Source organism: Pantoea sp. EKM20T, assembly GCF_011800485.1.
Lineage (GTDB): Bacteria > Pseudomonadota > Gammaproteobacteria > Enterobacterales > Enterobacteriaceae > Pantoea > Pantoea agglomerans.
Genome location: NZ_JAALFW010000003.1, coordinates 400,602 through 458,272, shown reverse-complemented (window position 1 = coordinate 458,272; position 57,671 = coordinate 400,602). Strand labels below are relative to the sequence as shown.

Sequence of the window (57,671 nt, the reverse complement as noted above, 5' to 3'; positions counted from 1 at the left end):
ATGCAGAACCGGCGATTAAAGTGCGCAACGGTCAGCTGATCATTGCTGCCAGCGCAGCAGATTAACCATCATCTCCAGGTAGGTTTCAGTGGCTTCATCCACTGAAATCACCGGCATTTCAGCGGTCACGCAGGGCAGGCTGAGATCTTTACACCAGCTGCCGAATGAGCCTGGTGTGTCATAACCAACGCTGCTGACCCGCGGAAGGCCGGTGTGGCTGGCCAGCCAACCACCAATCTCTGCCTGATGCGGGTCGTCAATACAGCCCAGCGGTTCATGCCATGAGACGATCCAGCGTGGTTTCAGCTGATGAATCAGCGCGCAGAGCGCCTGGGTTTCCGGTTCAGAAGCCGGATGAGCCCCGGTCGAGAGCGCCACATCACGCTCATCGGCAGCGCTGTTCCAGCGATACACCGTCTCGCCTGACTGCCAGTTCGCCGCCGGAAAGTTGCGGTTGAGATCGACGCCGTTAGCGTTCGCGCGCAGTCCGAGCTGACAGCCATCAGGATTGACCGCCAACACCACGTGGTGCCGACGCATTCCATCAGGCAGCGTCCGTAATGCGGCGGAGAGGGTGGCGATGGCCGCATTCTCATCACCGTGAGTGCCCGCCAGAATCAACCCGCTCTCGGGATCGCCCAGCGGTGCCGGAAACCAGAGCAGCGGCGCGCCCAGCACTGAGCGGCCATACTGCTGATAGGGGACGTCCAGTTTGCCGCGCAGGGGACGTGGATGGAGTGGCGACATAGTTATTTCCTCAAAGGGTTTTACTAAAAGTAGCGGAAAAGCCGTGCGCGGAAAATAGCTATTTATCTGTCAGCCATTTGCGCTAAAGTGCCCTGCACAAGTTGCATCGGCAACAGACTGATGCAGCGCTTCTTTGGGGTAAAGGAGTGATAATGGTCAAGACCTTTCGCATGACGCTGGCAGCAATCAGCCTGAGCAGCATCATCACACCCGCCATCGCGGCGAATCCACCCGCTGGCGCACAGCTGGCTGAACAGCAGCAGATCGTTCGCCATATTAAAGATGAACCCGCTTCGCTCGATCCGCTTAAAGCGGTAGGGCTGCCTGAAATTCAGGTGATACGCGATCTGTTTGAAGGACTGACCAATCAGGATGCGCAGGGCAAAATCGTGCCGGGCGTGGCGCAGAGCTGGAGCAGCAGTGATAACAAAACCTGGGTCTTTACGCTGCGTAATAACGCGCGCTGGTCGAACGGTGATCCGGTTACGGCTCAGGATTTTGTCTACAGCTGGCAGCGCCTGGTCGATCCGAAAAACAGTTCAGCCTTTGCCTGGTTCGCGGGCTTAAGCGGTATTCAAAATGCGGCAGCGATAACCAAAGGCGAAATGACGCCCGACAAGCTGGGTGTGGTCGCCCAGAGTAAAAACCAGCTGAAGGTGACGCTGGATCGTCCGGTGCCGTGGTTCCCGGCGCTGGTGGCTAACGTGGCGCTTTTCCCGGTGCCGCAGAAAATTATTGCGCAACAGGGTGACAGCTGGACGTCACCCGGCAAACTGGTGGGCAACGGGGCCTATCAGCTCAGCGAACGCGTAGTGAACGAAAAAATCGTACTGACACGTAATCCTCACTACTGGGATGATGCCCATTCGGTGCTGACGAAAGTGACTTTCGTGCCGATTAATGAAGAGTCGAGCGCCACTAAACGTTATCGATCCAACGATATTGATATCACCGAATCCTTCCCTAAAAACATGTATGCGCTACTGAAGAAAACCCTGCCCGGAGAGGTCTACACACCTGACCAGTTAGGCACCTACTACTACGCGTTTAACACGCAGAAAGGGCCGACGGCCGATGTGCGGGTTCGCAAAGCGCTCTCCTGGTCTATCGACCGGAAAGTGATTGCTGAAAAAGTGCTGGGCACCGGTGAGAAACCGGCTTGGCACTTTACGCCAGATGTGACAGCAGGCTTTAAGCCACTGCCCACGTTCATGCAACAGCACGATCAGAACAGCCTGAATGCACAGGCTAAATCGCTGCTCGCTGCTGCCGGTTACGGTCCCGGCAAGCCGCTGAAACTCAAACTGCTCTACAACACCTCTGAGAGCCACCAGAAGATTGCGATTGCTGTGGCCTCGATGTGGAAAAAGAACCTGGGTGTGGATGTCACGCTGGAGAACCAGGAGTGGAAAACCTATATCGACAGCCGTAACAGCGGAAACTTCGATGTGATCCGCGCCTCGTGGGTCGGTGACTACAATGAACCCTCCACTTTCCTGAATCTGCTGACGTCGGGCAACAGCAGCAACATCGCGCGCTTTAGCAACGCGGATTATGATGCGGTTATCGCCAAAGCCAGCCGGGAGACCAGCGATCAGGTACGTAACAGCGATTACAACCGTGCCGAGCAGATCCTGGCTGAGCAGGCTCCGATCGCCCCCATCTATCAGTACACCAATGGCCGCCTGATTAAACCCTGGGTCAAAGGCTATCCCATCACTAACCCTGAAGATGTCGCCTACAGTCGCGAACTGTGGATTGAAAAGCACTGAGTGCAGGTGGCCGGTCAACCGGCCACCCTCTGACATCTTTCTACACAGCCCGGAGATTGCAACTCAACACCGTCACGCTAGACTGTATCGTATTGATTTTAGTAGTGAGGCGACGGTGTGGACGTAATTGAAGGAAAAGCGTTACAGGTTTCAGATGCCATAATTTCCTGCCAGCTGGATGGCAAGGGCGGGATGATCCCGATTGCTGAAGATGAAGTCATCCAGTGTGAGCAGCCCTGCTGGCTCCATCTGAACTATACCCACCGTAAGAGCGCGGAATGGCTGCAGTCGACGACACAAATCCCTGATGCCGTGCGTGACGCCTTAGCGGGCGACAGTATGCGTCCACGCGTCAGCCGGCTGGGCGACGGCTTTATGATCGTGCTGCGCAGCGTCAACCACAACAGCGATGCGCGTCGCGACCAGCTGGTGGTGATGCGGGTATTTATCAACGATAAGCTCATCGTCTCGACCCGGCGGCGTAAAGTTTCTGCTGTCGATGAAGTTCTCACGGATTTGCAGAATGGTAACGGCCCGATTGACTGCGGCAGCTGGCTGGTCGATATCTGTGATGCCCTGACCGATCACACCAGCGAGTTTATCGAAGATTTACATGACAAAATCATTGAGCTGGAAGATGCGCTGCTTGACCAGCGGATGCCGGCACGAGGCGAACTCGGCCTGCTGCGCAAACAGCTGATTGTGATGCGGCGGTATATGGCGCCGCAGCGTGATGTCTATGCGCGGCTGGCCAGTGAAAAACTGGCCTGGATGGATGACACCGAACGCCGCCGGATGCAGGAAATCGCCGATCGGCTGGGACGCGGGCTGGATGATCTGGATGCGGGGGTGGCGCGTACCGCGATTCTGGCTGATGAGGTTGCTTCTGCGATGGCGGAGTCGATGAACCGTCGTACCTATACCATGTCACTGATGGCGATGATTTTTCTGCCAGCCACCTTCCTGACCGGCCTGTTTGGCGTCAACCTGGGCGGTATTCCGGGTGGCGAATGGCGATACGGTTTCTCTATCTTCTGTCTGCTGCTGGTGGCACTGGCCGTCGGGGTAGCGGGGTACCTGCGCAAACGGCGCTGGCTCTAACGTTATGCGTAGCGTATCGGTTATCTGCGCTGAAAATCCCGTAAAGGACGCAAAAGCTGATCGACATCAAGAACCCATTGTCGCTGCTGACGCAAACTCTCTCCCGCAGGTGAATGCAACGTCAAGCGATGGGCGTTGCGCTCCATATTGTCTTACTTCCTAATTTAGAATTAATGCATAGCACATTTAATTCGAAACATGCCGGCCCGTGTGCCGGCTTTTTTTTTGCCCGCCTGGCTGTAACGCCGTTCCTTACCTAAGCTTAAAGTCCATTCGCAACAAAAGGAGTACGGCATGAGCGCGATTCTTAACAGCGAGCCGATCCCCACGGATCCGATCCCGATTCCTGAGCCTATTCCTCAGCCACAACCCCAGCCTGATCCGCCGACAGATCCGGAATTTCCGCCGATAATGGATCCACCACCGCACCGCAATATATAAAAAAAGGGCGTGCTGCCAGCAGCACGCCCTTAACCTTTCCAGCACTTATTTAATCTGAATCACATCCAGACGCGCGCTGGTATCAGGGGCATCCTCTTCTTCAGCCCGCCAGCCAACAGGCTGTAGAGGCAGGGTTTCCCGGTCAAAGGCGAGATCCCCGCCGTCAACCACCGCATCGCCATGCTTAATGCTTTTGAAATCGAACAGATTGATATCCGCCATGTGTGACGGCACCACATTCTGCATCGCGCTGAACATGGTTTCGATACGGCCAGGATAGCGCTTATCCCAGTCTCGCAGCATATCGGCCACCACCTGACGCTGCAGGTTCGGCTGAGAACCGCAGAGGTTACACGGAATAATCGGGAACTGACGCGCTTCTGAGAAGCGGATGATATCTTTCTCGCGGCAGTAAGCCAGCGGACGGATCACAATCTGCTTGCCATCGTCGCTCATCAGCTTTGGCGGCATGCCTTTCATTTTTCCGCCGTAAAACATGTTCAGGAACAGCGTCTGTAGAATGTCATCGCGATGGTGGCCCAGCGCAATTTTAGTACAGCCCAGCTCAGTTGCGACGCGATAGAGAATGCCACGGCGCAGGCGCGAGCAGAGTGAGCAGGTGGTTTTGCCTTCCGGGATCTTATCTTTGACGATGGAGTAGGTATCTTCTTCGATAATCCGATACTCAACGCCCTGCGACTCAAGATATTCCGGCAGGATATGCTCAGGGAAGCCCGGCTGTTTCTGGTCGAGGTTAACGGCAATCAGACTGAAGTTGACCGGCGCACTTTTTTGCAGACTGCGCAAAATTTCCAGCATGGTGTAGCTGTCTTTGCCGCCCGACAGGCAGACCATGATGCGGTCGCCTTCTTCAATCATATTAAAATCTGCAATGGCTTCGCCGACGTTACGACGCAGACGTTTTTGCAGTTTATTGAGGTTGTACTGTTCTTTCTTGTCAACCGTTTGATTATCTTGCATTTTTACCTATCTCAAAATCCAGAAAGCGTAGCTAAAGGGCAAATTGCCGTGCGCGTTCAGCCAGACACTTCACTGCGGTGTCACGAATATGCAGCGTATGGTACGGATTGTTGCCGCGAATGCCAGTACTGGAGTGAAGTAATCAGCGGATAGCCGCCCGGGGAATCCGGCAGAGACTACCCGTTAAGGGAGCAGCGACATAAATCGATGCGGCGGTACTCAGTGAAAAAAGAGGGCAGGCCTTAACAGGTCATTACCCAAAAATTGCGGGCTGAGACAACACGAACAGAGTTCAACTATGCGATGTCAGCTGGCTGGGACATCTTTCCATTGGCAATCGATTTCATCATTGTGCGCAGAACAGGATGGCAGTGATGCCTGGTAAGCATCAGCCCGCGCATTCTCTTTTTTTGCCGCACAACCCGCAGTCATAAAAATGATTGAGATAATTAACAGATATTTCATCAGAGCGACCCGTTAACAAAAAAAAGAGCATGCACCGCTATTAATCAATCATGCATAAACGGCGTTCTTTTTATGCTTATCTGATTTGAGAATTTCCTTCGAATTGTTGCTATAAATTCGCAGTGAGTTAAATATCCTGATGCACTGTTAATTTTATTAGCGCCTGAATCTGAAAAACGCTGCTGTTGAATATGCGTTGACACTGCCGGGTTATAATTGTGAATGCGTAACATGCACCGGCATCAGTTTTTTTGTATCCCATTAAGTCTGAATCTATTCTACTGGCACATATCGCCACGTCCAAAACTGTTGCTTTTCAAAGCAGACGGGTGAAATTAAAGCCATTAAAGTGAATGTGAAAGTTAAAAAGGGCGGCTTTAATTTTTACACTCATAACTGTTTTTCCTGAGAGACTTGCTGTGACTTCATCGTTCCGCACATCATGGTAATGCGGGCAGCGTAACAAATCGTTAAATTGCTGGCTATATAGGTGAATAAGGACGGAGCAAACTTTAAATTCGATGAGACATCCGGTAAACACTCACGATATAAAAAATTATGGTGTCCGATTTATATTGACGCTGATACTCTTTTTACTCTGCTATGTTGCAGTCATGTATTGCGGCGTTTTGTTGCTGGTAAACCGACACGGATTGCTGCATTTCCTGCTGCACTGAATTTATTATTGCTAGCCACAGGCTTTAAAAATCCAGCGATAAGCATGATGTAAAAAATGTCTGAGCATTTCCAGCAAACTTTCAGCGCCTTCCCCCACCAGACACTGTCCGGTCTCAAGCGCATTATTTACGGAATTACGATGATCCAGGATCATCATGATGGCCATAGCGCCCGCAATCAGCGTAAAGATAAGCATGCTCAGTACTGGCCAGCTACTTTTACGTACAGAAGCGGACAGGGTTTCGTCACGATGGTCAGAGTTCTGGCGCATTTTTCACCGGATAAATGGTTACCTTAATAAACAATCACGGATTATGACATTAATTCCCGGCGGGCTCTATATCTCAGGTCAGGCTGCATGATGATGATAATAGATGAATCTGATGGAGAGGGCAGAAGGCAGTGCATACCGATAACTCCCTTCTGCAACGTCCTGGCGCTGAACGGCCTGTGTTCAGCAGGAATGATCTTTATGGAAAGGAATTTACATCATCTCCAGCGACTGAACTCCTTTGATCTCCATGACCTTATCGTAGAGGTGAGCATCGTTTGATTTGCGGGACAGCGTTACCTGAACGCTGAGCTCACACAGACCACTCTCCTCATCCCGATTAATCACCGTCACATTGCCATAGCGAATGCCTTCCCGCTGCATGACCAGCAGCACCAGCGGCACACTTTTGGGCTTAAGAAAAACCAGCAGCGTATGATGTTTACCGATGAGAAAATGGCTCAGGCGGCGGAAGACTTCCAGCACCACCAGTGCCAGCACTGTGCCATAAATGCCTATCTCATACATGCCGCTACCAATCACCAGACCAATCGCCGCAGTCACCCATAATCCCGCCGCCGTGGTTAAGCCTTTCACCACCTGCTTCTGAATCATAATGGTGCCTGCGCCAAGGAAACCCATGCCGCTGACTACCTGGGCAGCAATACGGCTGGGATCCAGTGCCACATGGTCACTATTGAGCATATCGGCGAAGCCATATTTCGATACCAGCATAAACATCGCACTGCCGATACCGACCAGAATATGGGTACGCAGTCCCGCTTCTTTGGCCCGCATCTGGCGCTCCATGCCGATCAGGCCGCCGAGAATACCGGCCAGCGCTATGCGAATTAACATATCCATTAACATGGCTTTACTCCGAATTAATAAGGGCCGAAAAAGGGTGACAGTTCAGCGATAACAGGTAAACAAGATAATTCTGCTTGCAAATGACGCCGGAGAATTTTGTAAAAAGCTGTTTCACCTCTCGACCCGTTGTGCTGCCTGACATATGCTGAGCCAGCCTTTTCCCCCACTTCCCGGAGTCCGACTGATGAAAGCAGCCACTTTTTTGCTGGCCGGTGCCGCATTATTACTCTCTGCCTGCAGCAGCAACAGTGATGATAACGAGCCACCGCAACAAGCCACCGCCGCCCACATCCAGCCACGGGTGGTGATGTCTTCCCTGGCAGAAAGCACCTGTTCGAATGCGGGCGGAACGCTGGCATTTTCACATCAGCTGGATGGCTCGCGAGTGGGGATGTGTCAGTTAGTGAATGGACGTCGCTGTGATGAGCAGGCGTTAATTGGCGGGAATTGCGCGCGCTGATGATCAGGCCGGATTGCTCCGGCCCGCACAGTCAGGCAGAGAGCCGGTTCGGGCAGTTTTCACCCCGGTCGAGCTGGCTGAGATTATTCAGTGTCGTTTCAGAAATGGCGGTCAGCGCTTCGGCGGTTAAAAACGCCTGATGGCCGGTGAACAACACGTTATGGCACGCCGACAGACGGCGGAACACATCGTCCTGAATCACATCATTCGACTTATCTTCAAAGAACAGATCACGTTCATTCTCATAAACATCCATGCCGAGCGCGCCGATTTTCTGCTGTTTCAGCGCGTCAATCGCTGCCTGTGAATCAATCAGACCACCCCGACTGGTGTTGATAACCATTACCCCATCGCGCATCTGTTTAAACGCATCGGCGTTGAGCAGATGATGATTTTCCGGCGTCAGCGGACAGTGCAGGGTAATGACGTGGGATTCAGCAAACAGCGTCTTCAGATCGACATATTCCGCGCCCAGTTCCAGCGCCTGATCACTCGGGTAGGGATCATACGCCAGCAGCCGCATACCAAAACCTTTCAGAATCCGCATCGTCGCGATCCCGATTTTACCGGTACCGATAACACCCGCGGTTTTGTTATGCATGTTAAAACCGGTCAGGCCGTCGAGCGAAAAGTTTGCGTCACGGGTACGCTGATAAGCGCGATGAATACGGCGATTCAGGGTCATCATCAGGCCGATAGTATGTTCAGCGACCGCTTCCGGTGAGTAGGCCGGCACGCGCACCACTTCCAGACCCAGCTCTTTTGCAGCAGCCAGATCAACATTATTGAAACCGGCACAGCGCAGCGCGATGTATTTCACACCCAGCCCGGCCAGCTCTTCCAGCACCGGGCGACTGCCGTCATCGTTTACAAAGATACAGACAGCATCGCAACCCACAGCGGTTTTGGCGGTGCTTTCAGAGAGTAAAAAGTCAAAAAACACCAGTTCAAAGCCGAACTGCTGATTGACCTGCTCAAGATATTTCTGATCGTAATGTTTGGTGCTGTAAACCGCGATTTTCATCGTTGTGCTCCTGCAGAGGTGATAGAGCAAGGATAACGTTTTCTGACTGACTTTGCTGAAACAGCTGACTTGTGTCCGGCGCAGACCTTCACCTCTGGCAGATTACATGCCATCATCGTTGTCAGGATACTGTAAGGAAAAGGATTATGGCTTTTATGCCACGGATGTTCCGGCGACGGCTGGCCGCCATTCTGGCGCTGATTCTGCTGCTGCTCGGCCTGATCTTGACTGTCACGCAATGGCTGCCGCGGCTGGTCGGCATCTGGCTACCTGAAGATACCCGCATTGAGCTGTCGGGCGCACCGCGCTGGCGGGAGGGTGGCCTGTGGTTGCCACAACTTCGTTATCTCGCAGGGGATTGCTCCCTGGCAACGGTAAAGGCGGTGTCACTGGGCTGGCATCAGTCGCGCTGGAAACTGAATGCGTCAGAGCTGACGCTGGATAGCACCTGCCTGCAAAAATTACCTGCCAGTGATGGCAGCACGGCAGCCCCCAAAACGCTGGCCGAATGGCAGGCAATGCTGCCTGGCGCCGACGTTCATCTGGGCAAATTAATTGTTACGCCGTGGCAGACGTATGCGGGCGCGCTGGATCTGACGCTGGAAAAAGATCGTCAGCAACTCAGTTATCAGGGCGATAATCTGCAGCTGGCGGCAACGCTGACCGGTCAGCAGCTCGCTATCAGTCGCCTGACGCTCACCCATCCTGCACTTCCTGAACCCGTCACGCTGAGTGGTCATCTGGCGTTACCCACCTTTGCCACTGATCTGCCGGTGAACGGCGAGGTGACCGGACAGCTGGCGCTGGACGCGCTGCCGCATCCCCTGAAGCTGACGCTTAACTGGCAGCAGCAGCAGGGCGAGCTACGCGTGGCAATGGCCGAAGTGACCAGGCCGCTTCTCAGACTGCCGTGGCAGATCAGCCGCGATCAGATTCGGATTGAAAAGGGCGAATATTTCTGGCCGCTGGAGGCTCAGCCGCTATCAGGGTTTGTTAACCTGACGCTGGATAACTGGCAGTCTGGCCTTGAAAGTAGCCAGATTAGCGGTCGCGTTAACCTGCTGACCCAGGGACGCGGCGGCAAGGGCAACGTGGTGCTCGGCGTCGGGCCCGGCAATCTCAGCCTGACCAACAGCAACCTGCCGTTTCAGCTAACCGGCGAAAGCAAGCTGGCCGACCTGCAACTTTACGGCTCCATTCCGGGCGTGCTCAGCGGCTCGATCCTCGATCCTCAACTGGTGCTGCAACCTAAATCGCTGCTGCGCCTGCGTGGCCGGTTGCTGTCAACGCTGGAAGTGGACGAAGCGCGCTGGCCGCTGGCGGGCGTACGACTCTCCTCGCAGGGTATTGATGGCCGCCTGCAGGCCATTCTCAATGCGCACGATGCCAGTTTTGGCCGCTTCCGGTTGCATCTTGATGGCCGCGCCGATGATTTCTGGCCCGATAAGGGCGAATGGAACTGGCGCTACTGGGGAGGTGGCGAGATGCTGCCGCTGCAGGCGCGCTGGGATGTTAAAGGCACGGGCGGCTGGCACGACACCCTGATCCATCTGGATACCTTGTCTACCGGTTTTAATCAGCTGGCGTATGGCAGTGTTAACGTTGCAAAACCGCGTCTGACACTGACTAAACCGGTAAACTGGCAGCGTGATGCGGCGCATCCGGCGTTCAATGGGCATTTCCGCCTGCAGGCAGGAGAGACCCGCTTCAGCTATGGCGGACATCTGGCAGACTCCACGCTCGACTTTGAGGCTAAAGGTCGTGATCCCGGCTATTTTATCTGGCGAGGCAGTTTACAAGCGGGCAAGGTTGGCCCGCTACGGGTTAACGGCCGCTGGGATGGCGAACGGCTGCGCGGCCAGGCCTGGTGGCCGGCACAGTCGCTGACGGTGTTTCAGCCGTTGCTCAGCCCCGACATGAAAATGCAGATCCAGGGCGGCCGTTTGCAGGCACAGGTCGCTTTTTCCGCCGCAAGTGAACAGGGTTTCCAGGCGGGAGGCCACTGGACGGTAAAACAGGGCAGCATCTGGACGCCTGACAGCCAGGTTAACGGTATCGACTTCTCGCTGCCGTTCAGATTCCATGAGCAGCAATGGCAATTTGGTCAGCATGGCCCGGTATCACTGCGCATTGCCGAGGTTAAGAACCAGTTTGCGATGCAGAATATTCGCGCTGACCTGCAGGGTAACTGGCCGTGGTCCGAACAGGCGCCGCTGACGTTGCAGGATGTCAGCCTTGATCTGCTGGGCGGACAAATTACGCTGCCCGCTTTGCGCATGCCGCAGCATGAGCCAGCCCGGGTGTCGCTGCGCAATATCAGCCTCAGCGAGCTGGTGACGGCGCTGAAACCTAAACAGTTTGCCATGTCGGGCAAGGTCAACGGTGAGCTGCCGCTGTGGCTCAATAATCCACACTGGCTGGTGGAGAAAGGGTGGATTGCCAACAGCGGTCCGCTGACCTTCCGGCTGGATAAAGATATGGCGGATGCGATTACCCGCAATAACGTGGCGACGGGCGCCGCGCTGGACTGGTTACGCTATATGGAAGTCTCCCGCAGCTGGGCCACGATCAATCTGGATAATCTTGGCGACCTCATCATGGAGGCGCAGGTGCAGGGCGTCAGCCAGTTCAGTAACCGTCGTCAGACAGTCAATCTCAACTATCATCATCAGGAAAACCTGTTTCAGCTCTGGCGCAGCCTGCGCTTTGGCGATAATTTGCAATCCTGGTTAGAGCAACATGCGAATTTGCCATCCAACAAGGACACTTCACCATGAGCCTGAGGGCACTACTGGTTCTGGCAGCCGGACTGCTGAGCATCGGCTGCGTGCCGCGCATTGAAGTCACGGCACCTAAAGATCCCATCACCATCAACATGAACGTGAAAATCGAACATGAGATCCACATCAAAGTCGATAAAGACGTGGAAGCGCTATTGAAAAACCAGAGCGGTCTGTTCTGAGGAGAGCAACGATGAAACGCATAAGCGCGGTGCTGTTCCTCGCCCTGACGATGGCGCAGCCTGCCTGGGCACTGACGCTGGATCAGGCGCGGCAATCGGGGCGAGCAGGTGAAACGCTCTCCGGCTATCTGGCGGCACGTGCGCAGGATAGTGAAACGCTGGCACTGGTGCAGCGTATTAATGCCGGACGTCAGCAGGAGTATCAGCGACTGGCAGAACAGAATAATCTCTCCACGGCCGATGTCGCCAGTATTGCCGGACAGAAGCTGGTGAGCCGTGCGGCAGCGGGGGAATATGTGCGCGGCATGAACGGTCAGTGGCTGAGAAAAACGGCAGAGAGCAGTCAGTAACCGGCGAAAAAAACCGGGCGCATGGCCCGGTCTTTTACAGCGTCATCCTGAGATGAGTGAGACTTATGCCGTCACGATCTGCTTGATAGCGTCTTTCGCTTCAGCGGTCGCTTTGCTGGCCACTTCCGGACCGTAAGCGATGCCTTCAGCAAACACGAACTCAACGTCAGTGATGCCGATGAAGCCCAGGAACAGCTTGACGTAAGGGGTCAGCAGGTCAGTTGGGGTATCTTTATGAATGCCGCCACGGCTGGAGATAACGACTGCCGTTTTGCCTTTAACCAGACCTTCCGGGCCTGCTTCGGTGTAGCGGAACGTCACGCCAGCACGGGCAATCAGGTCGAAATAGTTTTTCAGCTGCGTCGGGATGTTGAAGTTGTACATTGGCGCGGCAATCACCACTTCATCATGAGCCTGCAGTTCTGCAATCAGTTCATCAGACAGGTCCAGAGCCTCCTGCTGACGAGGTGACAGCGGGGTATCAGAGGGACGCATTGCACCCACTAACTCGCCATCCAGTACCGGGATCGGGTTAGCCGCCAGGTCACGTACGGTAACCTCTTTACCCTGGGCCTTTGCCTGTTCGATGTAGAAGTCAGCGAGCTGGCTTGATTGTGAGTAGCCTGCAAGAATGCTTGATTTCAGAACTAAAACTTTGCTCATGGTGGTTTCCTGTCTGTTACGCGGAAGACTTTCCGCTCAATGGTTTACACTCTACGGTTATCGATGGCGCGGTGAAAGCGCAATATTTCGAGACCCATGTTCGAATTTATTGAATAAGCGTAACCGGGGCCAGCCGCCGGAACAGTTCAGAATGTGCTATGATGCGCGCAATTATTTTTTATTGAATCAGCTGGTTATCCCGGCTTGCAGGGCGCTGCTTCAGGCAGCGACACCGTCTGAGTAAGGTACGTCACTATTATGTCATCTCCCGATACTTCCCCACTGGCAGCGCTCTGGTCACGCCTCGAGGGTGTAATGCTGCGCGATCGCCAGCGGTTACAGCGCCGTTTACAGGGTGCCAGAAAAGCTAAAAATCCCGAGGCACAGCAGGGCATTGCCAGCGAGCTTGAGCAGGACTTTATCGCTGCCGAGCAGCGCGTGGCCCAGCGCCGTGCGGCCACGCCAGCCATTACCTTCCCGGACAATCTGCCGGTCAGTCAGAAGCAGCAGGATATTGCTGAGGCGATTCGCGATCACCAGGTAGTGATTGTCGCCGGTGAAACCGGCTCGGGCAAAACCACGCAGCTGCCGAAAATCTGTCTGGCGCTGGGACGTGGTGTGACGGGTCTGATTGGTCATACGCAGCCGCGCCGTCTGGCCGCACGTACCGTGGCGAATCGCATTGCCGATGAACTCAGCACTTCGCTGGGCGGCTGCGTCGGCTATAAAGTACGGTTTAACGACCAGGTCAGTGACCTGACGCAGATTAAACTGATGACCGACGGGATTCTGCTGGCGGAGATCCAGCAGGATCGTCTGCTGATGCAATATGACACCATCATTATTGATGAAGCGCACGAACGCAGCCTGAATATCGATTTCCTGCTCGGTTATCTGCGTGAGCTGTTGCCGCGTCGCCCCGATCTGAAAGTGATTATCACTTCCGCCACCATCGATCCACAGCGTTTCTCGCGTCATTTCAATAATGCGCCGGTGATTGAAGTCTCAGGCCGGACCTATCCGGTTGAAGTGCGCTATCGGCCGGTGGTTGAAGAGGCGGATGATGGCGATCGTGACCAGCTGCAGGCGATTTTTGATGCCGTAGATGAGCTGGGCCGGGAAAGTCGGGGCGATATCCTGATCTTCATGAGTGGTGAGCGTGAAATACGTGATACCGCCGACGCGCTGAACAAACGCGACCTGCCACACACCGAAGTGCTGCCGCTCTATGCACGGTTGTCGAACGCCGAACAGAACCGGGTGTTTCAGTCGCACAGTGGCCGTCGTATCGTGCTGGCGACCAACGTCGCGGAAACCTCGCTGACGGTGCCAGGGATTAAATATGTGATCGATCCCGGTACGGCGCGTATCAGTCGTTACAGTTTCCGTACCAAAGTGCAGCGCCTGCCGATTGAACCGATATCACAGGCGTCTGCTAACCAGCGTAAAGGGCGTTGCGGCCGCGTTTCAGACGGTATCTGTATCCGCCTCTACGCAGAAGATGACTTCCTGAGTCGTCCGGCCTTTACCGATCCTGAAATCCTGCGCACCAACCTGGCGTCAGTCATCCTGCAGATGACCTCGCTGGGGCTCGGCGATATCGCCGCCTTCCCGTTTGTGGAAGCGCCCGATAAGCGCAATATCCAGGATGGCGTCCGCCTGCTGGAAGAGCTGGGCGCGCTGACCCTGAACGAAGAGACCGGTCACTACAAGCTCACCGGTTCCGGGCGTCAGCTGGCGCAGCTGCCGGTGGATCCCCGCCTGGCGCGGATGGTGCTGGAAGCGCAGAAATTTGGCTGCGTGCGCGAAGTGATGATTATCACCGCAGGCCTGTCGATTCAGGACCCGCGTGAGCGTCCGGCAGATAAAAAACAGGCGTCCGATGAGAAGCACCGGCGCTTTGCCGACAAAGACTCCGACTTCCTCGCCTATGTGAATCTCTGGAACTACCTGGCGGAGCAGCAGAAAGCGCTGTCCGGGAATGTTTTCCGCCGCCAGTGCAAAAGCGATTTCCTTAACTATCTGCGCGTGCGGGAATGGCAGGATATCTACACCCAGCTGCGGCAGGTGGTGCGTGAACTTGGCATTCCGGTTAACAGTGAACCGGCTGAGCTGCAGCCCGTCCACTGCGCGCTGTTAAGCGGTCTGCTGTCGCATATCGGGCAGAAAGACACCGATAAGCAGGAGTATACCGGCGCGCGCAATACCCGCTTCGCGATCTTCCCTGGCTCCGGGCTGTTTAAAAAGCCGCCGAAGTGGACCATGGTGGCGGAACTGGTCGAGACCAGCCGCCTGTGGGGCCGCACGGCGGGCCGTATTGAACCGGAGTGGATTGAGCCGCTGGCACAGCATCTGATCAAGCGTAGCTACAGTGAACCGCACTGGGAGAAATCGCAGGGCGCGGTGATGGCCACCGAAAAAGTCACGCTCTATGGCCTGCCGATTGTCGCCGCCCGTAAAGTTAACTATGGCAGCATCGATCCCACCCTGAGCCGTGAACTGTTTATTCGTCACGCGCTGGTGGAGGGCGACTGGCAGACCCGACACGCCTTCTTCCGCGCAAACCAGAAGCTGCGCAGCGAAGTGGAAGATCTGGAACACAAATCCCGTCGTCGCGACATTCTGGTCGATGACGAAACGCTGTTTGCTTTTTATGACCAGCGCATTGGCAAAGAGGTGGTCTCGGCGAAGCATTTCGACAGCTGGTGGAAACAGGCCAGTCGCGAAAACGCAGAACTGCTGAATTTCGACAAGCAGATGCTGATCAAAGAGGGTGCGGATAAAGTCAGTCAGCTCGACTACCCCAACTTCTGGCATCAGGGCAACCTCAAACTTAAGCTGAGTTATCAGTTTGAGCCTGGCGCAGATGCGGATGGCGTGACGGTACATATTCCACTGCCGCTGCTGAACCAGGTAGAGGATAGCGGTTTTGAGTGGCAGATCCCCGGTGTGCGCCGTGAACTGATCATCGCACTGATTAAGTCTCTGCCCAAGCCGCTGCGCCGTAACCTGGTGCCGGCGCCCAACTACGCCGAGGCGTTTTTAGGAAGGGTGAAAGCGATGGAGATGCCGCTGCCTGATGCGCTGGCGCGGGAATTCCGCCGCATGACCGGCGTCACGCTGGAGCGGGAAAGCTGGCAGTGGGAACAGGTGCCCGATCATCTGAAAATGACGTTCCGGGTAGTCGACGAGCACAATCGTAAGCTGCTGGAAGGCAAAGATCTTACGGCGCTTAAGGCACAGCTGAAAGACAAAGTGCAGGAAACGCTGTCGAAAGTGGCGGATGACGGGCTGGAGCAGAGCGGGCTGCATATCTGGAGTTTTGGCGATCTGCCACGCAGTTATGAACAGAAGCGCGGAAGCTACCAGGTTAAAGCCTGGCCTGCGCTGGTCGACGAGAAAGAGAGCGTCGCCATTCGTCTGTTTGACAGCGAGCAGGAGCAGCAAAAAATGATGTGGCGCGGTCAGCGTCGCCTGCTGCTGCTGAATGTGCCGTCACCGGTTAAATATCTGCACGAGAAGCTGCCGAACAAAGCCAAGCTCGGACTCTACTTTAACCCTTATGGCAAAGTGCTGGAGCTGATTGACGACTGCATCGCCTGTGGCATCGACAAGCTGATGGGGGAAGCGGGCGGTCCGGCCTGGGATCAAACCTCGTTTGAGCAGTTGCGTGACAAAGTGCGCGGCGAACTCAATGAAACCGTGGTGACCATCGCGAAGCAGGTCGAGCAGATCCTGACGGCAGTCTTCAACATTAATAAGCGTCTGAAGGGCCGGGTCGATATGACCATGGCGCTGGCGTTATCTGACATCAAAGCGCAGTTAAGTGGCCTGGTTTATCGCGGCTTTGTCACCGGCAACGGCTGGCAGCGACTGGCCGATACGCTGCGTTATCTGCATGGGATTGAGCGCCGACTGGAAAAACTGCCTGCCGATCCGCACAGCGATCGTGCGCGGATGTTAAAAGTACAGGCAGTGGAGCAGGCTTATCAGGCGTGGCGCAACAAGTTGCCGCCGCAGCGTCAGGATGATGAAGAGGTGCAAAATATCCGCTGGATGATCGAAGAGCTGCGAATCAGTTATTTTGCTCAGCAGCTGGGTACGCCTTATCCCATCTCAGATAAGCGTATTCTGCAGATGATGGAGCAGATAGCGGGTTAAACGCCGGGATGCGCGCCGTTACAGGCGCGCATCCGATGATGGCGAGTGAGAGTGCGGACTACTGCGCGAGGGATTCCAGCTTATCTTTAAACGAGGTGACCGAAATCGCACGGTTATCAGCCAGGTAGCGATCTTTCGCTGCCGGTGCTGAGCTTTGTACCGCGATTAACTGCCAGCCTTTATCGCTATTGAGCAGCAGTGGCGAACCACTGTCACCTGGCAGGGTGTCACACTGATGCGACAACACGGCGCGCTGCGCCCAGCCGGTGATCAGGCAATCGCTGTGAGAGTAAAGCGTGTCCAGATGATCAGCCGGATAGCCTGCCTGCGTCACTTTGCGTCCGGTCAGCTTCAGCGCCGCAGTGAGATCGCTGCGTGAGCCATCGAACAGCGGAATAGGCGTAATCGCTGAGGGCGGATTGCGTAAAATCACGATGCCGTAATCATAGGGGGCTGCACTGCTCGGCACGATCCAGCCTTCACCATCCGCTTTTAACTTTGACGCCAGCGAGGGTTCAACCCGCGCATCAATATCATGAAGCTCGTAGCGCCAGCCTTTATCGCTGGCCATAAATCGCAGCGCAACCGGCTTATCGAAATTACCCGGCGGGGCAAGCAGGCAGTGTCCGGCGGTCAGCGCCAGATGCGGAGAGATGAGCGTGGCAGTACAGAGGTTGCCGCTTTCGGTTTCCAGCTGACCAATGGCATCCCAGGGGGCAGCGGTAATATCGGTGATTGCCTGGCGATGATCCTTACCGAAAAACAGCATCTTAATTTCAGCAGGAGTAGGCGAGTCATCGTCATCATCGGCATGAACCGTGGTGGCAAAGCTGAAGAGTCCAACCATTAACAGGGTAGCCAGGCGCATAGAAATCTCAATGGCGAGAAAAAATTAACGTTATTGTTATTACGTAAGTACGGTAACTATAGTCGGTGAGCGTTGAAAAAGGGAGTTTTATTGGTTAATCAGTACGCTACAGCGGTTAAACAAAAAAGCTTGCTGCAACAATGCCACACAGGATCATCACCAGCAGAATAATTTCGAAGCGATAGCGACGCACCATATCATCCACTCCAGTAAAGAAACACCCGGCAGAACCGGGTGTTTTTAATCATCATCTCGTGGCCGTGCGCTGAAGGCGACCTTAGTTTTTAGCTGCTGGTTTCACAACTTTTTTGTGGTGAACTTTTTTAGCAGCCTGAGCTTTCTGTGCAGCTGGTTTAGCTACTTTTTTGTGGTGAACTTTTTTAGCAGCCTGGGCTTTCTGAGCGGCTGGCTGAGTGGCTTTTTTGTGGTGAACTTTTTTAGCGGCCTGGGCTTTCTGAGCAGCTGGTTTAGTGACTTTTTTGTGGTGAACTTTTTTAGCGGCCTGGGCTTTCTGTGCAGCAGGTTTAGCTACTTTTTTATGGTGAACTTTTTTTGCAGCCTGCGCTTTCTGCGCGGCATCTTTTTTCACAGCTTTTTTGTGGTGTTTCTTAGCAGCCTGCGCTTTCTGAGCCGCTTTATGGTGTTTCTTGTGCGCAGTTTTGTGAACGGTTTTAGCCGGTGCTGCAGCGGTAGTAGTGGTTGTTGCGGCTGGCGCAGCAGCTGGAGCAGCTGTGGTGTCAGCAGCGAAAGCAACAGAAGACATACCCATAGCAGCGGCGACAACCAGTGCAAATAATTTTTTCATTGCAAATCCCTCGAAGACTATTTTTTCATGTGTAGCCCACTGCGGGGCCGGTGAAGAGACTATAGGGATATCAATGAACGGTGTCCGTGGGTGTTTGGTATCGGCGTGTAACCGATTGTACAAAGGCGGGAAAGGGCGGTCAGCTGACCGCCCGAAAGCTTAGCTATTCAGGTAACGTTGTTCAAGGTGCTGGCGGAAGAAAGCCGGATTCAGCGCTTCGCCGGTGGCGTTGATCAGCAACTGGTCGGTGGAGAAACGGCTGCCGTGCTGCCAGATGTTCTGTTGCAGCCAGTCGAATACCGGCTGCAGCTCACCGTGCTGAATCAGCTCGCTGAGCTGAGGAATCGCAAGATGTACCGAGCGGAACAGCTGTGCGGCGTACATCGCGCCCAGCGTATAGGTCGGGAAGTAGCCAAAGGCGCCGTCGGTCCAGTGGATATCCTGCATACAGCCATCGCGGTAGTTACCCCGGGTATCCAGACCCAGCGACTGCATCATTTTCTCATCCCACAGCGCCGGAATATCCTCAACCTCAATCTCGCCTTCAATCAGCGCCTGCTCGATTTCATAGCGCAGAATGACATGCGCCGGATAGCTGAGCTCATCGGCGTCAACCCGGATCAGTCCAGGCTTAACCTGCTGGGTCAGGCGCACAAAATTATCCGCCTGCAGGGCAGACTGGTCGCCAAAGGTGGCGATCACCTGCGGCAGAATGCGCTGCAGGAATTCGCGGCTGCGACCAAGCTGCATCTCCATAAACAGGCTTTGTGATTCGTGGATAGCGGTGGAGCGCGCCAGCGCCACCGGCTGCCCGCGCCACTGCTGCGGCAGATTTTGCTCATAGCGGGCGTGGCCGGTTTCGTGGATCACGCCCATCAGGGCGCTGAGAAACTCATTCTCGTTGTAACGGGTGGTAATGCGCACATCTTCCGGCACGCCACCGCAGAAGGGATGCGCACTGATATCCAGCCGGCCATGGTTAAAGTCGAAACCCAGCGTTTCCATGATGCTCAGGCCGAGCTGACGCTGAGCAGGCAGGGCGAACGGTCCCTGCGGCGTGACAACAGTCTGTTTCGCCTGTTTTTCCACGACCTGCTGTAACAGATCGGGCAGCCAGGTTTTCAGTTCGCCAAAGGTTTCATCCAGCCGGGCGCGGGTCATCCCCGGTTCATAAAGATCCAGCAGCGCATCGTAACGCGAGCTGCCAGTGGCGTCGGCGCGGCGCTGGGCTTCTTCGCGGCTCAGACGCACCACCTCTTTGAGATTGGCGGCGAAGCCCTGCCAGTCGTTGGCGGGACGCTGAGTGCGCCATGCATGTTCACATACCGAACCGGCGATTGATTTGGCTTCTACAAAATCATCAGGCAGCAGGGTGGCCTGCTGGTAAGCGCGCTGCATCTCGTTGAGATTGGCCCGCTCAACATCGTTGAGTGACTGCTGCTCTGCGGCCCTGAGCCACTCACCAACCTGAGGGGCAGTGAGGATCTGGTGCTGCAACACGCTCATTTCGGCCAGCGCTTCACCACGCGCCTGACTGCCGCCCGGCGGCATGGTGGTTTGCATGTCACATCCGGCGATGGCCGTGACGTGGCTGAAACGGGAAAGGCGCTGGAACGTCTTGGTAAGTTGTTGATACGCTGAGGTCACGTAAGACTCCTTGTGGTTTTTAACGCAGCGGAATTTCCCGCAAGGTTAGATCAACCGGCCAGCAAAAGCGAACGCTGGCGCCGCCCAGCGGACTGGATTCAATAGTCACATTGCCGCTCAGCGCCTGGGCAATAGAGTGCACAATCGCAAGTCCCAGTCCGCAGCCGCCTGTAGCGCGATCGCGGCTGGGGTCCAGCCGGACAAAGGGTTCGAAAACCCGTTCACGCTCTTCAGGCGGAATGCCGGGACCGTCATCTTCCACCTGCAGACACCCTATCGGACCGTCGAACCACAAACTGACGCGCAGCCGCTGTTGCGCATAACGCAGCGCATTGTTGACCAGGTTATCCAGTACCCGCTCCATCAGGCGGGTATCAGAAATGCCGATGTTTTCACGCTGCGGGAGCTCAAGGTCGAGCCGCACGTCGGGATTGATAGTGCGGAAATCGTCAAGCCGTTCGCGCAGCCAGTTGGCCAAATCCAGTGTTTTCAGATTGAGATCGACGCGCGGCCGATCAAGACGTGCATAGGTCAGCAGCTCCTCAATCAGGCTTTCGAGCTGGCCGATGTCGCGATTCAGCGCCACCCGTTCGCCATCCGTGAGGTTGTCGCTCATCTCCAGCCGGTAACGCAGGCGCACCAGCGGTGTGCGTAGCTCATGCGCAATACCGTCTATCAACTGCTTCTTACTGGCGACCAGCGTATTGATGTTCTCGGCCATCTGATTAAAGGCGATGCCGAGCCGGAACAGGCTGGAGGTACTGTCGAAATGGGTGCGCACGTCCAGCTCGCCACGGCCAAAGCGCTGAGCCGCTTTTTCCAGTCGCTGCATCTCCTGCCAGTGGGGACGCAGCCAGATAAACACCGGCAGCGCCAGTGACATCCCTATAAAGATCAGCAGAGCAATATCCAGTAGTCGCATCTGATGCAGATAGAAGAGATAGGGAATCGGCCCGACTGACAATACGTAGTGGCTGCGCGGAATGTGCTGCAAAAAGGTGTATTGATCGTCGAGCGCCACGATCTCTCCGGCGCGCAACCGACGCATGTTGCCTTCATCAAGCTGATATTTGTTCATCGGCTCAATGTGCAGGTCGAACGACAGGCCAAGATCGAGACTCTTGATGGTTTTATTCCAGTCACGCGGCGGGATCTCGCGCAGTTCGCTGCGAATCAGGTAGAGCGAACTGGCCATCAGGTCATTCATCGACTGGCGGCCCGCACGCTCAGCGGTGAACTTGTAGACCAGCCCCACCAGTAGCGCCATCACCAGAAAGCAGACAAACAGCAGCAGATAAAACTGAATAAAAAGCTTTCTCATAGTCCGCGGGTATCCCAGGCCTGGGGCGCAAACAGATAGCCTTTGTTACGAATGGTTTTAATGCGGAACGGCTCGGTGGCGCTGTCGTGCAGCTTTTTGCGCAACCGGGAGATGGCCACGTCGATGCTGCGGTCAAGGCCGTCATAGCTGACCCCGCGCAACGTTTTCAGCAGCGCATCACGGTTAAGCGTCTGGCCCGCATGGCTGGCGAGTACCCACAGCAGATCGAAATCCGCGGTGGAAAGGGCAATCTGCTCGTCAAACAGCGTGACCTGGCGGTTCAGCGCATCGATGGTCAGCGAGCCAAAACGCAGCATACGGTTGGCGGCGGGTGCGCTGGGCGCATCGTCCGGCTGTCCCTGCTGCGACTGACGCAGATGAAGGCGCAGGCGGGCCAGCAGCACCGCTGGCGGCGTGGTTTTCAGAATGTAATCCTGCGCACCCATCTCCAGGGCCAGAATATGGTTCATGTCGCTGTCCAGTGAGGTGAGCAACACGATCGGCCCCTGCCAGTTGGCCCGCAGGTCACGGCAGATAGTCATGCCATCTTTGCCTGGCAACATGATATCCAGCATCACCAGATCGGGCTGCTGTTCGGCAATGACCGCTTCAGCACGGTCGCCGCGCATCTCGACAATCACCTCAATATCATGACGACCCAGATAGGCCGCAATCAGTGAGCCCACTTCGGGTTCATCTTCTACATAAACAATTTTGTTCATAGTTCACAAAGCAGAGACAGGGATGGACGGAAGCATATCTTTTCCTGGTCCTGAGCTCTAGGTTACCGCACGAAATATCCGTAGCTTGCTGGTATATAACCGGCAAAATGTGCAATCATTAGCGCGGCCTTTTTGCGCCAGGTTTGGGATATTGATGATTATCATGAGGAGCGTTAGTGTGTCTGATAAAGAGCTGGCATCAGCCATATACCCCGACCGCATCTGCTTCAATTACAGTGACTTTCTCTCCGCTTCCTGCAAAAAGCGCTGGAGCTTCGTCGATGCTATTTATGGTGTGATGCCGATATTTGGCATGGTGACACGTAAATCGGCACACCGCTTACAGGGCAGTGACGACCCGTTAAAAGAATTAGCATTACAAATCATTTCTACTCAGGTCAGCGACGAAATTAATATCGCGCGCCTGATTACCCTTGCGGAACAACAGCAGATTAGTCGCTTCGATATTCAGCTTCCTTATCCGCTTTCGGCGGAGCAGCTGGACGCGATCCATCATGAATATTCCAGGCCGCTGAATCTGACACAGCAGGATGACCTGCTGTGTGTCTCAATACCTGTGCAGTCGCACTGAGAGCCTTTCCCATCAGGCTATCTGATTTCTCAGTCTGAACCTGGGCAGTGCTCACCATCCTCACGTTCTGTCTGTACGCCTGGTTGCTCCGCGCTGACCGGGTTCGCACTGCCTGCAACCATTACGCCTGCCGGGCCAGGCGCTAAGTCGTCAGCTGCCACACGGCGGGGAGCGTCGCGGCAATCAGCAATCCCATTGCAATTCGCTCCAGCGAAGTCAGCGCAAACTCTGCGCGGCCGCCGCGTCGTGCAAACAGAAACAGCAGCAGGCCCGGTGTATAGAGCACAACAGACATCATCAGGTGCAATGGCCCCGAGGCGTAAAGCAGCCAGATGCCATACAGGCTGGCACCGATACCGGTCGCCATCGCCAGCGGTTTATGCTGTCCGCGTACCACTTTGATCAGATATAACCCCACCAGCAGATAGGGCACCAGAATCATCTCAGAGGCGATGGTCAGCAGGTTGTTGTAATTCGCACCAGTCAGGGCAATCAGGATCAGGCAGAGCTGAATACTGCCGTTGGTCAGCCACAGTGAGGCGGCTGGCGCGTTATGGCGGTTTTGTCGGGCGATACTGCGTGGAAATGCACCCTGTTGCGCAGCAATCAGGGGCACTTCAGCGGCCATAATCGTCCAGCTCAGATAGGCACCGCACACCGAGATAACCAGACCCACCGCAATCACCGCATCGCCCCAGTTGCCCATCAGTCGGGTCATCAATCCCGCCATGGAGGGGTTACGCATCTGAGCCAGTTCAGCACGTGGAACCACGCCAAGCGACAGCAGTGTCACCAGCAGATAGACCAGCAACGCTGCCAGCACGGCGAATAGTGTAGCCCGGCCCACATCCTTTTTCTGGCGCGCGCGTGCAGAGACCACCACCGCCCCCTCGACGCCGATAAAGACCCACAGGGTAATCAGCATGGTCTGCTTGACCTGCTCCCAAAGCGGTTGTCCCAGCGTGACGCCGGAAAAGTCAAAGCGGAAACGATCATAGTTGAATGCCATCACCGCCAGCACAATAAACAGCAGCAGCGGCACCAGCTTGCCGAGCGTCGCCATCAGATTAATGCTGGCAGCGGTCTGCACGCCGCGCAGCACCAGCCAGTGAACCAGCCACAACAGCACGGATGCACCCAGCATCGCCTGCCAGGTGTTGCCATCGCCAAAGATAATCCGGTCCGGCGTATCGGTGAAGAAGCTCAGGGCAGAGAAGACAATCACCAGATAGGAGACGTTGGCGATCACGGCGCACAGCCAGTAGCCCCACGCGGAGCAGAAGCCCATCAGCTCGCCGAAACCGGCACGGGCATAGGTAAAGATGCCACCATCCAGCTCGGGTTTAAGGCGGGTCAGCAGCAGCATCGCCAGCGACAGAAAGATGATGCCGACGCCGGTAATCAGCCAGCCCAGCAGCAGCGCCGCCGGACCAGCCACTGCAGCCATATTTTGCGGCAGACTGAACACGCCTGCGCCCAGCATTGAGCTGAGCACCAGCGCCGTCAGCGCACCGAGACCTAATTTTTTCTCCAAAACAACCTTCCCGCTAGCATATATGGCTGGGTAAATCGGATTCTGTCGCTGGGTTATGTCACACCAAAGGCACAATACAGGGACAATATCCGGTAAAACAGGCGGAGGATTTTACGGAGTGTGGCAGGGGATGGCAATGCGTGACTATGCAAAACAGCGCAGGAATTATGCAAACAGCAGGGCGGCAGGCGCCGCCCTGAGAAGGATTACTTAAACAGGTCAGCCGTGACGGTCAGGTTACCGCCACTCTGGTTCTGCCACTGACGGGTAACGTGGTAGAACTTGGCACCTTTGTCCGCCGCACGCTTCGCCACTTCTTCTGAAATCTCAGTTGGCGTACCGAAGTGACCGGTGAAGGTTACGGTATCGAACGGCTGCATCTGCGCAGCAGTAATGGCGTTGACTTCCTGCACCGATTTGCCGTTTGGCAGATTAACGGTATAGCGCTTGCCGGTAGAGCTTTGGGTTTCGAAGAAACGGCCCACTTTGTTGCTTGGCGTTTCAGACGAGGCCACGCCTGGAATCTCTACGTTAGCCGCCGCAGCGCCACCGGTTGCCAGAGCGGCTTTACCCGCTTCTGAATCGGCAGGAATCGCATTCGGTGTCTGCACCGCGCGCTCTTTAGCATCCGCTTTATAGACATAGGCGGTGACATACTGATTGCCGCCGCTGTTGGCATCGATCTGGCGAACGATAAAGAAGGAGGCTGCGCCTTTCTGTTTTGCGGCTTTCGAAATTGCGTCGTTTACATCCGGCTGGCTGGCAAAGAAGCCGCTGACCGAAACGGTATCGAAGGGTTCGAGTTTATACGCTTCTGCTTTTGGCAGTTCGTTTACGCCGTTGAAACGACGGTAAGTCGTTGACTCTGTGGCTGCCGGGGCATCGGCTTTATAGAGGTCAGCCGTAACGCGCCAGTTACCGCTGTTACCGTTGCTGTCGTTGATCGCCTGGATGTAATAAGAGGCCGCGCCCATCTGATCTGCACGCTTAGATACCGCATCGGCAGCGTCGCCAATTGCGTTGAAACGGCCGGTGATATTAATACGTTCGAATGGCTTCAACGCGGCCGCTTTTTCTGGCGTAAGTTCCTGCGCAGCGAATGCGTTGGCTGCCAGCAGGGACAACAGAGTGGTCGCCAGAATAGTGTTCTTCAGCTTCATAAAAATAATCCTTCGCCTTACGCAAAAATGAGTACGAAAACGTGCTGGACTCTTGATGTATAACAGAATAGCCGCTGATTATTGCATGTTATAAACAGACTGTCGCAGCGATTTTTTGTGTCAGATCGCGTTATTCAACCATGATTTTTTCATTTGTTTGTCATCAAACGCAGTTATGGCCAGTTTTAGTGACAGTTACCACTAAAAGCGGTAACTATTAGCGATAAAATAGTTAATGCATTGTTAAATAAAGGTTTTTGTTGTTGATTAATTCGTCCTGGTACAATTATCTCTGGCAGATTATCTGCCTGTGAGACTATTTTGCAGTGGGATAACGCAGGTTTCTTAACAGAACACTGCATAATTGGGTGAATGTCATCACTCTGCGTGGTCGCTGTAGATCGCTCGTCACATTTTCAGTAGGTTATAAACACTTTGAAATACCTGCGTTTCGTCCAAAAGCGGCTGAAATCGCGTTTCAGTCGCGCTCTCGTGGTGCAGGTTCGGGCCATCATCCTTTAACCGATGAAAGGAAACACTATGTTAATTGGAATACCCAAGGAAAGGTTGCCAAACGAGTCGCGCGTGGCCGCCACGCCTAAGACCGTGGAACAACTCATCAAGCTGGGTTTCAGCGTCACCCTTGAGCATGACGCCGGTAAACGCGCCAGCTTCGATGATGAAAGCTATATCGCAGCCGGTGCCACACTCAGCGACAGAGAGCAGGTCTGGCAGTCCGATATCGTGCTGAAGGTGAATGCGCCGGATGACGAAGAGATTGCGCTGACGCGTGCGGGCAGCACGCTGGTCAGTTTTATCTGGCCCGCACAGAATCCCGAACTGCTGTCAAAGCTGGCCGCACGTCAGGTCACGGTAATGGCAATGGATTCAGTGCCGCGTATCTCACGAGCGCAGTCGCTGGATGCCCTGAGCTCTATGGCGAACATTGCCGGTTATCGCGCCATTGTCGAAGCCGCCCATGAATTTGGTCGCTTCTTTACCGGTCAGATCACCGCAGCCGGTAAAGTGCCACCGGCAAAAGTGATGGTGATTGGGGCCGGTGTTGCCGGGCTGGCCGCGATTGGCGCAGCGGGCAGCCTGGGCGCGATTGTCCGGGCGTTTGATACCCGTCCCGAAGTCAAAGAGCAGGTGCAGAGTATGGGCGCCGAATTCCTTGAGCTCGACTTTGAAGAGGAAGCGGGCAGCGGCGACGGCTATGCCAAAGTCATGTCCGAGGCTTTTATCAAAGCTGAGATGGCACTGTTTGCCAGTCAGGCCAGAGACGTGGACATCATTGTCACCACGGCGCTGATCCCAGGCAAACCGGCTCCGAAACTGATCACCGAAGAGATGGTCGCCAGCATGAAGCCGGGCAGCGTCATTGTTGATCTGGCGGCGCAGACCGGCGGCAACTGTGCGCTGACCGTCGCTGACCAGGTTACCGTCACGCCGAATGGCGTGAAAATCATCGGTTACACCGATCTGCCCAGCCGTCTGGCGACACAATCCTCCCAGCTCTACGGCACCAATCTGGTCAATCTGATCAAGCTGCTGTGTAAAGAGAAAAATGGCGAAATCCAGGTCGATTTCGAAGATGTGGTGGTGCGTGGCGTCACCGTGGTACGCGATGGCGAAGTGACCTGGCCAGCCCCGCCGATTCAGGTCTCCGCCGCGCCACAGGCTGCCGCTGCCGCCGCGAAGCCGTCAGAAAAGATTGAGGCGAAGCCCGTTTCACCGTGGCGTAAATATCTGCTGATCGCCCTGGCTATTGTGCTGTTTGGCTGCCTGGCAAACGTGGCACCGGCCGACTTCCTCTCCCATTTTACCGTGTTCGCGCTCGCCTGCGTGGTGGGGTATTACGTGGTCTGGAACGTCAGTCATGCGCTGCATACACCGCTGATGTCCGTAACCAATGCCATTTCCGGCATCATTGTTATCGGTGCGGTCTTGCAGATGGGCCACGGTGGCTGGGTCACCTTTATCTCCTTTATTGCCGTGCTGATTGCCAGCATCAATATCTTTGGTGGCTTCACCGTCACCCAGCGCATGCTGAAAATGTTTCGTAAGGGGTAACACATGTCTGGCGGATTAGTCACTGCAGCCTATATTGTGGCTGCGATTCTGTTCATCTGTAGCCTTGCTGGTCTTTCGCGTCATGAGACCTCAAAGCGGGGTAATATTTTCGGTATCAGCGGTATGGCGATTGCGCTGATCGCCACCATATTTGGCCCGGACAGCGGTAATGTGGTCTGGATCCTGCTGGCGATGGTCATCGGCGGCGCTATCGGCATTCGTCTGGCGAAGAAAGTCGAAATGACGGAAATGCCAGAGCTGGTGGCGATTCTGCACAGCTTTGTTGGCCTGGCCGCAGTGCTGGTGGGCATCAACAGCTATATCGACCATGCGCCTGGCCTGCCAGCGGTGATGGAGAATATCCATCTCAGTGAAGTGTTTATCGGTATCTTTATCGGTGCCGTCACCTTCACCGGCTCGCTGGTGGCGTTTGGCAAACTGTGCGGCAAAATCTCTTCACGGCCGTTAGCGTTACCGCATCGTCACAAGCTGAATCTGCTGGCGCTGGTGGTTTCGTTCCTGCTGCTGCTGTGGTTTGTTAACACCAGCAGCACGGCTGTGCAGGTGTTTGCACTCTTGCTGATGACGGTGATTGCGCTGGCGTTTGGCTGGCATCTCGTCGCGTCGATTGGCGGCGCGGATATGCCGGTCGTGGTCTCGATGCTTAACTCCTATTCAGGCTGGGCCGCCGCCGCTGCTGGTTTCATGTTGAGCAACGATCTGCTGATTGTGACCGGTGCGCTGGTGGGGTCATCCGGTGCGATCCTCTCCTACATCATGTGCAAAGCGATGAACCGTTCGTTTATCAGCGTGATAGCGGGCGGCTTTGGTACTGAAGCCAGCAGTGGCGATGAAAGTCAGGAAGCGGGGGAGCATCGTGAGATTACGGCTGAAGAGACCGCTGAAATGCTCAAGGCTTCCAGCTCGGTGATTATCACCCCAGGCTACGGCATGGCGGTAGCGCAGGCGCAGTATCCGGTCGCGGAAATGACTGCCCGACTGCGTGCGCTTGGCATCAAAGTGCGCTTCGGTATCCATCCGGTGGCGGGGCGTCTGCCGGGTCACATGAACGTGCTGCTGGCAGAGGCGAAAGTGCCTTATGACGTGGTGCTGGAGATGGATGAGATCAACGACGATTTCAGCGACACCGACACGGTGCTGGTCATTGGTGCTAACGACACGGTCAACCCGGCGGCGCAGGATGATCCCCGCAGTCCGATTGCGGGCATGCCGGTGCTGGAAGTGTGGAAGGCGCACAACGTGATAGTGTTCAAACGCTCAATGAACACTGGCTATGCCGGGGTGCAGAATCCGCTGTTCTTCAAAGAGAATAGCCAGATGCTGTTTGGCGATGCCAAAGCCAGCGTGGAAGCGATTCTTAAAGCGCTGTAATAAAAAAGGGCGGCTAATCAGCCGCCCTCTCTGTTTCTGAGGAGGATTAATCCTCCTCATCCTCTTCATCATCCAGGTCAATCGGCGATTTGAAATCGTCCGGCTTAAGCGCCAGCAGATCGCAACGCAGATGATCAATCACCTGTTCCGCCGTATTGCCGAGGAATGCCGCCGACAGGCCGGTCCGTCCAATCGTGCCCAGCACCACAACACCGGCTCCCAGATGTGCCGCCAGATCGGGGATGACCTCTTCCGGCAGGCCCTTAGCCACATGGGTGAACTCTTCACCAATCGAGAACTTCTGCCGTAGCGCTTTCATTGCCACCAGATGCTGACCACGGATCGCGTCGTTATAGACGCTGGGATCAAAATCGGGCAGTTCGATAGCAATATTGATAGGGGTAATCGGGTAGGCGCCGACCAGATGCACTTCGGTCTGATTCACCTTTTCCGCCAGGATCACCGTTTCACGAATCAGCTTCTGATTCAGGCCATCGTGATGCGGCTCTTCGCTGGCTAGATTGACCGCGACAATCGCTTTACCGCCTTCCGGCCACGGCTGATCTTTGACCATCCACACCGGACACGGGCATTTCCGCAGCAGGTGCCAGTCGGTTGGAGTGAAAATCACTGACTCAAGGCGATCGTGCTGATGCGCCATCTTCAGCACCAGGTCATGCTGATGGGCGAGCACTTCCTGAATAATGGCTTCGTAGGGACGGTTGTGCCAGATCACTTTAATGTCAATTTCGACACCGGCATCAAGATAAGCGCGGGCCTGCTCGCGGATCCATTCGGTACGCTGGCTGATCACGCCCTGGCGCATCGACGCGCGCTCATCCGGCGAAAGCAGGGTGGTCATCTCATATGAGAAGTCATAGATAGGCAGGAAGGCTTTAATTCTTCCGCCAAGACGTTGATTCAGATAGACCGCACGTCGCAGCGCGGGCTGATCGTCTTGCTGGGCATCAATGGCGACCAGAACATTTTGGTACTGGGACATGAGGCGTTCTCCTTAAACCAGAGCGACTGGAATAAAGATAGCCTATGTTGCACAGCGGAAGAAGTGAAAAAGTTACTGCCGGATCAACAAAATAAGATTTATTGATCCGGCTGAGGATCAGGCGGCCTGGTGGCTCTGACCGGCGAGCTCTTCCAGCAGGGCGTGGTTTTCAATCGTGATGTACTTGCCTTTCACCGCCAGCATACCGGACTTCTGAAAACGCCCCAGCAGGCGGCTGATGGTTTCAACCGTCAGGCCCAGGTAATTACCGATATCGCCACGCGTCATAGTGAGGCGGAATTCGCGCTGTGAAAAGCCGCGCTGGCCAAAACGACGGGAAAGGTTCCAGATAAACGCCGCCAGGCGCTCTTCAGCATTTTTCTTCGACAGCAGCAGGATCATGTCCTGATCGCCTTTGATTTCACCGCTCATCAGACGCATCATCTGCTGACGCAGGGCCGGCATTTTGCCCGACAAATCATCCAGCGTTTCAAAAGGGATCTCACACACCATTGCCGTTTCCAGCGCCTGCGCAAAGCTGGGATGGCTGGAGCCCATAATCGCGTCAAAGCCGACTAAATCGCCCGCCAGATGGAAACCGGTGATCTGCTCATCACCCTGTTCAGTAATGGTGTAGCTTTTAATGGTGCCGGAGCGAATCGCATACAGAGACTTGAGTTCATCGCCTGCTTTGAAAAGCGTTTGCCCTTTCTGAATGGGTTTTTTACGCTCAATGATATTGTCGAGCTGATCCAGCTCATGTTCATTTAGCGTAAAGGGGATGCAGAGCTGACTGATGCTGCAATCCTGGCAGTGAATGGCACAACCGCCCGACTGAATACGACGAATGCTGCGTTTTTCAGGGATCATAATGGTTTGCTCGACGATTATTGACTGGGGTCAATTTTAACATTTTTTGTGCTGAAGGGAACTCATCCGAGCAGTTTTACACTTACAAATATTATGGACTAAGCACACAACGACAAACGCTGATGTGACGGGCTTCTCAGAATCCCGACAGTGCCGACTGTCAAGAAAACTTTCCGCTTATGTGATCTGTCACACGCTTCTGCACTGGCAGTGACTTTCGAAAAAGTGGGGTGGGCCGGTGATTCCAGCTTTTGCTACGCTAACGGGTAAAGCGTGATTTGCACATTCCATCAATTTTAACCAGGTGTGAGAAAACCATGAACCTTGATGATAATGATCTCTTTCGGGATGCCATGGGCGATGTCACGCCGTTAAAAGACACCACCACAACCTTGTGGCTCAAAGCACCCTCAACGAAGGCGCCACGAAAACCGCCAGGTGAATCTGAGCTGGAGAATTTCCTGACCCGGGGCGATCTGGAGATCGTTCCACTCAATACCCCGCTGGAATATAAAGCCGACGGCATTCAGCAGGGGATTCTGGATAAACTGCGCAGAGGAGAGTATCAGCTGGATGCCAGCCTCAATCTGTTGCGGCAACCGGTCGAAACCTGTCGTCAGGCGCTCTTTAACTTTATGATGCAGGCGCACAAACAGGGATTGCGCAATCTGCTGATCATCCACGGTAAAGGTCGTGATGATGAATCTCATGCCAACATTGTGCGCAGCTATCTGGCGCGCTGGCTAAAGCAGTTTGATGACGTACAGACCTTTTGCGTGGCCCAGACCCGGCATGGCGGGGCCGGGGCGCTTTATGTCGGATTGCGCAAAACCGATAAAGCCCGGCTTGAAAACCGCGAGCGGCATGCGAAACGCAGCCGCTAACTGTGAAACTTACGGATGGTGGACATCAGCACTTCAGCACTCAGGCTCAGCTCTGCGCCGGTGCGGGTAATGATGCCCACCGGTTCGCCCGGCCCGGAAGAGGCGATCGGCAGCGCACAAACCGCGTTGTGGCTCAGATCCTCTTTAATCGCCCCGGAAGGGACGAACCAGATGTAGTCGTAGCGAAGAGCCAGCTGGCGTGCCAGTGAAGTCGAAGAGGTCTCAATGCAGTGAGGCGGAAGGGTGCAGCCCTGTTCATCCAGCATCTGCTGTGCAATCCGGCGCGGAGCCGTGCCCTCGGGCGATATCACCACCGGCCACTGCATAGCACGCGAAAGCGTGACGTTGTCACTTAAAAGCGGGTGTTCCGGCCTGACTACCAGCTTGAGTGACTCCAGAAACAGCAATTCATAGGTCAGCCCGGTCATCATGGCGCTGTCCGCCATCCGGCCAATGCCGATGTCGAACTCACCGCCGCGCAAGCCCGCCAGCAGCACATTATTGTGAAGTGTCGCCACCTGAATGGTGGTGTTGGGCTGCAGTTGATGAAAACGATCCAGGATGCGTGGCAGCATCCCCATCGCGGCAGTGGTCAATGCCCCCAGCCGGATAATCACCGGCGCATCGCCCGGCTGCTCATTAAAACTCTGTCCGGCATGGTTTAGCGCGTCGAGTACCCGTACCGCATGGGTCAGAAACTGCTCTCCCATGGTGGTCAGCTGCGCGCCCAGCCGGCCACGTTCAAACAGACGAACGCCAGTCAGCTCCTCCAGCTCATTCAGGGTCTTGGAGAGGGCAGGCTGGCTGAGGCTAAGCGTCTCTGCCGCCCGGCCCAGTGTGCCTTGCTGCGCAACCGCAACAAAGGTATGTAGATGGCGCAAGCGAATGCGCTGATTGAAAAGGATATTTTTTTCCATATCCTAAACTTAATGAGAATGACCGGCTTCAGGCAACTGTTAAAAATGAATTCTGTTAACTTTGCTGCAAATTTATTTTAACAAACGAGTCGAAATGACCGCGTTACCCTTTAACTCTCTGATTAAAAAGCGCTCAGCCGGGTATGCCGCTGAAATACGCCATCCTCTGACTACGGTATATCAATAACTTAACGGCTTAAAGTTGAATAATTCTCAATATCATATAAAAATCTGACCGCTTAAGGTTAACGATCGGCTATCATTAGCGCCGTTTTTTTTACTTAAACTGATGTCAGATTTCGTTACTCCAGAGGAGTGTTCATTGACCAGCGTCGAGGCGGTAGATGTCCGCCAGCTTATCAACCAGCAGGGGCTGAGCCACTGGCAAAAGCGGCTCATTGCGCTCTGTTTTATCGTGGTGGCACTCGATGGCATGGACATTGCGATCATGGGATTTATTGCGCCGACACTGAAAGCCGCGTGGGGGGTGAGCAATCATCAGCTCGGGGTCGTCATCAGCGCAGCGTTAATCGGGCTGGCGCTGGGTGCCATGGTGGCAGGGCCGCTGGCTGACCGCTATGGCCGTCGCATGATGATTATCCTCAGCGTCTTCTTTTTCGGTCTCTGGACGCTGGCAACGGCGCTGTCACAGAACATTGAGCAGATGATGCTGTTCCGTTTCCTGACGGGGCTGGGGCTGGGTGCGGCGATGCCCAACGTCGGCACGCTGGTGGCGGAATATGCACCTGAGCGGCGGCGGGCTTTTATCATCACGGTGGTGTTCTGCGGCTTTACCTTTGGTGCCGCCAGCGGGGGATTTGCTGCCTCCTGGCTGCTACCGCGCTATGACTGGCACTCCGTGCTGCTGCTGGGCGGTATTCTGCCGCTGCTGGTGTTGCCATTACTGATCCGCGGCCTGCCGGAGTCGGTGCGATTTCTTATCAGCCGTGGCGCACCGGCTGCCCGCATTCACGCCATCCTCGACCGGATGATGCCGGGCAAAACCGCGCCCGACTGTGCGTTTCACGCGCCAGAGGCCACCGTGCCGGTGAGCGGCGCGATAGGCACCGTACTTTCACGCCGCTATCTGTTTGGCAGCACCATGCTGTGGGGCGGCTACTTTATGGGGCTGTTCATGGTTTACCTGATTGGCAGCTGGCTGCCGTCGCTGGTCAACACCCTGGGCATGTCAGTGACCGAAGCGGCGATTATCACCGCGATGTATCAGGCGGGCGGGACGCTGGGCTCCCTGTTTGCGGGCTGGATGATGGATCGCTTCAACGCTAATCTGGCGCTGGCGGCGATCTACGGCTGCGGCGGTCTGTTTATTGTGGCACTGGGCTTTTCACCCGCGGAAGTGGGCATGATGAGTGCCATCGCCTTTTGCAGTGGCTTCTGTTTCAACGGGGCCAATACCGGTATGAATGCCTTATCCGCCAGCTATTATCCTACCCACGCCCGCGCTACCGGTTCCAGCTGGATGCATGGAGTGGGCCGCATCGGCGCGATTTTAAGCGCCTTTGTTGGCGCAGAGATGATGTCTCTTGGATGGTCTTTCAGCGTAATCTTTCTGCTGCTGGCAATACCGGCTGTGATCACCACCCTGATGCTGCTGTTAAAAAACCGCTACGGCTTTAAGCCGATCACAGATTCGTGATTTTTTCCGCTGAGGCCAGCGTGTTGCATTACATTAGCAGCAACGCTAACGGTGTCAGGTGGATAAGATGGACAACTTTCTCAGTGCGGATCTCATCCGCACCCGTTTCTCTCAGGCGATGTCAGCTATGTATCAGCAGGAAGTGCCACAATATGGCACGCTGATGCAACTGGTGGCGACCGTCAACGACCGCGCGCTGGAAGCGGATATCGCGCTGAAAGATCGTCTCACCGCAGCCGATGAGATCGACCGACTCAACCTGGAACGTCACGGTGCGATCCGTGTGGGCACGGCAGACGAATTAGCCACACTGCGGCAGCTGTTTGCGGTGATGGGAATGCACCCGGTTGGCTATTACGATCTCTCTCAGGCTGGTGTGCCGGTGCACTCCACGGCGTTCCGGCCGATCACCGATGCGGCGCTGCGGCGCAATCCCTTTCGGGTCTTTACCTCGCTGTTACGCCCTGAACTGATCGACGACCGCGCGCTGCGTGAAAAGGCGGCGGAGATTCTTGCCGCGCGCGACATTTTCACCCCCCGTTGCCGGGCGCTTCTGGAACTGCATCAGCAGCAGGGCGGATTAACCGACGAGCAGGCCACTGAGTTTGTTACCGAAGCACTGGAAACCTTCCGCTGGCATGCCCATAGCAGCGTGGACAGTCAGACCTATCAGGCGCTGAACCAGCAGCATCGGCTGATCGCTGACGTGGTCTGCTTTCCCGGCTGCCACATCAACCATCTCACGCCGCGCACGCTCGATATTGACCGCGTACAGCAACTGATGCCGTCGCGCGGTATCGATCCGAAAACCCTGATCGAGGGACCGCCGCGTCGTCAGGTACCGATCCTGTTACGTCAGACCAGCTTTAAAGCGCTGGAAGAGCCGATCATCTTTAAGGATGGGCATCAGGGAACCCATACTGCACGCTTCGGTGAAATTGAGCAGCGCGGCGTGGCGCTGACGCCTCAGGGCCGTGCGCTCTACGATCGGCTACTCAGCGAGGCGGGCAGCGGTCAGGATAATCAGCAGCATCAGCAACATCTGGCGGCGATTTTCCGTGACTTCCCCGACGACGAAACTACGCTGCGCCAGCAGGAGCTGGCCTGGTTCCATTATCGCCTGAGTGAAAAGGGCATCGCGACGCCGCCGGCTCAGGGTGAATCGCTGGAGACCCTCATCGAAGAAGGTCGTGTGCTGGCAGACCCTATCATCTACGAAGATTTTCTGCCCGTCAGCGCGGCGGGCATTTTCCAGTCCAACCTCGGCGATCGGGCGCAGGTTCGTTCGGCGGGACAGGCGAGCCGCCAGGCATTTGAAGCCGCGCTGGGCGCTGTCGTGCTGGATGAGATGGCGCTATACGAAGAGCGCCAGCAGCGCTCGCTGGCACAGTGTGGCTTACGGCCAGACTGACGCCTCTGCAGGCAACAGGCGCGCTGCCCGCAACGCTTTCTCCGCACTCGCCCTGCTAAGGCCAGTGGACCTGAAGTGGGGCAACGCGGGTAATATGCTGACAGGACTTGGGAAAAACAACGCTTTACCGCTCAGCGCAGGTTTACCCGCGTGAGTATCTTAATCTATTAGCAGACTGACTGATTAACAGCCGCACAACCGCACGTGATAACAGAGCAACGACGCGCCACTCCGGCGCTGGCAGCGTCATTGACCAATTGCGAAAAGATAAACAACGTTGAATCATAACCCTAACTGACTCTCTGAACCTGTTGATGAGCGTGTTCACGCCTGCCCCTCACGCTTCGGCATATTCTGCAAATCCCTTCCGTACCTGGACAATGCTGGCGGGCCTGCAAATAATGGAGGGACGTTTGAACAGGGAAACAGGAATGAAAAACGAAACAGGTCTGAGGATCATGACTGCTGAGGGGGAGTTGCGTGGATGCATGGACGATGACCTTTTCGTATTCAAAGGCATACCTTATGCGGCGGCACCGCTTGGCGCACTGCGCTGGCGTCCGCCTCAGCCGGTTACGCCCTGGCAGCAGGTGCGCGACGCCACCGCGTTTGGGGCTTCCGGCTGGCAAAATCGCACTTACTGCCAGGCCGTGGGCGGTGGCGATCCGGGTGAGTTCAGCGAAGATTGCCTCTACCTTAATGTCTGGACGCCCGATGTCGCGCCCGTGAAACCCCTGCCGGTGATGGTATGGCTGCACGGTGGTGGCTACACCATTGGTGCTGGCGGGCTGGCACCTTACAACGGCAAGCCGATGGCTTCACGCGGCGCGGTGGTGGTGACGCTCAACTACCGGCTCGGCCATCTCGGTTTCTTCTCTCATCCGGCCCTGGATGCTGAATACCCTGTTGCCAGCACGGTCAACAATTTTGGCCTGCTGGATCAGATTGCCGCACTGCAGTGGGTGCAACGCAACATTCCTGCCTTTGGCGGCGACCGCCGCAATGTGACACTTTTCGGTGAATCCTCAGGCGCACGCAGCGTGCTGTCACTCTGCTGTTCGCCACTGGCCGAAGGGCTGTTTCATAAAGGGATCGTGCAGAGCGCCTACAGCCTGCCTGACACGCCGCTGAAAAAAGCGCGTCAGCAGGGAATGGCGGTGGCCCGCCATTTCGGTCTGCCGCCCGATGCCAGCGCTGATGACCTGCGCGCACTGCCTGCCGATGCCTTCTGGTCGCTGGAAGGGCCGCTGGCGATCCCGCCGGTGCCGATTGCGGGTGATGCTGTCCTGCCTGAGCCGATGCTGAAAACCTTTATGGCTGCAAAACAGCACCGTCTGCCGCTGATGGCGGGCAGCAACAGCGATGAAGCCAGCGTGCTGGAATATTTTGGCGTGGATGCCACCGCGGTGCTGCATCAGTTACGCGATAAAAATCGTCTCACTTACCGGACGCTTAAATGGATGTATGACATTCATGACGATCAGCGGCTGGGACGTGCCGTGGCGCGCGATATGGCATTCAGCCTGGTGCCGTGGCTGGTGATGCGGGCGCAGCACAATGCCGGAATGCCAGGCTGGCGCTACTGGTTTGATTATGTCTCTGAACATGCCCGTGACCTCTATCCGCACGGCACCTGGCACGGCAACGAAGTGCCTTATGTGCTGAACACGCTGAGTCAGATGCCGGATCCCAACGAAGAACGACCCTTCAGTGAGGCCGATCGGGCATTTGCGGCACGGGTCAGCGAGTACTGGTTTACCTTTGCCCGTGATGCTACGGAATATAAGCATCAGCTGGAGGGGGAAGTCGTGTGGCCAGCCTGGCACCCGGGCTCTGACGTGACAATGTCACTTGGCGATAATCGGAAGAGCGGGCTGGTTCTGAAGCGGAACTTTATGCGCGCCCGTATGCGGCTTTTCCGGCTATTAATGAGCCGTATGGTCAGGCTTTAAGTAGTGGCTCATGGTTAGCCTGCTAACCATCAAATTGCGCGAATGGAATTAATCTGCTTTTTAAAGGTTAACCTGCTGAATAAAAAGGATATAAAGTGAAATTTGCCTTAGGGACGCTGTAAAATATTAGGTAACAAAACAGTTACATCTTCACAATCGCATGCCGATAAACCTCCTATGCCCGACGCTTGCGGGTCAACGTGTATAGGATTTTGGTATGGGAATGCTCAAAAATTTTACCATTCGCGCAGTGATGCTCTCTATTCTGGGACTGTTTTGTTTACTGTGGAGCGGCGTCGGGCTGTATAGCATTCACTCTCTTGGCGCGCTCAGCGAAGGGAATGATGTGGACCGTCATCTGGTTGAGCAAATGACGGTGCTGAGCAAAGGCAACGATCAATATTTTCGTGTTATCACGCGCTTATCCCGCGTGATGGAAAGCAAAGCCGCAGGTCAGACCCTGAACGATGAGGCTTATGTTCCGGTGCAGCAGGCGCTGGACAGCATGACACAGCAACTGGCGCGCTTTAAACAACTGGCACCCGGCCCGATGAACCCGGACGTCGTGGATGGGGTGATTCAGAGCTGGCAAAAGCTGCTGGATGCGGGCGTCACGCCACAGTTGCAGCTGGCCCGTCAGGCCTCGCCTGATGCTTATCGTCAGCAGGCAAATAACGTCACGCCGCCACTCAGTCGTGCCTTTGGCATCAGCGCAGAGAAATTCAGCCAGGGCGCAGCTGAAAAGCTGGATGCAACCCGGGTTGAAGTGGATCACCTCACCGCGATGACCAAAACGATTATTACCATCACGGTAATTATCGGCCTGTTTATTCTGCTGTTTACCGACCGCTATCTGGTGGCGATGCTGGTCCGTCCGCTGGAAAGTATCCGTACCCACTTCGCGGTCATTGCCACGGGCGATCTGAGTCAGCCTGTATCCGATTTCGGTCGCAACTGCGTCGGTAAACTGGTACCGCTGCTGAGTGCCATGCAGGATAGTCTGCGTGAAGCGGTCAGCGCCATTCGCAGCGGCACTGAGAATATCTCGCGCGGTGCCGCAGAGATTTCTGCCGGTAACAACGACCTCTCTTCACGTACCGAAGAGCAGGCCGCTGCGCTCGAACAGACTGCGGCCAGCATGGAGCAGTTGACGGCCACGGTAAAATTCAACGCCGATAATGCCCGCCAGGCCAGCCTGCTGGCAGAAACCGCCACCACCACGGCACAACGTGGCGGTCAGCTGGTCAGTGAAGTCGTCAGCACTATGGATGGCATCTCAGGCAGCTCGAAGAAAATCGCTGAAATCACTAACGTGATCAACGGCATCGCTTTCCAGACCAATATTCTGGCGCTGAACGCCGCCGTCGAAGCGGCACGTGCCGGCGAACAGGGGCGGGGTTTTGCGGTCGTTGCCTCTGAAGTGCGTAACCTTGCACAGCGCAGCGCCAACGCCGCGAAAGAGATTGCGACGCTGATTGAAGATTCGGTTCAGCGTGTAGGTAAAGGCGCCGAGCTGGTCAGCACCACCGGCGGCACCATGAACAATATTCTGAAATCGGTGCAGGATGTTGATGCGATCATGAAACAGATCGCTTCCGCCTCAGAAGAGCAGAGCAAAGGCATCTCTCAGGTGGGTGCTGCGGTAACCGAAATGGATAGCGTGACCCAGCAGAACGCCTCACTGGTTGAAGAGGTTTCTGCCGCGGCGAGCGCACTGGCATTGCAGACGGAAGCGCTGCAGGCTTCTGTGTCGAAGTTCCGTCTCTCCAGCAACCGCCAGACCGCACCGGTCATCACGAATAAACCTGCCGCGCCGAAAGCAACCGTGCTGAATGCGCCTCAGGCTAAACCGGCGGATAACGGCGACTGGGTCACCTTCTGATCCCTGCACAGCCACGCCACCAGCTCCGCCAGGAACGGTGGCGCATCCTGCGCGGGCCGTTTCAGTAAACTGTAAACGGCACCGGTTTTTACCTCGCCAGCGAACGGCTTAATCAGCCTGCCGCTGGCTATATCACTCTCCACCAGATTGCTGTCGGCCATCGCCACACCAAACCCCTGAATCGCTGCACTGATCGCTAAGTCCATGGTGGCAAAATGCTGGTTTCGCTTCATGTTCAGTGTCACCTGCTGCGCCTGCAGCCAGCACTGCCAGTCACGCGTATCTGCCGTCGGATGCAAAAAGGTCATTGTGGCCAGTGCCGCCGGGGAGTCCGGGCGGGGTTGATCGGCTGCCATCACTGGTGTCAGCGACTCACTGAACAGGCAAATTCCGTCAGGGTGCGGCTTACCATAGACAATCGCCACATCGAAGTTCTCCAGCTGCGCGGCATGATCCAGCGTGGTGGTCAGGGCCACATGCAGTTCAGGACGATGATGCTCCAGCGCCATCAGCCGGGGCACCAGCCAGCGCATCGCACAGGTTGGCGCTTTCAGGCGAATGCTGACCTGACTACGGCGGGCCTTCTCGCTGGCCTTAACCATCAGCTCAAAACCCTGCTGTAAGTCAGGCAGCAGCGCCGCGCCCTGAGGGGTCAGGCGCAGACCGCGCGCGTGGCGGTCAAACAGCGTCACGCCCAGCCACTGCTCCAGGGCGGCAATCTTACGACTGACGGCGCCCTGCGTCAGGCAAAGTTCGCGGGCAGCGTGGGTCAGATTGAGATGTCGGGCGGTCACCAGAAAGGCGTGAATGGCATTAAGCGGCAGCGATAAGCGTGACACGGTGAACCTCAGCTATGCATTTTTGTCATGGCTATTATGACGACATTTCGCTTGCCGACTCAAGTCGCAGCCCGTTGAATAGCTATCTACCGCATCTGAGCGGTTATGCCCCTGACGGAGAGAGTATGTCCCTGAAAACGCCTGTCGCTATCCACTCAAAATTGCCGGACGTCGGCACCACTATTTTCAGCGTGATTGGCCAGCTTTCGGCGCAGCATCAGGCGATTAACCTGTCGCAGGGCGCGCCCAATTTCCCCTGTGATCCGGCGCTGGTCGACTCAGTCAGCCGCGCGATGCAGGAAGGACATAATCAGTATGCCGCTATGATGGGCTTGCCCGCCTTACGCGACGCGCTTGCCAGCAAAGTGCAGGCGCTCTATGGACAACAATATGATGCCACCAGTGAAGTGCTGATCACCGGCAGCGCCAGCCAGGGGCTCTATATGGCGATCACCGCGCTGGTCCATCAGGGCGATGAGGTGATCTTCTTTGAACCGGCGTTTGACAGCTACGCGCCGGTGGTGCGGTTGCAGGGCGGTAAACCGATTGGCCTGAAGTTGCAGGTGCCGTCGTTTGCTATCGACTGGGATCAGTTGCGGGCAGCAATCACGCCGCGCACCCGGATGATCATTATTAATACGCCGCACAACCCCAGCGCACAGGTGCTGACCCCCGACGACCTGAATCAGCTGGCAGCCTTAATCCGCAACACCGATATCGTGGTGCTCTCCGATGAGGTTTACGAGCATATTCTGTTTGATGGCCGCCCGCATTGTGGGATGGCGACGCATCCGGAGCTGGCAGCGCGCAGCGTCATTGTCTCTTCGTTTGGCAAAACCTTCCACGTCACCGGCTGGCGGGTAGGCTACTGTCTGGCACCGGCAGAGCTGATGACTGAGCTGGTGAAAGTACATCAGTTTATGATGTACGCCGCCGATACGCCGATGCAGGTCGGTTTCGCACACTATCTGCAGACGCCAGAGAACTATCTGTCGCTCAGTGCCTTCTATCAGCAGAAGCGCGATCGGCTGATTGCCCTGATGCAGAACTCCCCGTTCCGGCTGCTGCCGAGTGCTGGTTCGTTCTTTATGCTCGCCAGCTATGGACATTTCAGTGACGAACCGGACAGTGAAATGGTAAAACGTCTTATCGTCGATCACGGTGTGGCGACCATACCGCTGTCGGCGTTTTATATGGATGGCACAGATAACAAACTGATTCGGCTCTCTTTTGCTAAAGACGAGGCGACACTTGAGGCTGGCGCGGCTGCGCTATGTGCTTTTTCTCACTGATTCACGCCACCGCGTGAGGCAGCTCGGGGAACAGGTAACCAGGACTTTTCGGGGTAAATAACATAATGAAGAAACTGAACGCGCTTTTTCTCGCTCTGGGCATGATGACATCGGTACAGGCACTGGCACAGGATTTACGCTACGGCGTGGAGTCACAATATCCGCCTTTTGAAAGCCGCAATGCTAAAGGGGAACTGGAAGGCTTTGATATCGAGCTGGGCAATGCCATCTGTAAGGCGGGCAACTTCAGCTGCCACTGGGTTGAGAGCAGCTTTGATGCGCTGATCCCGGCACTGCAGGCGAAAAAGTTCGACGCCATTAACTCGGCGATGAACATCACCGAAGCGCGCGCCAGAAGCATTGCGTTTACGCAGCCGATCTACCGTATTCCGACCATGTTAGTGGCGAAGACCGGTGAAAATCTGGCACCGACTGCCGAAGGTCTGAAGGGCAAGAACATCGGTGTATTACAGGGATCCATCCAGGAAACCTATGCGAAGAAGCACTGGGAGCCGCAGGGTGTGACCGTGACCTCGTATCAGGATCAAAACCAGGTTTACAACGACATGGTCGCGGGCCGCCTGGATGGCACACTGGTGATGTCTGCTGCCGGTCAGTCTGGCTTCCTCGATAAACCGCAGGGCAAAGGCTTTGGTTTTGTTGGCAAGCCAGTCGAAGATGACGCGATTCTTGGTTCAGGCATCGGCTACGGCCTGCGCAAAGATGACGCGCAGCTGAAGCAGTCACTGGATGCGGCGATTGCTAAAGTGCAGGGTGATGGCACCATCAAAAAGCTGGCTGAAAAATATTTCCCAGGCATTGATGTCAGCGCGAAGCCATAATGGCAATCGGGCGCGTTCTGCGCCCGATTCCTCCGCTTATTTTGCCGCCAGATAACAGAGTTTTTCCGCCACCTGATAGGACTTCACAAACGACGTTACCGGCAGAAATTCGAAGCGTGAATGGAAGTTGTGCGCGCCGGTAAAGAAGTTCGGCGTCAGCAGACCTTTGGCTGACAGCGCGGCACCGTCTGTACCGCCACGCATCGGAATCACCTTCGGCTCAATCTCCAGCGCGGCAAAGGCACTGAAGATCAGGTCAATCGCCCGACGATCCTCGCCCAGGGCATTGCTGATATTGCTGTAAGTATCGCTGATACTCACGTTCACCTTGCCGGTGGGGTAACGCGCCGCCAGATCCTCTGCGGCCTGCTGCAACTGCTGCTTACGTGCCGCAAAGCTGGTCAGATCAAAATCACGGATTGAGGCCTTCAGCGTTGCCTTGCTGGCGTTGGCCTGAATCTCATTGAACCAGATATAGCCTTCACGGCCTTCAGTGTGCTCCGGGGTCTGCTGCCGATCAAACAGGCTGATATAGTCATGGGCCATCAGCAGCGGATTGACCAGCACCCCTTTGCCCGACATCGGATGGGCCGGTACGCCGGTAAACACAATTTCTGCAGCGGCAGCATTGAAGTTTTCATACACCACTTCGCCCAGTTCGCAGCAGTCGATGGTCCAGGCGAAATCAACATTAAAGCGCGTTTCCAGATCCAGCGCTTTCGCGCCGCGCAGCCCAATCTCTTCGTCCGGCACAAAGGCCACCACGATGTCGCCGTGGTCGCCGTTAAGGTTCTGCATCAGCGTCATCACCACGGTGACCGCCGCTTTGTTGTCCGCGCCCAGCACGCTGGTGCCGTCGCTGAAGATCACCTGCTGACCGACGTAGGGCGCGATCTCCGGATGTTCATCGCGGCGCAGCCAGATATCCTGCTCTGCATTCAGACAGAGATCTTCGCCCTGCCAGGTGAGGATCTGCGGGTGGATATCGGGCGACAAACCGACATCAACGGTATCAATATGCGTAATGAACCCGATGCGCGGCGCGTCAGGCCGGTTGCCGCGTTTCACCGCCGTCACCGTGGCATGGTCATCAATCACCACCTCATCCAGCCCTGACGCGCGCAGCTCATCCGCCAGCAGTTCCGCCATGGCGTGCTGGCTCGGCGTGCTGGGCAGGGTGGTGGATTTGGCATCGCTCTGACTGCTGATGGCGAGGTAACGGAAAAAACGTTCTGTGAGCTGCGACTCAAGTTTGTCTGTCATCACTATTCCTTATTAGTCAGCCACCGGCGGGGTTCGTTATGGTGCCGAATCGTGCTATCAATGAAGCATCTGAATGATTCATTTAGATATTGTGATCACCGGAAGTCAATACAAAGCGAGGATAATAATGAAAATCAAGATAGCCACCTTAGCGCTTGTTACGGCTGGGATAGCGCTGGCTGGCAGCGTTAACGCCAAAACGCTGGTCTTCTGTTCTGAGGGATCGCCAGAGAACTTTAACCCGCAGCTCTATACCTCCGGGACCAGCGTTCACGCCAGTGCGGTGCCGGTCTTTAACCGGCTGGTGGACTTTACGCCCGGCACCACCAATCTGGTGCCCAGCCTGGCGGAACGCTGGGAAATCAGCCCGGATGGCACGGTTTACACCTTCTATCTGCGCAAGAACGTGAAGTTTCAGAGCAATAAAGCCTTCAAACCCAGCCGCGACTTCAACGCCGACGATGTGATCTTCTCGTTTATGCGCCAGATGGACCCTAAAAATCCCTACCACAATGTCTCTGGCGGCACCTATTCCAACTTCGAAAGCCTGGAGCTCTCCACGCTGATTAAAAGTATCGACCGGGTCGATGACCACACCGTACGTTTTACGCTGTCCCATCCGGAAGCGCCGTTCCTTGCCGATCTCGCCTGGTACTTCGCCTCGATCCACTCGGCGGAATATGCAGACGCGATGCTGAAAGCGGGGACGCCGGAGAAGGTCGATATGAACCCGATCGGCACCGGGCCGTTTGAGCTGGTGCAGTATCAGAAAGATTCCCGCATTCTCTACAAAGCGTTCCCGGACTACTGGCAGGGCAAGGCGAAGCTCGATCGGCTGGTGTTCAGCATCACGCCGGATGCCTCCGTGCGTTATGCCAAGCTGGAGAAGAATGAGTGTCAGGTAATGCCATTCCCTAATCCCGCCGATCTTGAAAAGATGCGCGCTAACCCGGATATCACCCTGGAACAAAAGGCGGGTCTGAATACCGGCTTCCTGGCGTTTAACACCACTAAAGCGCCAACCGATAACGTTAAAGTGCGTCAGGCGCTGGCGATGGCGATCAACAAACCGGCAATAATCGAGGCGATTTTTAAAGGCACCGGCACGGTTGCGAAAAACATCCTGCCACCGGGCATCTGGAGCGCCGACAAAGATCTGAAAGATTACGACTACGATCCAGAGAAGGCCAAAGCCCTGCTGCAACAGGCGGGTGTGAAACCGGGTACCGAAATTGCGCTCTGGGCGATGCCGGTTCAGCGGCCTTACAACCCGAATGCGCGCCGCATGGCGGAGATGATTCAGTCGGACTGGGCTAAAGTGGGCATCAAAGCCAATATCGTCAGCTATGAGTGGGGCGAATACCTGAAACGCGTGCGCAGCGGCGAGCATCAGGCGGCACTGATGGGCTGGACCACCGCCACCGGCGATCCGGACAACTTCTTTGGCCCGCTTTACAGCTGTACTTCTGCACAGGGCGGTTCCAACTCCTCAAAATGGTGCTATCAGCCGTTCGAGAAGTTAATCACCGAAGCCCGCGCCGAGCCGGATCAGGGCAAACGCACCGCGCTTTATCTGCAGGCACAGCAGATGATGCATGACCAGATGCCTGCGGTGATGATTGCGCACTCCACCATCTTTGAGCCGGTGCGCAAATCAGTCAGCAGCTATCAGGTCGATCCGTTCGGCAAACACATCTTCTATCAGGTTGATATTAAGCAGTAAGGGATTGCCGCTAAAAACAGAGCCCCACTTCCAAGTGGGGCTAAGTTTATGCACTAAAGTCAGGGTTTATATGACCGCAATGATAAAGCTCAACGCGAAGGGAACACGAGCAGGGAGGAAAGCGTCCCGCCGCCCGGACAAAAACGCCGGGAGCGTTTTTGAACAACGCAACGCGTTGGCCCGGCTACGGGCGCACCTCAGGGATGAGGTGCGTAATCGCGTGGGCCGGGCATGCCATGGAGGCCGGCTTTTGCGACTTTCCGATCGGGTCGTGTTCCCTAAGCCAGCACTATCTGACAGCCATCCAGCGCAGACTTTAACAACCAAACTTCTTTAAGCCTGTATCACTCATCCCATCCTCACCTGCTGATCCATCTCCGTTAGCCGCTGCTGCAAAAACTGCAGAAACAGCGTCAGCGCCGCATTCCGCTGGCGGCCGGACACCGTCTGAAGCTGCAACGTTCGCTGACTCAGCTGATCCACTCCCATCGAACGCAACACCAGATTTTGCGTGTCGCGCTCAAACAGCAGGGTAAACGCACTGCAAATGGTTACTGCCTGCGGGGTATGCAGCAAAAAGTGGTAGAGCGTAGCGAAATAGTCGCAGGTCAGCACCGGCTCGACCACGCAGTCGTTCATCTGACAGGAGAGGTCAAACAACTGCCGCACGGTAGTATGCTGACCTGGCAACGCCAGCGGCCAGCCATGCAGATCGGCCAGCGTCACCTGACGCGACGCCAGCGGATGTGACTGATGCATCGCCAGTAACACCGGCGCCGGCCACGAGCCGAGCACCTCAACGCTGCGCTCCGGTTGCAGACTGAACTGCAGCGCAACATCGCATTCACCAGCTCTGACGCATGCCGCCACGCCCTGAGAGTGCGTCACGTTAAGCGCAAACAGCACGCCGGGGTTGGCCTGACGGAACTCCGCCAGCAGACCCGGCAGCAGACTGAACGCCATTCCGTCGGTACAGGCGATGCGGATCAGGCTGCGCCGTATTGCTTTCAGCCCCTTAATCTCCGCAAGCGCATATTCCATATCGAGCTGACTCTTGCGCACATGATGCGCGAATATTTCACCGGCTTCGTTCAATACCATGCCGCGTGCATGCCGCTCAAACAGCGGCACACCCACCTGCGTTTCCAGGCGCTGGATCTGGCGACTAATCGCCGACACCGCCACAAAGAGCTGCTCGCTGGCGGCGCTGAGCGATCCGCACTGTACGACCGCCAGGAAATAGCGGATCTCACTGCTTAACATGGTCACTCCGGCAAAACGCATCATAAAAGGGCAGGCGTGGCTTGCTTTAAAAGCAAGGCTCACTCGATAAATTAATAATTGTGGCAAAGAGAGAAGTTTGTCAAAGATAAAGCACGATAAAAAGAACAGACAGGGCAAACATGACAGAGCAACAGACCGTTGACCAGGCGATGCACTATTTCGACAGTGGCGAGTTTCAGCAGCTGCTGGCACGACGAATTTCCTGTGTGACCGAAAGCCAGCACGCCAGCAGGCAGGTGGAGCTTGAGAACTATCTGCAGCAGGAGATCGGCCCGCAGCTGGCGGCGATGGGCTTTACGCTGCACCCGTTTGAGAATCCGCAGCCCGGCAGCCCGCCGTTTCTGATCGCCACGCTCATTGAAGATCCCTCCAGACCGACGCTGCTCTGCTATGGCCACGGCGATGTGGTGTTCGGCGACGATGAGAACTGGCGCGACGGTTTATCACCGTGGCAACTCACGGCTGAAGATGACCGCCTGTATGGGCGCGGCAGTGCGGACAACAAAGGCCAGCACTGCATCAATCTCGCGGCGCTGGAGCAGGTGTGGCAGGCACGCGGTGGCGCACTGGGCTTCAACTGCAAAATTTTGTTTGAAATGGGTGAAGAGATCAGTTCACCGGGGCTGGCGGAGATTTGTCAGCAGCAGCGGGCGCTGTTACAGGCCGACCTCTTTATCGCCTCTGATGGCCCGCGACTGAACGCGGTGCGGCCGACACTGTTCCTGGGTTCGCGTGGCGCGGCGAACTTTCGTCTGACTATCAGGGCGCGCGACAACGCCTATCACTCCGGCAACTGGGGCGGACTGCTGAGTAATCCCGGCACCCAGCTGGCGAATGCGCTCGCCTGCCTGGTGAATGCAAAGGGTGTTTTGCAGGTCGCCGCGCTGAAACCGGACTCCCTGACCGATGCGGTGCGCGCCATCCTCAGTGATATTGAGGTGGGCGGAATGCCGGGCGATCCGGCGCTGGCCGACGGCTGGGGCGAGCCGGGTCTGACGCCTGCGGAGCGTCTTTATGGCTGGAACACGCTGGAGGTGCTGGCGTTTGAAACCGGTAACCCGGCGCGCCCGATGAACGCCATCCCCGGCAGCGCCACGGCAGTGTGTCAGCTGCGATTTGTGGTCGGCACCGACTGGGAAAATCTGGTCCGGCATGTCGAAAGTCACCTGCATCAGCACGGCTTCGATAACGTCAGCGTGGAGTTTATGCGCGGTTCACCTGCAACGCGGCTCGATCCGCAGGATCCGCTGGTGGCCTGGGCGCTGGACACGCTGGCCCGCAGCAGCGGTAAAAAACCGGCGCTGTTGCCCAATCTCGGCGGTTCACTGCCCAATGAGGTATTTGCCGATATCCTCGGCCTCCCGACGCTGTGGGTGCCCCATTCCTATCCGGCCTGCGGCCAGCACGGCGTTAACGAACACATGCTCACCTCTGTTGCACGTGAAGGGCTGGCGATCATGACCCGCCTTTTCTGGCAACTGGGTGAAGAGGGCGAACAACTGATGTCGCGCCACCATCAGTGGCGGAGAGGTGAACAATGAGCAGCATCGCACAGAGTACTCCGCAGGTGAAACCGAGCCTGCACAAAACGCTGTTCGCTACCTGCATTGGTAACGCGCTGGAGTGGTTCGACATCGCGGTGTATGGCTTCTTCGCCAGCTACATCGCGCACGTCTTCTTTCCGGTCAGCGATCCATCGGTGTCGCTGCTGCTGACCTTCGGCAGCTTCGGCATCTCGTTCCTGATCCGTCCGCTGGGTGCCATCGTGCTGGGCAACTATGCCGACCGTCATGGCCGTAAAAAAGCGCTGCTGCTCTCAATCAATCTGATGATGCTGGGCGGGGCAATCATTACCTTTATGCCGGGTTACGCCACTATTGGTCTGGCGGCGCCGCTGCTGATTATCCTGGCGCGCCTGATTCAGGGCTTCTCTGCCGGAGGCGAATTTGGCAGTTCGACCGCTTTCCTGGTAGAGCACTTTCCCGAGCGCAAAGCCTTTATCGCCAGCTGGCAGTTCGCCACACAGGGCGCCAGTACTCTGATGGCATCGGCGTTCGGCCTCGGGCTGACACACTGGCTGAGCGAAAGCGAGATTCAGGCGTGGGGCTGGCGTATCCCGTTTGCCTTCGGCTTACTGATTGGGCCGCTGGGGATCTACATTCGCCGTCACGTGCAGGAGCCCGCCAGCTTTGCGACGCAGGAGAAGGAAGCCGCACCGCTGAAAACGCTGTTCGGGCGGCAGAAAGCGCTGATCACCCTGGCGATTGGGGTGATGGTGATCTCGACTGCGGTCAACTACATGCTCAATTACATTCCGACCTACGCCACCAAAACGCTGCATCTGCCGGGGTCAGTGGCCTTCACCGCCACGCTGGTCGCAGGGATTATCCTGACGGTGGTGACGCCCATAATGGGATTGTGGGCGGAGCGGATTGGCCGATTGCCGCTGATGTGGGGATCGCTGCTGCTGCTGATGGTCACCATCTATCCCGCCTTCAAATGGATGGTCGATCACACTACGCCCACCACGCTGATCCTGCTGGTGGCGTGGATGGCGCTACTCAAGTCGGTCTATTTCTCCACGGTGCCGTCGGTGATGGCCGATCTCTTCCCGGCGACCACGCGCGCCAGCGGCATGGCGATCAGCTACAACGTGGCCGTGACGGTATTTGGCGGGTTTGCACCGCTGATTTGCAGCATGCTGATTGCCGCCACCGGCAGCAGTCTGGCGCCTGGATACTACCTGATGGCTGTGGCGGTGCTGAGTGGCATCGCGCTGCTGCGCTGCAGTAAGCGGGTGGCATAAAAGAGTGGGCCAATTACTGGCCCACTCTGGTACTGACAACGTCAGGTACGGGAGGAGGTAAGATCGAGCCAGTGATTAACTGAACTGTAAATAGGCAACATGGGTCTGCAGATACTCCTCCAGACCATGTTTTCCATCGGCACCGCCGACACCCGATTTACGCCACCCGGCATGAAATCCCTGCATCGCTTCGAAGTTTTCACGGTTAACGTAGGTTTCACCGAACTTCAGCTTTCGCAGCGCGGTCATGGTGGTATTCAGATTCTGCGTATAAATCGAGGAGGTCAGCCCATACTCGCAGTCGTTGGCCAGCGTAATCGCCTCATCCAGCGTTTTAAAACTCATCACCGGCAGAACCGGGCCAAAAATCTCCTCCTGCATAATCGCCATCTCCTGGCGCACCTCAGTCAGCAAGGTGGGCTGGAAAAAGAAGCCTCTGTCTCCGGCGCGCTTGCCGCCCAGAACCACTTTCGCCCCTGCGGCGACGGCCTCTGCCACCTTCTGCTCCACCCGATCCCGTGCTGCGGCATTAATCAGCGGACCCATATCGATATCGCTGCGTTCGGCCGGGTCGCCAAATGTCACCTGCTGAAACGCGGCGGTCAGTGCGCTGATAAAACGATCGTAAATGCCTTCCTGCACATAGAGCCGCTCTACGCAATTGCAGACCTGGCCGCTGTTAATGATCCGCGAGCTGACGACCGCCCGCACAGCCAGCTCGAGGTCGGCATCATCCATCACGATGGCGGGGGCTTTGCCACCCAGTTCCAGCGACACTTTGGTGACATTTTTAGCCGCGGCTTCCATGGTGGCAATGCCCGCACCGACGCTTCCGGTCAGACTCACCAGACCGACCTTAGGATTTGCCGCCAGCTCCTGTCCCACTTCCGGTCCCAGACCATAAACAAAGTTAATGACGCCAGCAGGCAGACCCAGCTTTTGTATGATGTCGGCAAAAAGTGCCGCATTATTCGGTGTCAGCTCACTGGGTTTGATCACGATGGTGTTTCCGGTGATCAGGGCCGGCGCCGCTTTGCGGGCAATGAGGAAGAAGGGGAAATTCCACGGCAGTATTCCGGTAGTGACGCCGATCGCTTTTTTGAACAGGAAGATGTTTTCGTTGGGGCGGTCACTGTTGATGATCTCACCTTCATAGCGCCGCGCCCACTCCGCCATGTAGTCGAGGTAGTCGGCGGTGAACATCACTTCGGTCTTCGCCAGTCCCTGGGTTTTTCCACCCTCAGCCACAATGGTTGACGTCAGTTCAGGCTCACGCTGGCGGATGGCGGTGGCAATTTTGTGCAGCCAGACGCCACGCTCTACTGCAGGCAGCGCTTCCCATCCAGGCTGAGCCACTTCTGCGGCGCTGATAGCAAGGCTGGCATCCTGACGACTGCCCTGGGGAATACGGGACAGCAACGCCTCCGTGGACGGATTGATCACTTCAATCCACCGGTCACCCTGATGGGCTACAAATTCGCCATTAATGTAATGTTGATGATGTGTTGTCATTCGCTTAGCTCTCCGCTATCGATACGTTGCAGTAATGTGATAGCAGGGTGAAACAGATTGCTCAGGTCTACCTTTAGCTGATTGCCAGCTGCCAGGAGCGGCTGGCAGCCAATCACAGATATCGGTGAGTTCTGCGGCAAAAACGTCAATATGTTGTAGATTTAAAGGAGTGAAGTGGTAATAAAGGGGTTAAATCATGGCAAATGGATGGGCGTCAGAAGGCGCAGTACAGGAACAGATCGATAGCACCGTCAATGACGGCATTGAGCGGGTAAGACAGTCGATCGGACAGGGCGAAAGCGCCACCGAATGTGAGCTCTGCGGCGAGCCGATTCCCGAAGCGCGTCGTCAGGCGCTTAAAGGCGTGCACTATTGTGTGGCGTGTCAGGAAAAAATCGACAAGCAGCAGCAGACCAGCAGTTTATATAACCGTCGGGGCAGTAAAGACAGTCAATTGCGCTGACCTTCAGGAGCCTGGCATCGCCAGGCCACTGCCAATAAACCACGCCAGAAAGCCCACGCCCGCCACAATGATGGCGATCGGAAACAGAATTCCAATTCTCATAATTTACCTGCTGCAAACAGCGATTTCAGGGGCTGCGATCTTATCATGAGATCTGCAATACGGCGCGGTGGGTTTTCAGCAGAGTGAACAGCTGGAACTGCGTTGCATCATTTTCCTCCCGCAACACCTCACCTTTTTTATAGAGAATATGGTGAACATGTCCGAGCTGACGCCAGACCACTATCGCTGAGGCGATCAGGGCGCAATGCTGATCCGCCTGCACACACTCAAGGGTGGCATAGTGGGTTTCATCCAGGCCATTCACAAACACCTTTATCGCATCTGCAGGTAATATCGCGCGCAGATCATCCAGCATGACCTGGCTGACTGACTGCGAAAGAAACAGCGTTAACCACTTTGTCGTCATCCCATTCCCTGATCCGATCAATTTTCCCCAGTTTATACGACCTTGCCCGCGTTAATGAAAGGCTTCTTTGCACATTTGCCAACCTTCCCTTGTGAATGGCAGTCAGATCAGAATTGTGCTGCGCCACACAGCAAAAATGAAAAAAACATTGAATAATAAGTTACTTACTTAACTAATCGTCCGGTTTTCTGACAACGGTAAAATTGTGATCCCTGATGGGCACAACGGGTAAATATTGCCACTTCACTGTGGCTTCCGGCATTTATCCAAAGGCTGAGGAATTCCTGCTGAACGTAGACTGCCTGCTGAGCGGAAGCAGACAGGTTTCCGACAGGCCTCAACCTAACCGGGGAATAACAATGAACAGTGCCATTATTGCGGGTATCTTCTGGCATTTTGTCGGAGCTGCCAGCGCCGCGTGTTTCTACGCGCCTTTTAAACAGGTGAAAAGATGGTCATGGGAAACCATGTGGTCGATCGGTGGCCTGATGTCGTGGCTGATCCTGCCGTGGGCGGTAAGTGCCATTTTACTGCCAGATTTTATGGCCTATTACAGCAGCTTCTCGCTTTCGCAACTGACGCCGGTATTTCTGTTTGGCGCGATGTGGGGCATAGGCAATATCAACTACGGCCTGACCATGCGTTATCTCGGCATGTCGATGGGAATCGGTATCGCGATTGGCATTACCCTGGTGGTCGGCACGCTGATGACACCGCTTCTGCAGGGGCGCTTTGGTGAGCTCTTCGCGTCGGCGGGTGGCCGGTTAACCTTGCTGGGCGTACTGGTGGCACTGATTGGCGTCGGGATTGTGTCGCGTGCCGGGCTGTTAAAGGAGCGGGCGCTGGGGATTAACGCAGAAGAGTTTAATCTCAGAAAAGGACTGGTGCTGGCGGTGATGTGCGGCATCTTCTCGGCGGGTATGTCCTTTGCCATGGATGCGGCTAAACCCATGCATCAGGCCGCCGCTAATCTGGGCATCGATCCGCTGTATGTAGCTCTGCCCAGCTACGTAATCATTATGGGCGGCGGCGCTCTGGTTAATCTGGCCTTCTGTTTCTGGCGGCTGGCCACCCGGCCAGAGCTGTCGGTGCGTAAAGACTTCTCGGTCGGGAAGTCGCTGCTGATTACCAATACCGCTTTTGCGGTGCTCGGCGGCACCATGTGGTATCTGCAGTTCTTCTTCTATGCCTGGGGCCATGCCAGAATCCCGGCGCAGTATGACTATGTCAGCTGGATGCTGCACATGAGTCTATACGTCCTGTGTGGTGGTCTGGTGGGGCTGCTGATGAAGGAGTGGAAGTCTGCGGGACGCCGCCCGGTAAGCGTGTTATCAATCGGCTGTGTGGTGATTATCATTGCCGCTAATATTGTGGGACTTGGCATGGCGGCCTGATCGCGAATAGTGACTCTGTCTTTATGCAGGCGGGGCCTGCCAGACTGATGGCTCACTCCGTCGGGGTTTTACTTACAACAACACATTAGTTTAATTTGCAGGCACTGTTTCCCGGCAATGTGGAACAGCTTTTCTCTGTTACCTCAACGGGCCTGCTATGCAGGCCCGTTTTATTAAGACTCGGCACTTTTCAGTGCTGGCGTGGCGCGATAAATTGCTGTCGCCAGGCGCTGGGAGGTAAACCGGTGTCACGGGTGAAAACCACCGAAAAATAGTTACTGTCATCAAAGCCGCAGCGGGCGGCAACCTCACTAATCAGACAATCCTGGGTGCGCAGCAGATATTTTGCCTGACAGAGCTGCAGCTGACGCAGGTAATGACCGATGGTCATCCCGGTCTGCTGACGGAAAAGCTGCCTCAGCGCCCGTTCGCTGAGCTGGTTCTGCTGACAAAACTCCGCGAGATCAAAGGGGCGGGCAATCGCACCCTGTAACGCTGACATCAGCAGATCGAGCTGTTCCCCCTCCGGCAACGCCCAGGGGCGGTCGGCCGCGTAGCCGTGGCGGCGCAGAATCAGCGCCAGCTGTAAAAACAGCGCCTCCGAGAGCTGAACTGAAAGGGGGTCGCTTTTGCGGCTTTCACGCTCCAGCTGGCTGATCACTCCCCGGGCCAGCGCCATCCCTCGCGTGGTCAGCCGCCAGCCTCCTGGCGCATCCGGTCCCTGTTGCGGCAGCAGCTGATTCCAGTCAAGGGCAAGACCAAAGCGATCCCGACAGTAGAGGATGTTATCCAGCACCAGATCGTTAACGCTGTCGTAGCTGTGGCAGTCACTGTCGCGGATATAAAAAACGTCGCCACAGGTAATCAGCCAGGGCCGATCGTTGAGGACGTGCAGGCCATTGCCGCGCCAGACAATCACGATTTCACTGAACTCGTGTCGATGCGGCGGGAAAGAGGGTTGTGGCATCCTTTCGGCGACCGCCACCGGTAGAGTAGTGGCGGGAAAATAGTCATCCCGACTGAGTATCAATGCCATGATTGGCTCCTTTACATCATCTGCTGGCGCTCCGCTCGCGGTGCGCAGCCAAATTCGCGCCTGAACAGGGTTGAGAAATGGTTGCTGTCCCCAAATCCACACTGGAAGGCGATATCGGTAATTCGCATATCACTGTGACGCAGAAGATGACGGGCCTGCAACAGCCGCACACGGTTCAGGTAGCGCTGCGGCGTGCTGCCGGTTTGCTGCTTCATTTGCCGATGCAGGGTACGCAGCGACAGGGAGAAGCGATCCGCCAGTTCATCCCAGATAATCTCATCACTGTAATGCTCACCCAGCCAGTCGAGCAGACGATGCAGCCGCGCCTCCTGATCCTGACTCTGTCCATCAATGCACGCCTCACGCAACAGCACCAGCAACTGTAAAAAGAGCTGTTCCTGACGCGCCTGTTTTTCCATCGACCAGGTATCATCCGGCTGCATCTGCGCCGCCACACTCAGCGCCTGCGTCATCACCTTTTGATTTATGCGCCAGTGGGAAGCATATTGCCCGTCCTGATCGCAGGGCAGTAAAGCCTGTAACCCGGAGAGAAAGCGAAACGCGCCGGGGCTGCGATAAAGCACGTTGGTCAGACAAAGGTTGTCGGTCTGCTCATAAAGATGACGATCGTGATCGCGCACAAAGCAGACGCAACCGGCGCACAGCGTTTGTGGCTGACCATTAAACACATGAATGCCAGAGCCTTGCTCAACCAGCACAATTTCATGGAAATCATGATGATGTTCCGGGAAGGCGGCCTGGGGTACGCGGGGTTCAATCGCAATGGCGTAATCGCCTTCGGGGAAAAAATCCGCACTGTGCAATATGGTCATGGTCATCTCTCGCTGCTTAACAAAACCGTAACGCAGTCTAATCAGCACGCTCTAACCTTACCTTGAATTTTCAGCCTGACTCAGCAGGAATCATGCTGATTTTTCAAGAAATCCTCAGCAGTTAACAGATTTGCGGCAGGGGTCACATCCTCCTGCCTTTCGCCTCTGTGATCTCTCTCACGAAGTTCTTTGCAAGTCTGCCAGGGCTTATCAGCCGCTGGCACTCCGGGGAAGGTCTTTAACCGGCCAGGTTTTTACTCTGTGACCACTCAATCACAGGGAAAAGTCGCCATGACCAGGAGAAACATTGTTGCTATTGATCTCGGAGCATCCAGCGGGCGCGTCATGCTCGCAAGCTGGGATGCTGCGCAGCGCCAGCTGGCGCTTCGTGAGGTCCGGCGCTTTAAAAATAAGCGCCAGCGTCGTGCCGGTTATGACTGCTGGGATCTGACGATGCTTGAGCAGGAGATACGCGCCGGGCTGGCTCAGTTAGATGAAGAGAAGATCGTGCCAGACAGTATCGGTATCGACACCTGGGGCGTTGATATGGTGCTGCTGGATGCAGAGGGCGAGCCGGTGGGTGAGGCGGTCAGCTACCGCGATGCGCGCACCCACGGCCTGATGGAGCAGGCGCAGCACGAACTGAGCCGCAGTGCCATCTACGCCCGAACCGGCATTCAGTTCCTGCCATTCAATACGCTCTATCAGATGCGCGCCCTGCATCAGCAGCAGCCCGACTGGCAGGCCCGCGTGGCGCATGCACTGATGATGCCGGACTACCTGCATTATCGGCTGACCGGCAATCTCAACTGGGAATACACCAACGCCACCACCACGCAAATGCTCAATATTCACAGCGGCGAATGGGATCGTGATCTGCTCGCCTGGGCGGGCGTTGCTCCTGAATGGTTCGGTCAGCCGCAGGCACCGGGTAACACCGTCGGCCACTGGGTCAATAGCACGGGTGTGCCGGTCCCGGTGATTGCCGTCGCCACCCACGACACCGCCAGCGCGGTTCTGGCAACGCCGCTGATGCAGGACGATGCGGCCTATCTCAGTTCCGGAACCTGGTCGCTGATGGGCTTTGAAAGTTTGCAGCCTTATGCCTGCAATGCCGCGTTACGCGCCAATATCACCAATGAGGGCGGCGCAGAAGGCTACCGCGTACTGAAAAACATCATGGGCTTATGGCTGTTGCAGCGCATCTGCGGCGAACTGCAGATTGACGATCTCAGCGCACTGATTGATCAGACGGCCCGCCAGCCCGCCTGTGTTTCACTGATTAGTCCCAACGATGCGCGCTTCATCAATCCCGACAGCATGGTTAACGAGATTCAGAACGCCTGCGCAGAGCAGGGAATGCCGGTGCCACAATCTGCCGCCGCGCTGGCCCGCTGCATATTTGACAGCCTGGCACTGCTCTATCGCGAGGTGATCCAGGAGCTGGCAGAGCTGCGAGGCAAACCTTTCAGCCAGCTTCACGTGGTAGGGGGCGGCAGTCAGAACCGTTTTCTTAACCAGCTCTGTGCCGATGCCTGCCAGATTCCGGTGCTGGCAGGTCCGGTTGAAGCCTCCACGCTGGGTAACGTTGGTTGCCAGCTGATTGCACTTGGCGAACTGATCGATGTGGCTGATTTCCGCTGCAGCGTCATCAACAACTTCCCACTGGAAAAATTCGAACCGCAAACTCACAGCGTCTTCAGTGCCAGTCAGGCACGCTTCGCGACGCTGAGTCAACCCGCTAAGGAACCCGCTTATGACTAAGCAGATTGAACAGGCTTTTGAACTGGCTAAACAACGCTACGCTGACAATGGAGTTGATGTTGAACAGGCCATTCGCCAGCTGGACGGCATTCCTGTCTCGATGCACTGCTGGCAGGGGGACGATGTCCGGGGCTTTGAGAACCCACAGGGCGCATTGACTGGCGGCATCCAGGCGACCGGCAACTATCCGGGGCGGGCACGCAATGCCAGTGAATTACGCAGCGATATCGACAAGGCGATGTCTCTGATCCCAGGCGCAAAACGTCTGAACCTGCACGCTATCTATCTGGAAAGTGACAAGCCAGTCGATCGGGATGCGATTGAACCTGCCCATTTCGCCAACTGGGTCGCCTGGGCGAAAGAGCACAACTTAGGGCTGGATTTTAACCCCAGCTGCTTCTCGCATCCGATGAGTGCCGACGGTTTTACGCTGTCGCACAGTGATAAAACCGTGCGTCAGTTCTGGATCGATCACTGCAAAGCGAGTCGCCGCATCTCCGCTTCGTTTGGTGAGC

Annotated in this window: 49 protein-coding genes (2 of these 49 cut by a window edge); 25 read left to right on the top strand and 24 right to left on the bottom strand. The window is 55.9% G+C overall.

Annotated elements, in window-relative coordinates:
- Window positions 1–65: the 3' portion of an L-Ala-D/L-Glu epimerase gene (ycjG, locus tag HFD94_RS08090; RefSeq protein ID WP_122888836.1), read on the top strand. It extends 919 nt beyond the left edge of the window; the window shows 65 of its 984 coding nt (coding positions 920–984); the start codon falls outside the window, past its left edge; its stop codon occupies window positions 63–65.
- On the opposite strand, the gene mpaA is transcribed toward ycjG, so the two are convergent.
- Window positions 40–747, bottom strand: coding sequence for a murein tripeptide amidase MpaA (mpaA, locus tag HFD94_RS08085; protein WP_010670220.1), 708 nt, complete (start codon window positions 745–747; stop codon window positions 40–42). The genes ycjG and mpaA overlap by 26 nt on opposite strands.
- A gap of 152 nt (window positions 748–899) precedes the next feature.
- Between mpaA and HFD94_RS08080 the strand changes: the two genes are divergently transcribed.
- Window positions 900–2,519 carry an ABC transporter substrate-binding protein gene (locus HFD94_RS08080; RefSeq protein WP_122888837.1) on the top strand — a complete coding sequence of 540 codons (1,620 nt, stop codon included), beginning with the start codon at window positions 900–902 and terminating at the stop codon, window positions 2,517–2,519.
- A gap of 117 nt (window positions 2,520–2,636) precedes the next feature.
- A complete protein-coding gene (gene zntB / locus HFD94_RS08075) occupies window positions 2,637–3,620 on the top strand; it encodes a zinc transporter ZntB (RefSeq protein WP_010244630.1) in 984 nt (327 codons plus the stop codon).
- A gap of 486 nt (window positions 3,621–4,106) precedes the next feature.
- On the opposite strand, the gene ttcA is transcribed toward zntB, so the two are convergent.
- From ttcA to HFD94_RS08060, 3 genes are all read right to left on the bottom strand, one after another.
- Window positions 4,107–5,042, bottom strand: a complete 936-nt coding sequence (gene ttcA, locus HFD94_RS08070) for a tRNA 2-thiocytidine(32) synthetase TtcA (protein WP_122888838.1) — start codon at window positions 5,040–5,042, stop codon at window positions 4,107–4,109.
- A 1,153-nt stretch (window positions 5,043–6,195) separates the two neighbouring features.
- Window positions 6,196–6,456, bottom strand: a complete 261-nt coding sequence (locus HFD94_RS08065; protein WP_022625602.1) for a hypothetical protein — start codon at window positions 6,454–6,456, stop codon at window positions 6,196–6,198.
- A gap of 213 nt (window positions 6,457–6,669) precedes the next feature.
- Window positions 6,670–7,326: an MgtC/SapB family protein gene (locus tag HFD94_RS08060; RefSeq protein WP_010244641.1), complete on the bottom strand. Its 657-nt coding sequence runs from the start codon at window positions 7,324–7,326 to the stop codon at window positions 6,670–6,672.
- Window positions 7,327–7,510: 184 nt separating this feature from the next.
- Here HFD94_RS08060 and HFD94_RS08055 point away from each other — a divergent pair, with 184 nt between their 5' ends.
- Window positions 7,511–7,786 (top strand): DUF333 domain-containing protein, encoded by a 276-nt coding sequence (locus HFD94_RS08055; RefSeq protein WP_003853763.1) that lies wholly within the window; start codon window positions 7,511–7,513, stop codon window positions 7,784–7,786.
- A 31-nt stretch (window positions 7,787–7,817) separates the two neighbouring features.
- Here the strand turns inward: HFD94_RS08055 and HFD94_RS08050 are convergent, their stop codons facing one another.
- Window positions 7,818–8,810, bottom strand: coding sequence for a 2-hydroxyacid dehydrogenase (locus HFD94_RS08050; RefSeq protein ID WP_167432980.1), 993 nt, complete (start codon window positions 8,808–8,810; stop codon window positions 7,818–7,820).
- Window positions 8,811–8,956: 146 nt separating this feature from the next.
- On the opposite strand from HFD94_RS08050, the gene HFD94_RS08045 reads away from it, so the two are divergent.
- Genes HFD94_RS08045 through HFD94_RS08035 form a run of 3 tightly spaced genes read left to right on the top strand, consistent with a single transcriptional unit; the run spans window position 8,957 to window position 12,122 of the window.
- Window positions 8,957–11,587: a YdbH family protein gene (locus HFD94_RS08045; protein ID WP_167432979.1), complete on the top strand. Its 2,631-nt coding sequence runs from the start codon at window positions 8,957–8,959 to the stop codon at window positions 11,585–11,587.
- The gene (locus tag HFD94_RS08040) at window positions 11,584–11,772 is read left to right on the top strand and encodes a YnbE family lipoprotein (protein ID WP_009090058.1); all 189 of its coding nucleotides are present in this window, start codon (window positions 11,584–11,586) and stop codon (window positions 11,770–11,772) included. The genes HFD94_RS08045 and HFD94_RS08040 overlap by 4 nt, the downstream gene beginning before the upstream one ends.
- 11 nt (window positions 11,773–11,783) lie before the next feature.
- Entirely contained in the window at window positions 11,784–12,122 is a 339-nt protein-coding gene (locus tag HFD94_RS08035) for a YdbL family protein (RefSeq protein ID WP_167432978.1), read from the top strand.
- A 63-nt stretch (window positions 12,123–12,185) separates the two neighbouring features.
- Here HFD94_RS08035 and azoR read toward each other — a convergent pair whose 3' ends face one another.
- A complete protein-coding gene (gene azoR, locus HFD94_RS08030; protein ID WP_010244651.1) occupies window positions 12,186–12,785 on the bottom strand; it encodes an FMN-dependent NADH-azoreductase in 600 nt (199 codons plus the stop codon).
- 258 nt (window positions 12,786–13,043) lie between these two features.
- Here azoR and hrpA point away from each other — a divergent pair, with 258 nt between their 5' ends.
- Window positions 13,044–16,946, top strand: a complete 3,903-nt coding sequence (gene hrpA / locus HFD94_RS08025; protein WP_167432977.1) for an ATP-dependent RNA helicase HrpA — start codon at window positions 13,044–13,046, stop codon at window positions 16,944–16,946.
- Between the two features lie 58 nt (window positions 16,947–17,004).
- Here hrpA and HFD94_RS08020 read toward each other — a convergent pair whose 3' ends face one another.
- The 5 genes from HFD94_RS08020 to rstA form a co-directional block, all read right to left on the bottom strand.
- A complete protein-coding gene (locus HFD94_RS08020; protein WP_010670211.1) occupies window positions 17,005–17,814 on the bottom strand; it encodes a serine protease in 810 nt (269 codons plus the stop codon).
- A gap of 277 nt (window positions 17,815–18,091) precedes the next feature.
- Entirely contained in the window at window positions 18,092–18,619 is a 528-nt protein-coding gene (asr, locus tag HFD94_RS08015) for an acid resistance repetitive basic protein Asr (RefSeq protein ID WP_071785070.1), read from the bottom strand.
- A 159-nt stretch (window positions 18,620–18,778) separates the two neighbouring features.
- Window positions 18,779–20,266: a carboxypeptidase M32 gene (locus HFD94_RS08010; RefSeq protein ID WP_167432976.1), complete on the bottom strand. Its 1,488-nt coding sequence runs from the start codon at window positions 20,264–20,266 to the stop codon at window positions 18,779–18,781.
- Window positions 20,267–20,285: 19 nt separating this feature from the next.
- Window positions 20,286–21,587 carry a two-component system sensor histidine kinase RstB gene (gene rstB / locus HFD94_RS08005; RefSeq protein ID WP_010244663.1) on the bottom strand — a complete coding sequence of 434 codons (1,302 nt, stop codon included), beginning with the start codon at window positions 21,585–21,587 and terminating at the stop codon, window positions 20,286–20,288.
- The gene (gene rstA, locus HFD94_RS08000) at window positions 21,584–22,309 is read right to left on the bottom strand and encodes a two-component system response regulator RstA (protein ID WP_010244666.1); all 726 of its coding nucleotides are present in this window, start codon (window positions 22,307–22,309) and stop codon (window positions 21,584–21,586) included. The genes rstB and rstA overlap by 4 nt, the downstream gene beginning before the upstream one ends.
- Window positions 22,310–22,487: 178 nt before the next feature.
- Between rstA and HFD94_RS07995 the strand changes: the two genes are divergently transcribed.
- On the top strand, window positions 22,488–22,901 hold the full coding sequence (locus HFD94_RS07995; RefSeq protein ID WP_010244668.1) for a hypothetical protein: 414 nt from the start codon (window positions 22,488–22,490) through the stop codon (window positions 22,899–22,901).
- 142 nt (window positions 22,902–23,043) lie between these two features.
- On the opposite strand, the gene HFD94_RS07990 is transcribed toward HFD94_RS07995, so the two are convergent.
- Both HFD94_RS07990 and ydgH read right to left on the bottom strand, forming a co-directional pair.
- Window positions 23,044–24,435 carry a basic amino acid/polyamine antiporter gene (locus HFD94_RS07990; RefSeq protein WP_033757764.1) on the bottom strand — a complete coding sequence of 464 codons (1,392 nt, stop codon included), beginning with the start codon at window positions 24,433–24,435 and terminating at the stop codon, window positions 23,044–23,046.
- A 206-nt stretch (window positions 24,436–24,641) separates the two neighbouring features.
- The gene (ydgH, locus tag HFD94_RS07985; protein ID WP_010244673.1) at window positions 24,642–25,595 is read right to left on the bottom strand and encodes a DUF1471 family protein YdgH; all 954 of its coding nucleotides are present in this window, start codon (window positions 25,593–25,595) and stop codon (window positions 24,642–24,644) included.
- Window positions 25,596–26,135: 540 nt separating this feature from the next.
- Here ydgH and pntA point away from each other — a divergent pair.
- Window positions 26,136–27,668 (top strand): Re/Si-specific NAD(P)(+) transhydrogenase subunit alpha, encoded by a 1,533-nt coding sequence (gene pntA, locus HFD94_RS07980; RefSeq protein ID WP_010670207.1) that lies wholly within the window; start codon window positions 26,136–26,138, stop codon window positions 27,666–27,668.
- Between the two features lie 3 nt (window positions 27,669–27,671).
- Complete coding sequence (pntB, locus tag HFD94_RS07975) at window positions 27,672–29,060, top strand: Re/Si-specific NAD(P)(+) transhydrogenase subunit beta (protein ID WP_010670206.1); 1,389 nt, start codon at window positions 27,672–27,674, stop codon at window positions 29,058–29,060.
- 46 nt (window positions 29,061–29,106) lie between these two features.
- Here pntB and uspE read toward each other — a convergent pair whose 3' ends face one another.
- Both uspE and HFD94_RS07965 read right to left on the bottom strand, forming a co-directional pair.
- Window positions 29,107–30,063, bottom strand: a complete 957-nt coding sequence (gene uspE, locus HFD94_RS07970; RefSeq protein ID WP_010244683.1) for a universal stress protein UspE — start codon at window positions 30,061–30,063, stop codon at window positions 29,107–29,109.
- Window positions 30,064–30,180: 117 nt separating this feature from the next.
- Window positions 30,181–30,933 (bottom strand): FNR family transcription factor, encoded by a 753-nt coding sequence (locus tag HFD94_RS07965; protein ID WP_010244686.1) that lies wholly within the window; start codon window positions 30,931–30,933, stop codon window positions 30,181–30,183.
- A 317-nt stretch (window positions 30,934–31,250) separates the two neighbouring features.
- On the opposite strand from HFD94_RS07965, the gene smrA reads away from it, so the two are divergent.
- On the top strand, window positions 31,251–31,817 hold the full coding sequence (smrA, locus tag HFD94_RS07960; protein WP_010244689.1) for a DNA endonuclease SmrA: 567 nt from the start codon (window positions 31,251–31,253) through the stop codon (window positions 31,815–31,817).
- On the opposite strand, the gene HFD94_RS07955 is transcribed toward smrA, so the two are convergent.
- Window positions 31,814–32,734 (bottom strand): LysR substrate-binding domain-containing protein, encoded by a 921-nt coding sequence (locus HFD94_RS07955; protein ID WP_010670205.1) that lies wholly within the window; start codon window positions 32,732–32,734, stop codon window positions 31,814–31,816. The two genes, smrA and HFD94_RS07955, sit on opposite strands and share 4 nt — an antisense overlap.
- A gap of 322 nt (window positions 32,735–33,056) precedes the next feature.
- Between HFD94_RS07955 and HFD94_RS07950 the strand changes: the two genes are divergently transcribed.
- The 4 genes from HFD94_RS07950 to HFD94_RS07935 all read left to right on the top strand — a co-directional run bounded on the left by HFD94_RS07950 (window position 33,057) and on the right by HFD94_RS07935 (window position 39,636).
- Window positions 33,057–34,391 carry an aromatic acid/H+ symport family MFS transporter gene (locus tag HFD94_RS07950; protein WP_010244695.1) on the top strand — a complete coding sequence of 445 codons (1,335 nt, stop codon included), beginning with the start codon at window positions 33,057–33,059 and terminating at the stop codon, window positions 34,389–34,391.
- Between the two features lie 67 nt (window positions 34,392–34,458).
- Window positions 34,459–35,802, top strand: a complete 1,344-nt coding sequence (locus HFD94_RS07945; protein WP_089414159.1) for a VOC family protein — start codon at window positions 34,459–34,461, stop codon at window positions 35,800–35,802.
- 431 nt (window positions 35,803–36,233) lie between these two features.
- Window positions 36,234–37,754 carry a carboxylesterase/lipase family protein gene (locus HFD94_RS07940; protein ID WP_033771830.1) on the top strand — a complete coding sequence of 507 codons (1,521 nt, stop codon included), beginning with the start codon at window positions 36,234–36,236 and terminating at the stop codon, window positions 37,752–37,754.
- A gap of 217 nt (window positions 37,755–37,971) precedes the next feature.
- A complete protein-coding gene (locus HFD94_RS07935; protein WP_167432975.1) occupies window positions 37,972–39,636 on the top strand; it encodes a methyl-accepting chemotaxis protein in 1,665 nt (554 codons plus the stop codon).
- On the opposite strand, the gene HFD94_RS07930 is transcribed toward HFD94_RS07935, so the two are convergent.
- Entirely contained in the window at window positions 39,594–40,475 is an 882-nt protein-coding gene (locus tag HFD94_RS07930) for a LysR substrate-binding domain-containing protein (RefSeq protein ID WP_033757749.1), read from the bottom strand. The genes HFD94_RS07935 and HFD94_RS07930 overlap by 43 nt on opposite strands.
- 125 nt (window positions 40,476–40,600) lie before the next feature.
- On the opposite strand from HFD94_RS07930, the gene HFD94_RS07925 reads away from it, so the two are divergent.
- Together HFD94_RS07925 and HFD94_RS07920 are read left to right on the top strand one after the other, a co-directional pair.
- On the top strand, window positions 40,601–41,767 hold the full coding sequence (locus HFD94_RS07925) for a methionine aminotransferase (protein WP_033787791.1): 1,167 nt from the start codon (window positions 40,601–40,603) through the stop codon (window positions 41,765–41,767).
- A 65-nt stretch (window positions 41,768–41,832) separates the two neighbouring features.
- Complete coding sequence (locus HFD94_RS07920) at window positions 41,833–42,609, top strand: transporter substrate-binding domain-containing protein (protein ID WP_010670199.1); 777 nt, start codon at window positions 41,833–41,835, stop codon at window positions 42,607–42,609.
- 36 nt (window positions 42,610–42,645) lie between these two features.
- Here HFD94_RS07920 and pepT read toward each other — a convergent pair whose 3' ends face one another.
- Window positions 42,646–43,872 carry a peptidase T gene (pepT, locus tag HFD94_RS07915; protein ID WP_163798501.1) on the bottom strand — a complete coding sequence of 409 codons (1,227 nt, stop codon included), beginning with the start codon at window positions 43,870–43,872 and terminating at the stop codon, window positions 42,646–42,648.
- A 127-nt stretch (window positions 43,873–43,999) separates the two neighbouring features.
- On the opposite strand from pepT, the gene HFD94_RS07910 reads away from it, so the two are divergent.
- Window positions 44,000–45,595, top strand: a complete 1,596-nt coding sequence (locus HFD94_RS07910) for an ABC transporter substrate-binding protein (protein ID WP_167432974.1) — start codon at window positions 44,000–44,002, stop codon at window positions 45,593–45,595.
- A 348-nt stretch (window positions 45,596–45,943) separates the two neighbouring features.
- Here HFD94_RS07910 and HFD94_RS07905 read toward each other — a convergent pair whose 3' ends face one another.
- A complete protein-coding gene (locus HFD94_RS07905) occupies window positions 45,944–46,858 on the bottom strand; it encodes a LysR family transcriptional regulator (RefSeq protein WP_010244726.1) in 915 nt (304 codons plus the stop codon).
- A gap of 140 nt (window positions 46,859–46,998) precedes the next feature.
- Here HFD94_RS07905 and HFD94_RS07900 point away from each other — a divergent pair, with 140 nt between their 5' ends.
- Entirely contained in the window at window positions 46,999–48,420 is a 1,422-nt protein-coding gene (locus tag HFD94_RS07900; RefSeq protein ID WP_033757736.1) for a M20 family metallopeptidase, read from the top strand.
- The gene (locus HFD94_RS07895) at window positions 48,417–49,685 is read left to right on the top strand and encodes an MFS transporter (protein ID WP_010244731.1); all 1,269 of its coding nucleotides are present in this window, start codon (window positions 48,417–48,419) and stop codon (window positions 49,683–49,685) included. The genes HFD94_RS07900 and HFD94_RS07895 overlap by 4 nt, the downstream gene beginning before the upstream one ends.
- A gap of 75 nt (window positions 49,686–49,760) precedes the next feature.
- On the opposite strand, the gene aldA is transcribed toward HFD94_RS07895, so the two are convergent.
- Entirely contained in the window at window positions 49,761–51,197 is a 1,437-nt protein-coding gene (aldA, locus tag HFD94_RS07890) for an aldehyde dehydrogenase (RefSeq protein ID WP_167432973.1), read from the bottom strand.
- Window positions 51,198–51,393: 196 nt separating this feature from the next.
- Here aldA and HFD94_RS07885 point away from each other — a divergent pair, with 196 nt between their 5' ends.
- Complete coding sequence (locus HFD94_RS07885; protein WP_010244737.1) at window positions 51,394–51,660, top strand: DksA/TraR family C4-type zinc finger protein; 267 nt, start codon at window positions 51,394–51,396, stop codon at window positions 51,658–51,660.
- Window positions 51,661–51,663: 3 nt separating this feature from the next.
- On the opposite strand, the gene HFD94_RS07880 is transcribed toward HFD94_RS07885, so the two are convergent.
- Together HFD94_RS07880 and HFD94_RS07875 are read right to left on the bottom strand one after the other, a co-directional pair.
- Window positions 51,664–51,762 (bottom strand): YoaK family small membrane protein, encoded by a 99-nt coding sequence (locus tag HFD94_RS07880; protein WP_008925225.1) that lies wholly within the window; start codon window positions 51,760–51,762, stop codon window positions 51,664–51,666.
- Between the two features lie 43 nt (window positions 51,763–51,805).
- Window positions 51,806–52,129: a hypothetical protein gene (locus HFD94_RS07875; RefSeq protein WP_010244743.1), complete on the bottom strand. Its 324-nt coding sequence runs from the start codon at window positions 52,127–52,129 to the stop codon at window positions 51,806–51,808.
- A 359-nt stretch (window positions 52,130–52,488) separates the two neighbouring features.
- Here HFD94_RS07875 and rhaT point away from each other — a divergent pair, with 359 nt between their 5' ends.
- Complete coding sequence (gene rhaT / locus HFD94_RS07870) at window positions 52,489–53,523, top strand: L-rhamnose/proton symporter RhaT (protein ID WP_010670192.1); 1,035 nt, start codon at window positions 52,489–52,491, stop codon at window positions 53,521–53,523.
- 190 nt (window positions 53,524–53,713) lie between these two features.
- On the opposite strand, the gene rhaR is transcribed toward rhaT, so the two are convergent.
- Together rhaR and rhaS are read right to left on the bottom strand one after the other, a co-directional pair.
- The gene (gene rhaR, locus HFD94_RS07865; protein WP_122888859.1) at window positions 53,714–54,559 is read right to left on the bottom strand and encodes an HTH-type transcriptional activator RhaR; all 846 of its coding nucleotides are present in this window, start codon (window positions 54,557–54,559) and stop codon (window positions 53,714–53,716) included.
- An 11-nt stretch (window positions 54,560–54,570) separates the two neighbouring features.
- Entirely contained in the window at window positions 54,571–55,392 is an 822-nt protein-coding gene (rhaS, locus tag HFD94_RS07860) for an HTH-type transcriptional activator RhaS (RefSeq protein WP_029519526.1), read from the bottom strand.
- A gap of 291 nt (window positions 55,393–55,683) precedes the next feature.
- Here rhaS and rhaB point away from each other — a divergent pair, with 291 nt between their 5' ends.
- Both rhaB and HFD94_RS07850 read left to right on the top strand, forming a co-directional pair.
- Window positions 55,684–57,156 (top strand): rhamnulokinase, encoded by a 1,473-nt coding sequence (gene rhaB / locus HFD94_RS07855; RefSeq protein ID WP_122888860.1) that lies wholly within the window; start codon window positions 55,684–55,686, stop codon window positions 57,154–57,156.
- A protein-coding gene (locus tag HFD94_RS07850) for an L-rhamnose isomerase (RefSeq protein WP_050680446.1) crosses the window boundary here: on the top strand, window positions 57,149–57,671 show its start. Its footprint extends 734 nt past the window's final position; only the first 523 of its 1,257 coding nucleotides appear in the window; it begins with the start codon at window positions 57,149–57,151; its stop codon lies off the right edge, out of view. Before rhaB ends, HFD94_RS07850 begins: the two co-directional genes overlap by 8 nt.

Bases quoted from the DNA above. Each gene is read 5' to 3' on its own strand.
- asr (WP_071785070.1), bottom strand. From the start codon at position 18,619: ATGAAAAAATTATTTGCACTGGTTGTCGCCGCTGCTATGGGTATGTCT.
- HFD94_RS08065 (WP_022625602.1), bottom strand. From the start codon at position 6,456: ATGCGCCAGAACTCTGACCATCGTGACGAAACCCTGTCCGCTTCTGTA.
- uspE (WP_010244683.1), bottom strand. From the start codon at position 30,063: ATGTCCCAGTACCAAAATGTTCTGGTCGCCATTGATGCCCAGCAAGAC.
- rhaT (WP_010670192.1), top strand. From the start codon at position 52,489: ATGAACAGTGCCATTATTGCGGGTATCTTCTGGCATTTTGTCGGAGCT.
- HFD94_RS08060 (WP_010244641.1), bottom strand. From the start codon at position 7,326: ATGTTAATGGATATGTTAATTCGCATAGCGCTGGCCGGTATTCTCGGC.
- HFD94_RS07875 (WP_010244743.1), bottom strand. From the start codon at position 52,129: ATGACGACAAAGTGGTTAACGCTGTTTCTTTCGCAGTCAGTCAGCCAG.
- HFD94_RS08080 (WP_122888837.1), top strand. From the start codon at position 900: ATGGTCAAGACCTTTCGCATGACGCTGGCAGCAATCAGCCTGAGCAGC.
- HFD94_RS07965 (WP_010244686.1), bottom strand. From the start codon at position 30,933: ATGATCCCTGAAAAACGCAGCATTCGTCGTATTCAGTCGGGCGGTTGT.
- HFD94_RS07905 (WP_010244726.1), bottom strand. From the start codon at position 46,858: ATGTTAAGCAGTGAGATCCGCTATTTCCTGGCGGTCGTACAGTGCGGA.
- HFD94_RS08045 (WP_167432979.1), top strand. From the start codon at position 8,957: ATGGCTTTTATGCCACGGATGTTCCGGCGACGGCTGGCCGCCATTCTG.
- HFD94_RS07925 (WP_033787791.1), top strand. From the start codon at position 40,601: ATGTCCCTGAAAACGCCTGTCGCTATCCACTCAAAATTGCCGGACGTC.
- HFD94_RS07940 (WP_033771830.1), top strand. From the start codon at position 36,234: ATGAAAAACGAAACAGGTCTGAGGATCATGACTGCTGAGGGGGAGTTG.
- HFD94_RS07945 (WP_089414159.1), top strand. From the start codon at position 34,459: ATGGACAACTTTCTCAGTGCGGATCTCATCCGCACCCGTTTCTCTCAG.
- HFD94_RS08055 (WP_003853763.1), top strand. From the start codon at position 7,511: ATGAAAGCAGCCACTTTTTTGCTGGCCGGTGCCGCATTATTACTCTCT.
- azoR (WP_010244651.1), bottom strand. From the start codon at position 12,785: ATGAGCAAAGTTTTAGTTCTGAAATCAAGCATTCTTGCAGGCTACTCA.
- HFD94_RS08035 (WP_167432978.1), top strand. From the start codon at position 11,784: ATGAAACGCATAAGCGCGGTGCTGTTCCTCGCCCTGACGATGGCGCAG.
- HFD94_RS07880 (WP_008925225.1), bottom strand. From the start codon at position 51,762: ATGAGAATTGGAATTCTGTTTCCGATCGCCATCATTGTGGCGGGCGTG.
- HFD94_RS07885 (WP_010244737.1), top strand. From the start codon at position 51,394: ATGGCAAATGGATGGGCGTCAGAAGGCGCAGTACAGGAACAGATCGAT.
- rhaR (WP_122888859.1), bottom strand. From the start codon at position 54,559: ATGGCATTGATACTCAGTCGGGATGACTATTTTCCCGCCACTACTCTA.
- HFD94_RS08050 (WP_167432980.1), bottom strand. From the start codon at position 8,810: ATGAAAATCGCGGTTTACAGCACCAAACATTACGATCAGAAATATCTT.
- HFD94_RS07920 (WP_010670199.1), top strand. From the start codon at position 41,833: ATGAAGAAACTGAACGCGCTTTTTCTCGCTCTGGGCATGATGACATCG.
- HFD94_RS08040 (WP_009090058.1), top strand. From the start codon at position 11,584: ATGAGCCTGAGGGCACTACTGGTTCTGGCAGCCGGACTGCTGAGCATC.
- pntA (WP_010670207.1), top strand. From the start codon at position 26,136: ATGTTAATTGGAATACCCAAGGAAAGGTTGCCAAACGAGTCGCGCGTG.
- HFD94_RS07955 (WP_010670205.1), bottom strand. From the start codon at position 32,734: ATGGAAAAAAATATCCTTTTCAATCAGCGCATTCGCTTGCGCCATCTA.
- rhaS (WP_029519526.1), bottom strand. From the start codon at position 55,392: ATGACCATATTGCACAGTGCGGATTTTTTCCCCGAAGGCGATTACGCC.
- ttcA (WP_122888838.1), bottom strand. From the start codon at position 5,042: ATGCAAGATAATCAAACGGTTGACAAGAAAGAACAGTACAACCTCAAT.
- HFD94_RS07900 (WP_033757736.1), top strand. From the start codon at position 46,999: ATGACAGAGCAACAGACCGTTGACCAGGCGATGCACTATTTCGACAGT.
- HFD94_RS07910 (WP_167432974.1), top strand. From the start codon at position 44,000: ATGAAAATCAAGATAGCCACCTTAGCGCTTGTTACGGCTGGGATAGCG.
- aldA (WP_167432973.1), bottom strand. From the start codon at position 51,197: ATGACAACACATCATCAACATTACATTAATGGCGAATTTGTAGCCCAT.
- mpaA (WP_010670220.1), bottom strand. From the start codon at position 747: ATGTCGCCACTCCATCCACGTCCCCTGCGCGGCAAACTGGACGTCCCC.
- HFD94_RS07935 (WP_167432975.1), top strand. From the start codon at position 37,972: ATGGGAATGCTCAAAAATTTTACCATTCGCGCAGTGATGCTCTCTATT.
- rstB (WP_010244663.1), bottom strand. From the start codon at position 21,587: ATGAGAAAGCTTTTTATTCAGTTTTATCTGCTGCTGTTTGTCTGCTTT.
- pepT (WP_163798501.1), bottom strand. From the start codon at position 43,872: ATGACAGACAAACTTGAGTCGCAGCTCACAGAACGTTTTTTCCGTTAC.
- smrA (WP_010244689.1), top strand. From the start codon at position 31,251: ATGAACCTTGATGATAATGATCTCTTTCGGGATGCCATGGGCGATGTC.
- ydgH (WP_010244673.1), bottom strand. From the start codon at position 25,595: ATGAAGCTGAAGAACACTATTCTGGCGACCACTCTGTTGTCCCTGCTG.
- rstA (WP_010244666.1), bottom strand. From the start codon at position 22,309: ATGAACAAAATTGTTTATGTAGAAGATGAACCCGAAGTGGGCTCACTG.
- rhaB (WP_122888860.1), top strand. From the start codon at position 55,684: ATGACCAGGAGAAACATTGTTGCTATTGATCTCGGAGCATCCAGCGGG.
- HFD94_RS08020 (WP_010670211.1), bottom strand. From the start codon at position 17,814: ATGCGCCTGGCTACCCTGTTAATGGTTGGACTCTTCAGCTTTGCCACC.
- hrpA (WP_167432977.1), top strand. From the start codon at position 13,044: ATGTCATCTCCCGATACTTCCCCACTGGCAGCGCTCTGGTCACGCCTC.
- pntB (WP_010670206.1), top strand. From the start codon at position 27,672: ATGTCTGGCGGATTAGTCACTGCAGCCTATATTGTGGCTGCGATTCTG.
- HFD94_RS07895 (WP_010244731.1), top strand. From the start codon at position 48,417: ATGAGCAGCATCGCACAGAGTACTCCGCAGGTGAAACCGAGCCTGCAC.